This window comes from Bermanella marisrubri (genome assembly GCF_012295615.1).
GTDB classification, from domain to species: Bacteria; Pseudomonadota; Gammaproteobacteria; order Pseudomonadales; family Oceanobacteraceae; genus Bermanella; species Bermanella marisrubri.
This window is the reverse complement of record NZ_CP051183.1, coordinates 520,172-577,842: the sequence shown is the minus strand read 5'-3', so window position 1 is coordinate 577,842 and position 57,671 is coordinate 520,172. Positions and strand designations below refer to the sequence as shown.

The window sequence follows — 57,671 nt, the reverse complement described above, 5'->3', positions numbered from 1 at the left end:
CTGTAAAAGACATGTTGTCTGGCAATGCCTTTGGTGATGCGGGCTGTCGCGTGGTTATTGAAGAATTTTTGCAAGGCGAAGAGGCCAGCTTCATTGTTATGGTTGATGGCGATAACATCTTACCTATGGCGACTAGCCAAGATCACAAGCGTGTCGGTGACGGTGACACTGGTCCTAACACCGGCGGTATGGGTGCGTATTCACCGGCACCTGTTGTCACTGATGAGGTTTATCAGCGCACCATGAAAGAAGTGATTGAGCCGACCGTTCAAGGTATGAAGGCCGAAGGTAATGATTACACAGGTTTCTTATACGCTGGTTTGATGATTGATCCATCCGGTGCACCTAAAGTCATTGAATATAACTGTCGCTTTGGTGATCCAGAAACGCAACCTATCATGATGCGCATGCAGTCTGATTTAGTTGATCTTTGCTTGGCCGCTATGGAAAAAGATGGTTTAGCTGGTAAGACTGCTGACTGGGATGAACGCGCCTCTATTGGTGTTGTGCTGGCTGCCGGTGGCTACCCTGCGTCGTACAACAAAGGTGACGTTATTTCGGGTTTACCTGAAAGCGAAATCGCTGGTGAAAAAGTATTCCATGCAGGCACTATCTTAAATGCCAACAATGAAGTGGTAACCAATGGTGGTCGTGTATTGTGTGCGACGGCACTTGGCAATAGCGTCAGTGAAGCACAACAACGTGCTTACGAACTAGCCAAACGCATAGAGTGGGAAGGCTGCTTTTTCCGCAGTGATATTGGCTATCGCGCCATTGCTAGAGAAAAGTCGTAATTTATTTAGTCTAGGCATACACAAGGGAGTTCATACTCCCTTTTTATGTGCTTGAACAGTCGATTTACGCTTCAGACTCGGGTACATTCAAATGCATTCAAGGACTGTTTGCACCTAACATGATTCGTCTATTACTCTCATTATTGTTTTTCCTGAATGGAATCCTCGTCACGCTGCCTGTCTATTCAGCTGATGGCACTAAGCACCGAACAACTATTATTTTGGCTGATGGACCAATTAATATTGAGTTTTCTAATTTCATTGAGTATTTGCACGCAGACGCCCACGCGTTCAGCTTGAGCCAATTGCAAACACAAACAACCGATAAATTTAGTCCGATTCAAGATTCATTAGTGCTTAAAGCCAATGAGCCTTATTGGCTTAGGTTTCACATCAGTAATCCAACCAAGAAAGTTTTACCACTAGCGTTAAGCTTAAGCGATAAGGCCGTACAAATTAATGGGGCCTATATTTATAATAATAACCAATGGCAACTTTATCCTGAGGTCAATCGGCAAACTCTGCTTAGTAACTACCAAGCGCTGGTTATTAATATTCAAGCTAAGTCTGAGCAGTGGTTTTATTTAAGAGTAAAAGCAAATAAAACAACGCCGATCACACCTCAACTACGCGACTTACAACATCATAACAATGCCTTCACTGTGGTCCAGCAAGTTTACGCAATTAACGTTGCACTCTTGGTGTTTATTGCTTTATTACATGTCGCAGCTTTACGTTTCCATCACCATGTACGTCATTACATTGTAGTTTATATGGCATTAGTAGGTGCATTATTCGCGGTCAGTCACAGCCCATTAATTAATTGGCCCCAATGGATGTTAGCTGCAAGTGACCTATCACCGTGGTTGGTTTCATGCGGGTTAGCGCTCTCTAGCTTCTCTACAGCCTTTTACCGAAGACACTTACGCACTAATCGATCTTGGATGGTGGTAATGATGTTGGTTTTGCTCACTTTATTTATTGTCAGTTTAAGCTACACGGCGCAGCTTTTCATTGCGCTACTTCCTTTGCTATTCATTATCGTATTTAGTAAACCGCGCAGTATCAGCTTTATACTCGCATGCTTGATATTAACTAGCAGTATCGCCTGGCAAATAGGCTACGTATTATGGCCAGAATCCCTCGTCGCAAGCACAGGCATAATGGATATATTAGCCTTAAGCTCAAGTATTTTATTGGCCAGCTTCAGCATGACCTTACCTTATTTTAAGCGACAAGTTCGACTCAAGACTCCAAATAACAACATCCGTCACGCGCAGTTTTTAAGTAAACTAACTCATGAATTGCGCACACCCATGAATGGTGTTTTAGGTATGGAAGAGCTTCTACTCGAAACCAATTTAAGTGCTAAGCAAAAAGACTACGTCGAAACCATTGGCGTTGCCGGTGAGGATATGGTGCGCTTAGTCAATCGTGTATCGGATTATGCCAAATTATTAACTGGCCGTTTTCGCGCTAATAACGAGGCGATGAACCTTGCAGATATCATCGATCAAATCATTGCTAAATTCCAACTTGTCATCCACCAAAAAAATATCGAATTGGTCATTAACTTAGATCCGAATTTACCTGAGTTTATTGAGTGCGACGAGAAGCATTTAACCAGTATTTTAGAAAACTTATTGGAGCATGGCATCAATCGTACTGAACACGGAGAAGTTGAACTACGAGTCACTTGGAGTGAACATCAACATTTGTTTTTCAGTGTTCGTGACACAGGAAAAGGCATTAAAAAAGAGACACTGAAAACTCTATTTGATGACAAAATACACCTCTCTCATATTCATGATGTGAGTTCCGCAGGATTCTCACTTGTTTTAAGTAAACAATTAATCGAACATTTGGGCGGCAACCTCTTTGTTGATAACCAAACAGGAGAGGGCTCCACTATTAGCTTCACGCTGCCCTATAAAGTTGCCCGCGAATACAAAGAAAAGAATCCATTAGAAAGTCTGTTGAAAGGGCTGTCTATTCTAATCGTGGATGATAACAGCACACTACGCAAAGTATTGCAGCGCTATGCCAAAAGCTGGGGTATGCATGCAGAAACCACTCATAGCGGTAAAGAAGCACTAGCCAAGCTGCGCAGCCAAACCAATCTCGATGATCCATTCGATATCATACTGATTGATCAAGATATGCCGATCATGAATGGATTTGAGTTAGCGCGGCGGATCTCTAACGATAACGAAATTAACCAAGAGCTTGTGAAAATAATGCTCACGGGATTGAGTATTGATCAGCACGCTCCTGAGCTACGAGATACCGGCATACAACAGTTGCTAACCAAACCTATTAGTGCCAACGCATTGAAACAACACTTAGCAACCCACATCGAAAAAAAGTTAGAAATGCAATAAAGCGTATAAAAGTTGATCCTGCACATGCATATGGCAATTAAAATTCGTAAAATAGGGACATATTTTTTTTCTTAGGTGCTTGTTATGCCAATTCAAAGTCCTATTGATACACTGGTCTGCCATTTCGACAATGCTTTGAAAACACTGGTGCCAGGGGCCGCACATGCCCACCGCTTGAGCCCAGCAAGCCAAGCGGAAGACCAAGCGATGACTGAACAAGAGACAACGCACGCCGCTGGTCTAATGCGTATCAATCATACCGGTGAAGTCTGTGCGCAAGCGCTTTATCAAGGGCAAAGCCTCACTGCTCGCCTACCTGAGGTGAGAGAAGCCATGGAAGAAGCAGCCGAAGAAGAGATTGATCACCTAGTATGGTGCGAGGATCGTCTAAGAGAACTCGATAGCCGCCCTAGCCTACTGAATCCTTTGTTTTACGGTTTATCCTATAGTGTTGGGGCTGTGGCAGGTGCTTTAGGTGATAAGTGGAGCTTGGGCTTTGTTGCTGCAACAGAAGATCAAGTCTGTCAGCACCTAGAAAAGCATTTAGAAACCTTACCAGAAGGAGACAGACGCTCCCGCGAAATACTCAAGCTCATGCATGAAGACGAGCTGCGTCACGCGACCACTGCTCTGGATGCAGGTGGCGTGCCCTTCCCGCAGCCAGTAAAGCGCTTCATGACGGCCCTTAGCAAAGTCATGACGCGCACCACATATCGAATTTAGTGGTTAGTCTAATTCGACTATCTCGTAGTCATGGGTGATTTCCACGCCCGCATGCTCAAGCATAATGCTAGCGCTACAGTATTTCTCTGCTGACAGCGCGACCGCACGCTTTACCTGAGCTTCTTTCAATTGGCGGCCTTTGACAACGAAATGTACATGGATCTTGGTGAATACACTGGGCACAGCGTCAGCGCGTTCCGCTCGCAGCTCGGCAACACAATCCACTACATCCTGACGACTTTTCTTCAAAATACTCATGACATCAAAGCTAGTGCAGCCACCTAACCCCATGAGCAGCATTTCCATCGGGCGGACGCCCATGTTGCGACCGCCGTGGTCCTCAGGGCCATCCATAACAACACTATGGCCACTGCCAGATTCTCCCAAGAACATGGCGTCTTGAACCCATTTAATACGCGCTTGCATACTATTACTTTCCCAGAACATAAAAACGCAAGCCTACCATAGGGGACAAGCGGGCTGAAGCAAAACACCGTACACGACGAAATGAAGCACTGATTACGGTTTTAAGCTGACGCAGTTCACTTTTTTGTACATTTGCACCGCAAATAAACTCAGATAATAAACACCCCTCTTCAATTAAACTGTAAAATAGGTGCATAATAGTCTGCTGCTACTATTATGAATAATAATGCAATCAAGGTTGGATGATTTAGGTTTTAACATATGAATACAGGGCTCAGGGCTGATCGACATAAGCATTTGGACTATTTTTTGTCACAATGCCATCGCCGTCGCTATCCAGCGCGCAGCACCATTATTTATGCAGGGGACAAAAGCGATTCCCTTTTCTACATAATCAAAGGTTCTGTTACTGTCATCATTGAGGATGACGACGGCCGTGAGATGATCATGGCATACCTTAATGAAGGTGATTTTTTCGGTGAAATGGGCTTATTTGATGAAGTTTCACCGCGTAGTGCTTGGATTAAAGCAAAAGTAGAGTGTGAAGTAGCGGAAATCAGCTACAGTAAATTCCGCGATATTAGTAATCATGACCCACGAATCCTTTACTTTATTGGCGAGCAAATGGCCACGCGTTTGCGCAAAACCACCCGCAAGGTAGGTGATTTGGCATTTTTAGACGTAACTGGTCGCGTTGCGCGCACGCTTTTGGATTTAAGCCAAGAGCCGGATGCTATGACGCACCCAGATGGCATGCAAATTAAGATCACTCGCCAAGAAATTGGACGCATTGTCGGTTGCAGCCGTGAAATGGTGGGTAGAGTGCTCAAATCCCTTGAAGATCAGGGTTTGGTGAGTGTTAAAGGTAAAACCATGGTAGTGTTTGGCGCGCGCCGAGCTGCTACTCTGCCTAACCGTAAAGAGGCAGAAGGTTAAATTAGAAGTACAACTACCTTGGCGCAACCTAAGTGCACGAATACAATCAGCACTCATTAAATTGCCAATCTTGAATAAAAAGCCACTGTATTACAGTGGCTTTTTTTATGGCTCTCGGGACATACAGTGACAAATATGAGGTCAAAAGCCTGTCCAAGGCAAGCAAAACCCTCATCGCGAACCCTTCTTTTCTGACTATACTCATACTTACAGTGCTCCAAATGGCAGGATAGTCTTGATAATGGATGAAATTCTTTTCGCAGCTGAAGCTTCTAACAAGGATGATAATTGCCCACAAGAGCCTTGGCACATCCTCCTAATAGATGACGAAGAGGGCATACATCAGGTCACGAGAATGGTTCTTAAAACCTTTGAGTTCGACGGTCGTCCTCTCAAAATAACCAGTGCTTACAGTGCCGCAGAAGCTAAACAACTATTTCTAGAGCATAATGATATTGCTCTAGCAATTGTCGATGTGGTGATGGAAACCGACAGTGCCGGCCTCGACCTCATTCCTTACATTCGCCAAGATCTCGAAAATCATTACACGCGCTTAGTGTTAAGAACAGGCCAACCAGGCCAGGCCCCTGAAGAGCGCATCATCATTGAATACGATATAGACGACTATAAGGACAAAACTGAACTCACCAGTAACAAACTTATAACACTGCTGTATGCCTCTTTGCGCTCATATCGTGACATTTGTACGCTGGACAGCCACAGGCGTTCATTGGAAAAGGTCATCATCGCCTCTACTGAAATATTTGAAGCGGATAGTCTGAAAACCTTTGCGTCCGCTGTACTTGACCAAGTTTGCAATCTATTGGGCATCAGTGGCGCATTATTTTACTGCACCAGTCTGAACGAAGACTACAATAACGCAGAAGATTATCGAGTCTTAGCCGCTTCTGGCGATATGGAGTCGATTACCAGCCACAGCGCCCTGCCGGATGAGGTTCAACACGCCTTTGAGCAAGCACTGCGAGATAAAAGTAACGTCGTCGCCAATAACTATTACACAGGATACTTTACGACCAGCCACGGTAGTGAAAACCTCCTATATGTGTCACTGGAGCAACCCTTATCCGACACTGAACAACAACTCTTGGACATTTACGCCAGCAATGTTGCCATCACGTATGAGAATTTATTGCTGCGTGACGAAATTATGGATACTCAAAAAGAGTTAGCATATATCCTTGGTGAAGCCGTTGAGCAACGCAGTAAAGAAACCGGTAGTCACGTAAAACGTGTGGCACTTTTCAGTTACATTCTAGCCGTTAAAAAAGGCTTGGACGAACAACAAGCTCAGCTGATCAAACTGGCAAGTCCACTACATGACGTTGGCAAAATCGCCATTCCCGACCGCATTCTTAAAAAGCCCGGTGGCTTCACACCTGAAGAATGGGAGATAATGAAAACTCATGCACAGCAAGGGGCCGACATACTAGGTAATAGCGATAATGATGTGGTGAATATGGGTCGCATTATTGCTGGGCAGCATCATGAGAAATGGGATGGTACTGGCTACCCCAACGGACTAGCGGGCACGGACATACACATTGCAGGAAGAATCACAGCGCTAGCAGATGTATTTGACGCATTGGGATGTAAGCGGTGCTACAAAGAACCATGGCCTTTAGAAGATATTTTAGAAGAAATTAACAAACAAAAAGGCAAGCAATTCGATCCAGAACTGGTTGATATTCTACACAACCATCTAAGTGAATTCCTTGCCATTCGAGATGCGTACCCAGAATGATCTCAAGCACTAAAAGAACAAGGCACGCAACTCATCACCCGGTTTCTCCGCCCGCATGAACGCCTCACCAACCAAGAAACCATGAACGTTATGATTTCGCATGGTTTTGACATCATCAGGTGTCGTTATCCCGCTTTCTGTTACCAGCAACACATCATCTGGAATATCTTTTAACAAATCAAAGGTATTATTAAGGCTTACTTCAAACGTATGCAGGTTACGATTATTAATGCCCAGTAATGGCGACGGTAACTTAAGCGCTCGCTCTAGCTCACGAGCATCATGAATCTCCACCAATACATCCATTCCTAGCTCTTTGGCGCAAGCATTTAATTCTGCCATTTGCCCATCATCTAAGGCCGATACAATTAGCAAAATACAATCTGCATTAATAGCTCGCGCTTCGATCACTTGATACGGGTCGACCATAAAATCTTTACGAATAACGGGCAACGAAACAGCGTCTCTGGCCTGCTGAAGATACTCATCAGCTCCTTGGAAAAAATCCACATCGGTCAATACAGATAGGCAAGCGGCTCCGCCCTGCTCATAGGACCGAGCAATCTCTGCAGGCCTAAAGTCCTCACGAATCACTCCTTTGCTGGGAGATGCTTTTTTAATCTCACTGATGACCGCAGGTAAGCCTTGTTCAATCTTGTTAGAAAGCGCTTGATGAAAACCTCGAACAGGATCAGCCTGTTTCGCAATTTTTTGAAGTTCGTTCAAACTGACATTCGCAGCGCGTTGATTAACTTCTTGCCACTTTCGATCAATAATGGTCTTTAAGATAGTTGGCGTATTCACTATGCGTCTCCTTCAAGAAATACACGCGTGAACGCGGCATATTCTTTTAATTTCTCTAATGCCAGTCCAGTGCTAATAGCGTCTTCCGCCATAGCCACGCCCTCTGCCAAAGATTCGCTTAAATCAGCGGCATAAATTGCGGCACCTGCATTCAACGCAATCAAGTCAGCCGCTTTTTTACCGTTATTCGTCTCGCGCTTGCCAAGTGCATCTTGAATCAGTTCCAAGCTTTGCTCTGCGTTTTCGACACTTAAACCGATAAGACTTTGACTCTCAATGTTAAAATCCTCTGGCTTAATGGTATATTCAGTAACATTGCCGTCCTTTAACTCGGCCACTCGGGTTTCACTGGCCAAACTAATTTCATCTAAACCATCCTGAGCATGCACAACTAAAACATGCTTTGAGCCTAATCGCTTTAAGACCTCTGCAAACAATTTACATAGGTCACCATTAAATACACCAATAACCTGATTGCTCACACCTGCTGGATTGGTCAATGGGCCCAACATATTAAAAATGGTGCGCATAGCTAGCTCTTTGCGTGGTCCAATAGCATGCTTCATTGCACTGTGGTGACCAGGTGCAAACATAAAGCCCACGCCAATATCTTCGATGGCGCGACCCACTTGATCCGCTTTCAGATTAAGGTTTACACCTGCTGCTTCTAAAACATCGGCACTTCCTGTTGATGAAGACACACTTCGGTTACCATGTTTGGCAACTTTACCGCCAGCTGCAGCAACAACAAAAGCAGACGCGGTAGATACATTAAAAATGTTTGCACCGTCACCGCCGGTACCACAAGTATCGACTAAATTATCTGCTTCAATATTAACGCCAGTGGCCAGTTCTCGCATAACTCGAGCTGCACCGGTCACCTCATCAATGGTTTCACCTTTCATGCGCATTCCCACAAGAAATCCGCCGATTTGCGCATCGGTCGCACCACCTGTCATGATTATTTGCATGACGTCTGCCATTTCTGTTTCAGTTAAATTCTGATGCTGAACGACCGCATTAAGGGCTTGCTGAATATTCATGGTGCCTCCCTATACTGTTGTTTTCAAAAAATTATTCAGTAAGTCATGACCATGCTGAGTCAAGATGGACTCAGGATGAAATTGAACACCATGAATAGCCAAAGTCTTATGCTGAACACCCATTATTTCTTCTACACTGCCATCCTCATTTTGCGTCCAAGCGGTAATTTCTAGACACTCAGGAATGCTATCTTTTTCAATAACTAGAGAATGATAGCGTGTAGCGGTAAATGGATTATCTAGACCTTTAAACACACTGCTATCAGTATGAAACACCTTGCTGGTCTTACCATGCATAACTTGTCCAGCGCGAACAATATTGCCACCAAACGCCTGTGCAATACTCTGATGACCCAAGCACACACCTAAAATAGGCAGTTTGCCTGCAAAATGTTTGATTGCCGCAACAGAGATACCCGCTTCATTGGGCGTACACGGTCCCGGACTAACCACTAAATGATCAGGCTTTAGCTGCTCAATTTCTTCAATACTGATTTCATCATTACGCGCGACCTTTACTTCAACACCCAGCTCGCCAAAGTACTGAACTAGGTTATAAGTAAAAGAGTCGTAATTATCGATCATTAATAACATTAGGATTCACCCCTAGTTCTTTGGCCATTCACATCACTAGTCTCAAGCGCCTGCTTCAGCATGGCTTTCAGTGAATGAATTTCAGCCTGTAATTCTGACATACTGGGTTCAGTATTGTTGCTTGCCGCTTCCTTCGCATTTTCCTTCTCAATCACACTGACCACAATACCAATGACCATATTCAAAAATGCAAATGCCGTTAAGAAAATAAAACTTAAATAATAAATCCAACTAAGCGAGTACACCGCCATGGTTTCATACATCACGTCCGTCCAATCCTCGAACGTCATTACTCGAAATAGTGTAAGCATGGAGATACTAATATCACCCCACAATTCAGGATTAATATGAGCAAATAAGGTCGCTCCGATAGCTGCATAAATATAAAAGATAATAAACATCAGCAGCATGACATACCCTAATTGCGGCAGTGCTTTTAACAACGAATTTAGGAGGACGCGCAACTCAGGAATAATAGACACCATACGCAACACGCGGAAAATTCTCAGTAAGCGACCGATAAATGCCATATCACTTTCATCCACAGGCACTAAGCTTGCGGCAACAATCACTGTGTCAAAAATATTCCAACCGCTTTTGAAAAAGTCACGTTTACGCTCCTCACCCAAAAATCGAATGATGATTTCTACTAAGAAAATGACAGTTATAAAATGATCAAGCCATACCAGACTCGACATCATGAATGGTGGCAAGTCATAGGTTTTCGCGCCCACTACTAGAGCAGAAAATAAAATCACTGCAATAACAAATAACTCAAACGCTTTATTGCCACGCAACTCTTGAAAACGTTTTTGAAAGCTCAAGGTATCCATGTTAGTTATCCAGCCCTGACTCCGCCATTTCTACTGCCTTGAATAAGGCTCGCCCTTTATTCATGGTTTCTTTCCACTCTAAACGCGGCACACTGTCTGCTACCACGCCAGCACCAGCTTGCACATAAAGCTTGCCGCCTTTTATGACCGCTGTGCGTATGGCAATGGCGGTATCCATATTGCCGTTCCAACTTAAGTAACCCACAGCACCACCATAAACACCCCGTTTTACGGGTTCCATTTCATCAATGATTTCCATTGCACGAATCTTAGGGGCACCACTCAATGTTCCTGCCGGGTGCGCAGCTCTTAATACATCCATAGATGTAATACCAGGTTTCGCTTTGCCTTCTACATTGCTAACGATATGCATAACGTGACTGTATCGTTCGACGACCATTTGATCAGTGACACTGACTTGTCCCATTTCACTGACACGGCCAACGTCATTGCGACCTAAGTCAATCAGCATCAAGTGCTCAGCGATTTCTTTAGGATCCGCCAGCAACTCTTCTTCGAGAGCTTGGTCTTGTTCAGGAGTTTGACCGCGATAGCGTGTACCCGCGATAGGACGCACCGTAATTGTGCCATCTTCGAAACGCGCTAAAATTTCTGGGCTAGAGCCCACCACATGGTGATCCCCCAAATCCATAAAATACATGTATGGGCTTGGGTTTAAGGTTCGTAAAGCTCGATAAAGATTCAGCGGCTCTGCTTGATAATCTACTGTCATACGCTGACTTATCACACATTGCATGATATCTCCTGCCAGCACATATTCCTTTATTTTCTCTACCGACTGCTGAAAGTTTTCTTCACCGAATCCGGATATGAAATCTGACTCCACTACTTTTCGAGGTTGAATCAAAGGTTGACCAATCGTTCCTTGATAAGCGCGACGTAATTGCCCTCGCATTAAAGTGATACGACGTTTTGCTTTCGCAAATGCATTGGGGTCTGAAGGATCTGCCAGTACAATGAAAAACAGCTTGCCGCTTAAGTTATCGAACACAACGACTTCTTCACTTTGCATTAGCAATATATCAGGATTTCCAATTTCATCCTCAGGGCAAGTTTCAGTGAGACGCTTTTCTACATAACGCACCACGTCATAACCAAAATATCCGACAAGTCCGCCATCAAATCGAGGCAAGCCTTCTATCGGTGCAACATTAAACTGCTTTTGATATTCAGCGATGAAATCTAATGGATCATCGACTTCATGGCGTTCAATCACGGAATCTTGTTCAATGATTTGCACTTCATGGTCAAAAACTTTCAAAACACGACGGCAGGGCAGCCCAATCATGCTGTAGCGCCCCCACTTCTCTCCCCCTTGTACAGACTCAAGTAAGTAGGAATAGGGACCTTTGGCCACTTTCAGATAAGCGCTTAGTGGGGTATCTAAATCAGCAAGTACTTCTTGAAATACGGGTATTCGGTTATAACCTTGCTGGGATAACTCAGTATACAGTTCGGGTGTCATGGATAAACAATCCTAAAAAATCAAACAAATAAACGGGTAGATAGAGTAAGGCAGGACGCGAGGACACGGACTAAAGAGCAAGGAGCTTCGCGCCCTGCTATAGCCATCGCTTAGCGTGTAGACTGATGTTAAATCGACTGCGGATAAGTTGAACTCTCACCCTTGATATTCCTAGGTATTAAACGATTGCAGCACTATACCAGTCTCTTGGCATCGCTTAAAGTATCAACAGCAGAATATGATCTAAACTATATCTAGGCTTCACTGGGATGTAGGCAGAGTCCATCTATGATGAGTCGTAGGCTTTTTGATCTTTGGATCGACAACCGTGTCATCATGGCACGAGTACGGGGTTCTTGGGATGACCAGATTGCCAAGGAATTCGCCACAGCTTTTCGCGCTCTAGGAGAACAATTATATAGCACGCCGCCTGGTCACTGGGCTCATATTGTTTATCTTGATGACTGGCAACTAGGCACACCTGATATCGAGCCCATCGTCATTGAACTGGTGAATTGGGCTATTACTCACGGGTTAACCCGCACAGCTCAAGTTTACAGTCCGAGTATGCTAAAACAATTTCAGATGGATCGTATGGTCGAAGATCATCGAGAGGACTTTATACGCCGAATCTATCCGAATGAACGTGATGCTTTTGCATGGCTTGATAGTGAGGGGTATGCTGTAACTAAATCGACTCTTGAGATCAATTGATCCCTATTGGCTTATGCAAAATAAGAAACCAGTATCGTTTTGGTCGGCCCTCTTCAGCATCATGGCTGCAGCGTTCGGCGTACAAAAACGTAAAAATATGGAACGTGATCTAAATGCCAGCAACCCATTGGTTTATATCGTTGCGGCACTTATTTTTGTTAGCATTTTCATTGGTGCAATTTTACTAGTGGTACAGGTCGTTATTCCAGCGCATCTATAAGCTGACGCACATAGCGGTGTGGCTGCTCAGGGTAATCACAAACCCCATCAGGAAAGGTACTTGTTAGTAGTTCTCTAAATGGGCTGACATCAACATTTCCGTAAACTCCCCGTTCGACAGCCTCATCAATGCTAATGCGATCGCACAAAAGCACATCACCATAGATGGATTCACCGGACAGCATACGAGATTGCTGATAATGCGGGAAGCGCTGTTGGCATGCCCCTTGTTTTTCTGAGTTGTTCCAATTCCCATCCCAGACGTGGGAACCTTGCGCAAGAATGTGTTGATATTGATCGTAGCATCGATCCGAAGCAGTATTTGGACGACTTTGCCACAAATCCTGTTGCGGATGCCGCTGACGATTAATTATCCACTGATCCAGCAAGCGCAAGGCGTCATCAATGGGCAACGATCGAATAATTTCTCGACGTGACAAACCCTTAGGCTTCTCCATCATCCAAATCAAATGATGATCACTGCGCCCCATAGCGTAATCAATTCGCGCTCGACTAACGAAGGATGCCAAACTATGGTGCATGTCTAGATCTGGCTCTAAGTAGTGGCGTAAGTCTATGATGGGAACGTCTGCCAGCCCCAAGAACACCAAACCGGCATCATAAGCAGCCCGAGCTGCAGATGCATTTCCAGACGTTCGCTGTGGCCAGGTTGTTGCCTGATCATGAGTCATATTGTGCTCACTCCACACACTCAAACGGCGAAAGGAGTCGTCACCACTAATATGCCAAAAGCGTGCATTGCGCATTTCCCCAAGCGGTTTCCATCCACCTACTGAGCGATTAACCGCTAAGAAGGTAGGCATATCAATCTCACCACGACGCAGGGCCATTAATCCATATTGCACCCCTTTATTACCCCAAAATCGATTACCAAAACCCTGCCCATCTGTGCCGTAAATATGCGCGAGGTTTCCCCAATGACTCCAGTCCACTTTATCGCGTAAACCGGGATGGATCTCATAATAGTGAGTAAAAAAGATAGGGTTATTAATATGCTGTGCTGGTCCTCGCCAGCCGTTCGTACAGATACTGGCTCCGCTCGGAAATTGACGAAAATCCACGTTAAGTGCAGAGGCCATAGCCTGTAAGCTACCATAACGATTTTTAGCATTGCTAATGGATTGGCTACCTTCGACCAAGCGACGATTTTCCCATTCGCGCCACATAGATTGAGGAGATATCACATCGAAATAATACTGTAATAGCTCACAGTCCAATGCATAGCTCACCTGCGATACCATATCAGGATATGAATAGAGCGGGATCAACCCATCAAACAAACCTGGGTGGTTTTGCGCCAGCAAATACTGTTGAATAGCACCTCCAGATCCTCCGATGGCAATAGTGTAAAGTGGCACTCCATAGCGTGCCATGAATTGATGCTTTACCCGCAAAGCCGTGTCTTCGCTTAACCAAATATTATAATGATGGCTAGTCTCAGTTCCCGTGCTGTAGGCAATGGCATAACCTTCTTCGAGCTGCGTTTGATGCTCATATAATAGTTTTGCCACACGTATGTGACCCTGTTCTCGCCCGACACCAACACCTCCTTTCATTCGATAAATTAATCTCTGGTTCCATTTATGTCCGTCAAACTCATACACCTGATCTTGACGTCCGACCGGAATAGCAATGACATATATAAATCGATTAATGGTACCGATCTCCACACGAATAACTTCGGTCACTTGATCTTCTAAATCACTTAATCGTTCAACAGGTCGATACCCATGACCATTATCATTCAACACAAAATATTGGATACGTGTCGGTAGTAAGCAATCTTTACTAAAGCCGATGATTTCGTTGGTTAAGAGGTTATCTTCACTTTCTGCGTAGACGGCAACGCCAACTCCATCTTGATTATCGACTAAAGGTTGGCCCAGTCCAGACTGTTGGGTACCACATAAAAAAGGATATTCATTAGCCCCTGCAAATAAAGGCTCGATAGGGCCCACTTCGCCAAATTCGATAGGGAACGGAAATGACTCTTCAGGTTTCACTCGTTTTCTAGGATGAGGGCCTGAATACGGTATTTGATTTGCCTTGATAGCAAACTGTTGCGGCAATCCCTGCAAAAGCTGCTGACTACTTTTAGGTAAGAACTGCTGTTCCAAGCGATCATAAAACACGCCTAGGGATAACAGCAATGCAACTGACAAGCATATGGATAATAAAAGCCGTTTCATATGCCACCCCAAATCATAGTTGTCATGATAAAAGTGTAGGCAGAAAATAGTGCTTTCAAATAAGACAAATTCAGCAAAAAAATGCTCGAACGATCCCCCCATAAAAAATGAAATAGAGGTATTTTTTTTGGCACACAGCTATTTACTTTTGTAAGCCAGATGTCATCTGTTACCAAATGTAAGCAAAGACTTACAAGTTCGCAGAAAAGGCAATTTTACATAGGGTGTATCGGAAGATTATGTTCTTTGTAGACGATCCATTACCTTTAAATGATCTATAAGATTGAAAACCATTAGAGGTAAAAGCATTTAAAAACACTAGCGTTAGAATCAATTTTGATTAAAACCAATTGCGTTACAGTGCCTTACATTCGGTAACAACCAAAATGTGAATTATGCCCTAAAATGCTTTTACGAATTAGTTAATCTCGAGGGCTTGCATGAAAAAACTGCTAAGTTGTTGTCCCGTCGCAAAAGAAGAATTTCTGCATTTGATTCCGCGAGATTTTCAGTTTCAACCTGGAAGGGACATGAGTGCATGGCAGGCGAAGGTATGGTGGCTACAGGAAAGCCAAGCACAAGTCTGTATGATGCGAGGCAAGCAACTCATGGCCTACGGCGGTATTTATACAGACCGCGAGGGATACCTTTCTTCCGTCGATCAAGCTTATCGAGAATGCAAACAAATGGTCGCTAGTTATAGCCTGACAGAGCGCAGTATGGACAGTGTGCAAATTCGTGTAGATATCCGGCAAATTCCAGTGTTCCCGTTATTTTCTAAGCCGGTGAAATTCAGTTGGGACAAGCACAACCCATGGCATCAATATGAACAAGTAGCAGGATATTGGAACGAACTGGAACATCCTGACCAACCCATTTCCCCCAAAAACCTAGTGCGCCCAATTAATATACATACGCTTCTTCAAGAGCATGTTATCTGGCACTCTAAACTACCCCAAAAAGAACATATGAGTGTGTTAGAAAAGTTCAAAGAATGCTGGCACTTGGAGCCATTAGAGGAACAAATGCACAGTCACTATCTTGCTCAGACGAAAGAAAAAGGATAATAGCCAAGGGTAAAGCGATCACGCCCCGCCAAATCTTGATGAGTCTCTATATTGGAAAACCCAGATTGAGAAAATATTGCCCGCACATGGGGGCCCTGATCATATCCATGCTCCACCATCAAACATCCATCTTCAGTTAAAAACGATAAAGCTTGGTTGCAAATTTTTTCGATGTCTGCCAAACCATGTCTTTCAGCTACCAACGCCGACTTTGGCTCATAGCGAACATCGCCCTCACCCAAATGATGATCATTTGCGTCAATATAAGGAGGATTGGAAACAATTAAATCAAAGCGTCGTTTAGGAACCAATGCAAACCAATCACTTTGCAATATTTCTACATTCGTGACTTTGTTTAGTTTTGCATTTTCTTTGGCTAACGCTACCGCCTCTTCAATAACATCCACAGCTACAACACTTGCTTGGGGGTACTCTTTTGCAGTTGCCAATGCTAATGCACCTGTGCCTGTACCTAAATCCAACACGTTTTTCGGATTAAAGTGCTCAACAATATAATCCATCAGGGATTCAGTATCCCCCCGGGGAATTAAAGTAGCCGGACTCACCTTAATGGTTAAGTCCCAAAAACCTGTCTGACCAATGATATAAGCAACTGGCTCACCTTGCTTACGGCGCTCAAGTAATTGCGTGAATTGCAGGTATTGTTCTTGGCTAAGCTCGGTATCGCTATGAGTAAACAAAAATGTGCGCGTTTGCTTCAACACATGTAATAAAAGAAGCTCGGCATCTAGCTTGGCCGAATCGCTTTCTGTCAGCTGTGAAGCCCCATAAGTAACCACTTCACGCAAGGAAAAAACCGACATGTTTACTCGCTATCCGTGCCCATGCTCGCTAGCAATTCAGCTTGATGCTCTTGCAGTAGAGGCTGAATAATCATATCCACATCACCTTGCATTAACTCATCCAATTTATACACCGTCAGATTAATCCGATGATCACTGACACGCCCTTGAGGATAGTTATAGGTACGAATACGTTCAGAGCGATCACCCGACCCTACTAGGCTTTTACGTTCAGCCGCTTGCTCGGCTTGGGCTTTCTGCACAACCGCATCGTTCAAACGGGTTGCTAATATGGACATGGCTTTCGCACGGTTCTTGTGCTGGCTTCGCTCTTCCTGACACTCTACAACCAAGCCTGTGGGCAAGTGAGTAATACGGATAGCGGAGTCTGTTTTGTTAACGTGCTGACCACCTGCACCACTTGCACGGAAAGTGTCGATGCGCAGATCAGCCTTGTTAATGTCGACGTCGTCTTCATTTTCAATTTCCGGCATGACTGCCACTGTACAAGCCGATGTGTGAATACGCCCCTGACTTTCAGTAGCAGGAACACGTTGGACTCGGTGTGCACCAGACTCAAATTTTAACTGACCATACACACCATCGCCTGCAATACGGGTAATCACTTCTTTGTATCCACCGTGCTCACCTTCGTTAGCACTCATGACTTCGCATTTCCAACCACGTTTTTCCGCATAGCGCGTATACATACGGAATAAATCACCTGAGAAAATAGCAGCTTCATCACCACCAGTCCCCGCGCGAATCTCAAGTATGACGTTTTTGCCATCATTTGGATCTTTTGGCAAAAGTAGAATCTGTAACTCGCCATCCAAACGTTCTATTTCTTCTTTAGCCGCAGAGTATTCTTCTTGACCCATCTCTCTCATATCTGGATCATCATCTTTTGCAAGCGCTTCAGCTTCGGCTAGGTTTTCTTCTGCTTGAGTATATTGCGCGAACGCTTTTACCACCGGCTCAATTTCTGCGTATTCTTTGCTAAGTTCACGGAATTTATTTTGATCTGAAATGACACCTGCATCACTGAGCAAATGGCCAATTTCTTCGTAGCGTTCATCTAGGGTTTGCAGTTTTACTTTGACCGACTCTTTCATATAGCTTTTCAAACTCGTTTACAAAAAATTAAAATGTATCCATCAACTGTCTCGATATGGAACGCTAATCCAAATCGTCATCATTCAGTTGATAAAGCTCTTGAACCCAGTCCATTACTTGTTTGCGGCCTGAAGCACTGGCTTCACGCATTTGTACCGTAGGTTGGTGAATGAGCTTATTGGTTAAGGTATTGGCCAGTGTATGCAATACCTTTTCTGCATCCTCTTGATTACGAATACGCTTAAGCGCTTTTTCCACTTCCGTATCACGAATACGTTCTGCTTTGGTACGAAACGCTTTTAGAGTCGATACCGCATCTAGCGTACGTAGTTGCCGCATAAAATCGGCGCTACCTACTTCTATAATTTCTTCTGCATCTTTCGCCGCATTTTGCCGCTGGCGGACATTTTCTTCGATGATGTCTTTAAGATCATCCACTGTATATAGATATACATCATCGAGTTCATCTACTTCTTCTTCGATGTCTCTGGGTACAGCAATATCAACCATAAACATAGGCGCATGCTTACGCTTTTTTAAAGCTCGCTCAACTGTTCCTTTACCCAAAATCGGCAGTGGGGCCGCGGTGGAAGAAATCACGATGTCTGCATTAGGTAAATGATCGGGAATGTCCGATAACAATATAGCTTTCGCATTAAACTGTTGAGCCAATGCTTCTGCTCGCTCCAAAGTTCGATTAGCTACCGTGATTTCCTTGACTCCAGCATCCATTAAATGGCGAGCCACTAGATCAATAGTCTCTCCAGCGCCAATGAGCAAGGCTTTGCTTTGACTTAATTGACTGAAAATTCGTTGCGCTAAATTCACGGCCGCATACGCTACCGAGACAGGGTTCTCACCAATAGCGGTTTGCGTACGCACCTGCTTGGCAATGGTAAAGGTCTGACGAAATAATCGCCCTAATTCTGGACCAACAGTACCTGCTTCTTGGGCCACAGCGTAAGCGCTTTTCATTTGCCCCAGTATTTGCGGTTCACCTAGAATCAGACTATCGAGACCACTAGCAACACGCATTAGGTGCTGTACTGCTGCTTCACCCTCTAGAGCGTAATGGCAATCGGCTAATTGCTCTAACGGAATTTGATGTACTTGCTGTAACCACTGCAACAAGACCTCTGCACTAGCCTCCCCTGCACAATACACCTCGGTACGGTTACACGTGGACAGTACCGCAATTTCTTCAACGCCAACTTCACTGCCGGCCTGCCTTAGCTGCTGGGGGAGATGATCAGGTGAAAACGCCACTTTTTCGCGAAGCGCGACGGGGGCTGTTTTATGATTAATACCAAGGGTTATTAGTGCCATTAATTATCTATACTGGGCGCTTTAGTTGGGCCAATTATTTCAAACTTCGAAAAAAGGCGCGTATTATAGCCATATTTGCACAAAAAAGATGGCTTTACTTGCATTATACTGATGAAAACCCATATAAACGAAAGTAAACGCCGCAATCGGTCACCAGCATGACAGCATTTCTTAGGTCCAAACGGGGATTTATTCCCTTCTTACTACTTTTTGCATTAAATACAAATGCGGAAACTGCGAGTAAGGATGCCAATCAGGATTATGGCGTCAACACATTTTATTCTCTTTTAGTAGCGGAATTTGCTGGTCAACGACAGCTCTATGATGTTGCTCTGGGTAATTACTTACTCGAAGCACACCGCACACAAGACCCTGAAGTCACCGCTCGCGCCACGCAAATTGCGCAATACATCCGTGCTGATCAAGCCGCACTAGACGCGGCAACCCTATGGGTCAAACTAGCACCAGAAGATCCGACTAGCCAACAGGCACTGACCGTAGAGCTTTTAAAAGCCGCAAGGTTCAGTGAGGCCAGCTTGCATTTGCAAAAAGCCCTGAATCTAGAACCAGACCTCAATCTCAATTTTATCAGCCAAGAAGGAGTCGAACTCAGTGTGGAAGGACGACAACTCTGGATTGATGCCCTAAGCCCTTTAACAAGCATGTACCCAGATAACATCAGCCTCATGTTCAATATTGCAAGCTTATTGCAGCAACAAGAGAGCTATGGTCTTGCGTTAGACTACTCAGAACGAATCATCAAAGCAGAGCAAGACTTTTATCCGGCCTGGTCATTAAAAGCGCGCTTGGAAGTCGCCTTAGACCATCAAGAGAAAGCCTTGAAGACTGTCAACCAAGCACTAAAACGCTTCTCTGGCGATAAGAACTTCTTGGTACTTCGCGCGCGCTTATACATCAAAATCAAAGACATTCAAAAAGCTCGTGACGACTTCCTTTATTTGTCCGAAACTTATCCAAGAGATGCTCATATATTATTACCGCTAGCGCTTACCCATATTGAGCTTGAAGAATATGCTGCTGCTGAGCATGCGCTGCAGAGGCTATTGCGCCTAAATCAACTCACAGATGAAGCCCACTACTATTTAGGTCGCATAAAACAGTACGATGACGACCAAGAAAGTGCTTTGCACCATTACCTAGAAATGGAGAAAGGCCGGGAATTCTTGGCCGCACAAACCGCCATTATTCAAATCTACGTGCAAAATGAAGAGTTCGATAAAGCGTTATCCCACATTCGAACGCAACGCACCCGACACAGCGAGCACAAGCAAGCTTTTTTCTTAATGGAAGTGGAATTACTTAATCGCGCTGGTCGCTACGACGAAGCCATGAATGTGCTCAATACGGCTTTAAGTGATTACGCTGATAGCACAGACCTGAGGTACAGCCGTGCAATGGTCAGTGAGAAGCTAGGGGACTTGGCGCAATTGGAAAAAGACCTTGAATATATAATTGATCGCGATCCAGACAACGCCACAGCACTTAATGCACTGGGGTATACCTTGGCAGACAGAACCTCTCGTTTACAGGAGGCGCTTACTTACATTGAGAAAGCCTTACAATTAGCGCCCAAGGACCCAGCTATCATTGACAGTCTTGGCTGGGTCTACTTCCGCATGGGACGCTACCAAGAAGCGTTGGAATTATTGCAACAGGCTTATGAGCTATACCCAGACCCCGAGGTAGCAGCCCACCTCGGCGAGGTATTATGGACTATGAATAAAACCGACGAAGCGAAACGAATTTGGCAACAGGGCTTGCAAAAACAGCCGACTAACAAAATAATCCGTGACACGCTAAAACGCTTGGATGTTCGCATCCCAGAATAATAAGGACGGATTATGTCATTGCCCCGCTTCGGGACAGCATGCTCAAAAACCATGATCATGGTTTGCTTAACTTTTTGCTACTTCATCCTTTCAGGCTGCGCCCACTGGGGTGCCCAACCTTCTGAACAAACATTAGATACTTGGAGCATCACCGGCAAAATCGGTATCAGAACCCCTCATGAATCTGTCGCGGGCTTCTTAACATGGCAACAGAATGAACACGCTTTCGATATATACGTTAGTGGCCCCCTTGCTCAAGGAGCCACTAGAATTATAGGCGATCTCGACTCCGTGACCATCGAACAAGGTGGTCAGACGAAACAAGGTGTGGACCCTCAACAACTTATTTGGCAAGAATTAGGTTGGCAATTTCCTTTATCAAACTTAAAGCATTGGTTAACGGGCAATACCGCCCCAAAAAGTAAAGCGAAAATCATCAAGCAAGGAGATCGCCTAGAGTCCTTTAAGCAAGATGGCTGGACCATTACCTATCTTCGCTTTGATGATTATTATCATCTGCCGGAACGAATCCGTATCAGCCAAGGGAATTGGCGCTTCACCATTATTGTTAAAACCTGGTCAGTATAGGTAATACAGAAAACATGAGCTCCTACCTAGTACTGCCCAGCCCAGCCAAACTAAATCTATTTTTACATATCAATGGTCGACGTGAAGATGGCTATCACCTATTACAAAGTATCTTCCAGTTTATTGATCGTTGTGATGAACTCAAATTCCAACTGAGAAGCGACAGCGAAATTGAAGTCGGCCCGGACATCCCCGGCGTCGCCAAAACTGACAACTTGATATATCGCGCAGCGCGACTACTTCAACAACATAGTCATTGCCAGCTTGGTGCAGATATTGAGTTACATAAAATCTTACCCATGGGCGGAGGGCTCGGTGGCGGCAGTTCCAACGCGGCAACCGCTTTACTTGGCTTAAATCACTTGTGGCAATTAAATCTCAGCATAGAGACTCTAGCTGAACTAGGCTTACAACTGGGCGCTGATGTCCCTGTGTTTGTGCGCGGTTTTGCTGCATGGGCAGAGGGTGTTGGCGAAATCCTTAAACCCATGATGGATCTTGAAGAAACCTGGTTTGTGGTGGTGGTTCCCCAATGTCATGTTAATACCGGTGAAATTTTTTCACATAAAGAATTGACAAGGAATACCCCAATATGGAAAATGAGCGCCGCTCTGAGGGGCGAGGGTCGGAATGACTGCGAAGCAGTGGTTACCAAACTTTATAAAGAAGTTGATAACTCATTGAATTTGCTAAAAAAATTCGGCTCTGCTAGAATGACCGGCACTGGCGCTTGCTGCTATCTAGAATGCAATTCTAAAGCTCAGGCACAATCAGTTCGGGCCCAGCTACCGGCTGATATAGAGGCTTTCATAGCAAAAGGTGTAAATCATTCACCATTGCATCAAGCTCTCCAGAAGGCTTTGAACAGTCAGGTCAAAAATTAGGGGTATAGCCAAGCGGTAAGGCAACGGGTTTTGATCCCGTCATGCGCAGGTTCGAATCCTGCTACCCCTGCCATCTTCTTATTCCATCATTGATACATATTTAGCACAAGGGGTATCCGACGTGTCTAAGCTAATGGTTTTTACCGGCAATGCTAACCCTGAGTTGGCGCGTTTGATTGTTGAACGCCTGGATTTACCTCTAGGGGACGCTGTAGTTGGTCAATTCAGTGATGGAGAGATCACCGTCGAAATTAACGAAAACGTACGCGGTAAAGACGTTTTTATTATCCAGCCGACGTGTGTACCTACCAATGACAACATCATGGAAGTACTTTTGATGGCTGACGCCTTGCGTCGCTCAAGTGCTGGCCGTGTCACCGCTGTTATCCCTTATTATGGCTATGCCCGCCAAGATCGTCGTGTTCGCAGTGCCCGTGTTCCTATTAGTGCCAAAGTGGTTGCGGACATGATGCAAGCGGCTGGTGTGGACCGCGTATTAACAGTTGATCTTCACGCGGACCAAATTCAAGGCTTCTTCAATATTCCAATGGATAACATCTATGGTTCACCTATCCTCCTTGATGACATTGAAAAGCAAAACTATGACAACCTAATGGTTGTCTCCCCTGACGTGGGCGGTGTAGTACGTGCTCGCGCCATTGCCAAACAGCTAGATGAAGCGGATTTAGCGATTATCGATAAACGTCGTCCTCAGGCCAATGAAGCGCAAGTTATGCACATTATTGGTGATGTAACGGATCGTACCTGTGTATTGGTCGACGATATGGTGGATACAGCTGGCACTTTATGTAAAGCAGCAGACGCACTTAAGCAATTCGGTGCGAAAAAAGTTGTCGCTTACTGTACACATCCTGTACTATCCGGCGCTGCAATTGAGAACATCCGTGGCTCTCAACTGGATGAATTAGTGGTAACCGATACGATTCCACTAACTAAAGATGCCAAAGCGTGTAAGCAAATTCGTCAGCTTACATTGTCAGGCCTATTAGCCGAGTCGATTCGACGGGTTAATAACGAAGAATCTATCAGTGCGATGTTCCGCTAAGCCCCAGGCTAAGCAAACAACGTTCTGAAGACCTTGCTGGTACAAAAAAAGCACCAGCAAACAAAGGCTCTAACCTTGGTCGCGGGGTTAGGGCTGATTTCATTTATAGAGGTAACAAAAAATGGCAAATTACGAACTAAACGCTGAAGTTCGCGAAGTAAAGGGTACGGGTGCGAGCCGCCGCCTACGTCGCGAAGAAGGCAAGACTCCTGCAATCGTTTACGGTGGTGACAAAGAGCCACAACAAGTAACATTGCAACTGAAAGAACTTAAGAAAGCGTTCGAAGACGAAACGTTCTTCAGCCACATCATCAAACTAAACGTTGGTGGTACTGCTGAGACTGTTATCGTTAAAGACGTTCAACGTCACCCATACCAAAACCTTGTAATGCACGTTGACTTCCTACGTGTAAGCAAGAGCACTGTTATCAAGCAGCACATCCCTCTACACTTCCTAAACGAAGACACTTGTAAAGGCGTGAAGCTACAAGGTGGTAAGATCACTCACAACATGACTGACATCGAAGTGATCTGTGAAGCAGGTAAACTTCCTGAGTTCATCGAAGTTGATCTAGCTGACGTTGAAGTGGGTACGGTTCTTCACCTATCTGACCTTAAACTACCTGCAGGCGTTGAAGCTCTTGAGCTAACTCACGGTGCTGACCACGATGCAGCTGTATTGACTGTAGATGTACCTAAGGGTTCTGCTTCTGCAGACGAAGAAGAAGGTGGCGAAGAAGCTGCTGCTGAAGAGTAATTAATAAAGGTCAGTATTGTGCAGGACAGTATTCGTCTCATTGTGGGCTTAGGCAATCCCGGCTCAGAATATGAAAACACCCGACACAATGCTGGCGCTTGGTTACTCAATGAAGTTGCACGTCGCTATGGCGTGCAACTAAAACCTGAAAAAAAATTCCACGGTCTCTGTGGTAAAGCCCAAATAAAAGGGCAAGATGTCTTTCTGTTATTTCCCACCACATTCATGAATCGCAGCGGTCAGGCGGTACAGGCACTAGCCAACTTCTACAAAATTCCTGTTAATCAAATATTAGTGGTCCATGACGAATTGGATTTGCCGTCTGGTATTGCTCGCTTTAAGCAAGGCGGTGGACACGGCGGACAAAACGGTCTTAAAGACATTATTAGTAAAATGGCCAACGATAAAAACTTCTATCGCCTACGCATTGGTATCGGTCATCCAGGCGATAAGACAAAGGTAACGGGTCATGTGCTGGGCAAACCCAATAAAGATGAACAAAACAAAATCGAAGCAGCTATTGATGCTGCTGCGGATGAAATTGATAGTGCGGTAAGCGGTGATTGGTCAGGTGCCATGAACCGACTGCATACGTTTAAAGCATAACGTACGACGACAAATTTAAAGAGACTTCCTGATTAGGAAGCAATCATTCCAAGAGGTCATTAACATGGGTTTTAAATGCGGCATTGTTGGTTTACCAAACGTTGGTAAGTCCACTTTATTTAACGCGTTAACAAAATCAGGCATTGGCGCTGAGAACTTCCCTTTCTGCACCATTGAGCCCAACAGCGGCATTGTTCCTATGCCGGACCCACGTCTTGATAAACTTGCTGCAATCGTAAGCCCAGAGAAAGTCATTCCAACAACAATGGAATTCGTTGACATCGCTGGTCTAGTAAAAGGCGCTTCGAAGGGTGAGGGCTTAGGTAACCAATTCCTTGCTAACATTCGTGAAACCGATGCCATTGCTCACGTTGTTCGTTGTTTTGAAGACCCCAACGTGATTCACGTGGAAAATAAAGTCAATCCAGCCGATGACATCGATGTCATCAATTTGGAACTGATCCTTGCAGATCTAGAAAGTGCCGACAAACAACTACAACGCGTCAGCCGCACCGCAAAAAGTGGCAACAAAGACGCTGTTGCGGATAAAGCACTACTAGAAAAAATGGTTGCTCATCTAGAGAATGATCAACCCATTCGCACAATGGATCTGAACGACGACGAACAAAAGCGCATTCGTATGTTCCATATGATTACTATCAAACCGACCATGTATATTGCGAATGTGGCGGAAGATGGTTTTGAAAATAACCCACACCTAGATACAGTGCGTGACATTGCGAACAAAGAAAATGCCGTCGTTGTGCCTGTTTGCAATAAAATCGAACAAGAAATTTCTGAGCTTGATGACCCTGAAGATGTTGCCATGTTCCTAGAGGAAATGGGACAAAGCGAACCAGGTTTGAACCGAGTTATTCGCGCAGGTTATGAATTGCTAGGTTTGCAGACCTACTTTACCGCAGGCGTCAAAGAAGTACGTGCTTGGACCGTAAAAAAAGGTGCTACCGCACCGCAAGCGGCTGGTGTTATCCACACTGACTTTGAGCGCGGTTTCATTCGCGCCGAAACCATGTCTTACGATGACTTTATCGAGCACAATGGTGAGTCAGGTTGTAAAGCAGCGGGTAAATTACGTGTTGAAGGTAAAGACTACATTGTGAAAGACGGCGATGTGATGCATTTCTTGTTTAATGTTTGATCACTAGATTTTTTCTCGCCATAATAGAAAGCGCTTTTGTTGTTACTTGAAAGTTAAGTAACGCACTGGCGCTTTTTTATGAACGCCATTTAATTGCACATGCCTGCACCACTCCTGATCATAATACATCACGATGACGAATCAAGACTGTGCAAAAACGCACTTTGTTAGCTCCACTAAATAGCATCTACTCCTTATTTTGCACTGCTTATTCTTACTGCAAGTACACTCTAAAGCTCGCAAGCCCTTGAGTTATAGGGATTTTAAAAAAGTTTTAACGTTTTAAATTTTTCTTGGAACGCATGTTGCTCTAGCTCAGTTACACACTTGTGTTTAATAACTGCATTGGAGTGCACTATGTCATACGTTGTCCCCTCGGAATTTGCGACCAAGATGGTCGATGCCGGTGAATCCAAACTCTTTATGTCTACGCGCGATACATTAATTCGTGCTTTCATGGCGGGTGCAATTTTAGCCCTCGCTGCCGCATTTGCTGTAACCGTTGCAGTGCAATCCGGTTCGTTTTTGATCGGCGCTATTCTTTTCCCAATTGGTTTTTGTATGCTGTACCTAATGGGTTTTGATCTACTCACCGGTGTCTTCATGTTAACGCCCCTGGCCCTTCTCGATAAACGTCCGGGCGTTACCGTGCCGACCATATTGCGTAACTGGGGTTTGGTTTTCTGCGGCAACTTTGCCGGTGCGTTAACCGTTGCCTTTATGATCGCGTTCATTTTAACCATGGGTTTCAATACAGAGCCCGGTGCTGTTGGTGAAAAACTCTCTTCTGTTGGTGAAGCTCGTACTCTGGGTTATGCCGAGTATGGTACCGCTGGTTGGTTTGCCATTTTTATTCGCGGCATGCTTTGTAACTGGATGGTCTCTATGGGTGTTGTGGGTGCCATGATCTCTACCAATGTCAGCGGTAAAGTTTTGGCCATGTGGATGCCGATCATGCTGTTCTTCTTCATGGGTTTTGAGCACTCTGTCGTAAATATGTTCTTGTTCCCTTCTGCCATGATCATGGGTGGTGATTTCTCAATTATGGACTACCTAATCTGGAACGAAATCCCAACGGTTCTTGGTAACCTAGTAGGTGGTTTAGCATTTACAGGCCTTACGCTTTACGTAACCCATTACAAAACCGGTACAAAGCGTCCGCAACCAGAAATGAAAGCTGCGACTGCTCAATAATCCCCGCTTACTCGCTATGATTCATCAGTCATAGCGAGTATCCCAATGACAAACTATATAACCCATGACAGAGGTGTTTATGAAACGCGAACTCGTTACTGAAATGATCATTGAGAAAAAGCTGGCTAAGGGAACAAGCTGGGCAGCCATTGCGGAAAAGGTGGGTAAAAGCAAAGAATGGACAACGGCTGCATTACTTGGACAAATGGCTCTGACACAAGAAGAAGCCGGCATTGTCACCGATTTTCTGGGTCTCTCTGAAGAAGCTAACCTTGCTTTACAGCAAGTTCCCTACAAGGGTTCGTTACCAACAGCTGTTCCAACAGATCCACTCATATATCGCTTTTACGAACTGATTAATGTTTATGGAACGACGTTTAAAGAATTAATTCATGAAGAATTTGGCGACGGTATCATGAGTGCCATCGACTTCAACATGGATATGCAGCGTGAAGAAAACCCAAATGGGGATCGAGTCAAAATCGTAATGAGTGGTAAATTCTTACCTTACAAGCGTTATTAATGACAATGGATATAAAAGCTGAGTTCGCTCAGCTGTCAGAAAAAGGAGAGCATGCAATTAACCAAGATGCGATTGGTTATTGCTCTCCCGTTGGCTTTTTAGAAAAGAACAAGGGACACATTGCCATTGTCGCCGATGGTATATCCACCAGTCCTTACAGTCATATTGCAAGCCAAGTCTTAATACGATCCTTATTAGAGGACTATTATTCAACGCCAGATATCTGGACTGTTAAAAATAGTATTTTTCGCGTTTTAAGCGCAACCAATCAATGGCTTTATAGCCAATCACGATTACAAAGTAATGAAAATCGCGGCTATATTGCATCGTTTGCCTGTGCGATTGCAAAAGGGCATTTCTTGCATGTATTCCATGCAGGCGACTGTCGTGTTTATCGTTTACGCGATGACGATATAAGCTGTTTAACAGAGGACCATCGTTATTGGCCCAACCCAGATACGCATTTATTAAGCCGTGCCATGGGCCTACATAAACATCTGGAATTAGATTACCGCTGTATCGAATTAAAGGAAAACGATATCTATCTATTGAGCACGGATGGTATTCACGACTCAATCCCAACAGATACAATTCGATCCTGTTTAACAGACCATCACCACTCCTTAAAACAACAAGCGAATGCGTTGTTGAAATCTGCATGCATTCCAAAAAATCACGATGATAAAAGTCTCGTCGTTTTCAAAATAGAAACCATCAATATCAGTCATAATCAACAACAAGCCTTACCAATACCTCCGCTGTTAGAGCAACATAAGCAATTTGATGGTCATCGCATTTTAAAAAAGCTTTATTCCAGCGACCGTAGTCATCTCTACCTAGTGGAAAGTAATTTGCAAGATGCACCCTATGTTTTAAAAGCGCCTGCACAAAGTCAGTCTGATGAAGCAGACTTTTTAGATGAATTTATGCACGAAGAGTGGGTCGCTAAACGACTCAATCATAAAAACATCGTCCAGTGTCTGCATTATCCGAAAAAGCAATATCATTACATTTTATCGCCATATATTGATGGACAAACACTCAAGCAATACATGGATGATTTTGGACCACTGGCGCTGTATGAGACGCGGCAGATCACATTACAACTAGCCAGCGCCTTGCAAAGTATTCATCGCAAAGAAATGGTTCATAGAGATGTGCGTCCGAGTAATATTATGCTAGACCGAAGCAAACACTTAACACTGATTGATTTAGCTAGTTGTCAGGTAACCAGTCTGCAGGAAAATGCCTATCCGGATACCAGTATCAAAGGTACCTTGGCTTATACGGCACCTGAAATATTTTTATATGAACGAGCGACACCTGCATCTGACATCTTTTCTTTAGGTGTCATCATATACGAAATGCTCACCGGAAAATTGCCCTACGGCCATCGAGTCAACCAAATTAGCCGTGCTCGAGATCTTAACAAGCTGAGTTATACCAGTGTCAAGATCCATGATCCAAGGTTACCCAAATGGTTAGATCGCATTTTGCGCAAAGCGCTGCATCCCAAAGTTCAGCACCGTTATCAAGAGGTATCAGAATTAGTATACGATCTACAACATAGTCGAGCAGAAACTGAAGACCCAATATCGTTGGCCGACGCTCATCCGGTAAGGTTTTGGCAAGGATTAAGTGCCCTGCTCGCGGCAGGGCTTTTATGGACTCTCTATTTATTACAGCAGTTATAGCTACGCACTGACGGAAACATTGGAAAAACGCACCGGCGCCATTAGGCTATCCTGAGAACTGCTCCAAATCGTAGTATCGCTGATTGCAATAATCTGTTTAAGCAAATCATAAAAATTACCCGCCACCGTAATACCGCGGACTGCATGCAAACGTTCACCATCGCGACATAGATATCCGCTTGCACCAAAGCTAAATGTTCCGGCTATTGGGTTTGCCCCAGAGTGCAACCCCTCTAAATCCATGATTTCAAGATACTCACCCTGCAATAACTCATCACGGTTAGCGGCACCAGGTTTGATATGCCATTGATGAATTCCTACACCAGCGTTACTTGTTGGACTACGTTGTGCATGCCCTGTACTTTGCGCGTTAAAGTAATGAGCCGTCGCTTGGTTGTGGATAAAACCTTGCAACACGCCATGCTCAATTAACGACATGGCTTTAGTCACAACACCCTCATCATCAAATAATTGGTAACCCATACCATCTAGATGTGGATCATCCATAATATTTAACTCAGCACTGGCGACTTGCTTGCCAACGTCATCAAGCCAAGGATTAGTGCCATCTTTAGCGGCTTTTGCAGAGAACACCATGCTAAACACTTTAAATAAATTAGCCTGCTCGTCTGGACGAAAAATTACATCATAGTGCCCACCTTTAATGGGCTTGCTAGCGAGTAAAGACTGCGCCCCTGTGCATGCAACGCTGACTATTTTATCAAGCTGTAAATCTTGGTAGCGTCGACCAACCGTTACGGCCATATTCATGGCATTGTCGTCGCCCTTGGTCGCGATAGGTGCTACATAAGCACTAAACTGTTGTTGTTCCTGACTAAGCGCCAAGCCTTCAGTATTGAAAATACTTCGCTCAAACCATGATTGATTAATGCCATTATAAGGTACGCGACGAATATCTTTTTGCTGTAATGTTTTCGCCTCTAACTGCAACAGGTCATTGATTTTCTGTTCGGTAGAGCTTGTATCCTTTGGACATAAATCAATGATAGGCTTTGGTTGGGTGGACGGCTGGCTCAGCGCTTGAGGCTCATCTTTTGCAAACATCGCATTATCTTGTGCTTGTTTTACCATACGATCCAATGCTGCTTCATCCGAGGCTTCGGTATAAGCAATGCCAACTTTATCTCCAACAAAAACACGCAGACCAATTTTTTTAGAGGCACTCACTTTCTGTTCGCTGATTTCTCCTTGATTAGCTTTAAGCGACAGAGACTTCCCTTGATCGATAATTAAATCAGCGCGTACTTTATTTTTTGGTAACGACTGCAAAACGTAATCAGCTATTTGTTTCACGTTCATCATTATGCGTTGCCTCCAACTAAAATATTATCGACCTTGAGACTAGGCTGCCCTACTGTAGTCGGAATCGCACCGCTTACAGAGCCACACATACCGCATGCCAAACTAAAATCGCGCCCAACCATACTGATATCTTTAAGTACCTGGGGACCTGTACCAATTAATGTAGCGGCTTTTACCGGGTATTGAATCTTACCGTTCTCAACGTAATAACCTTCTAACACAGAAAAGTTAAATTCACCTGTCCCCGGCTTAACGGAACCACCGCCCATGTGAGATGCATAAATGCCGCGGTCAATACTGGCGAGCATATCGTCAAGAGAACTGTCGCCCGCTTCAATAAAAGTATTACGCATACGAGAAGCTGGTGCGAACTTGTAGTTCTGCCTGCGTCCCGATCCCGTTCGAGGTAACCCTGTTTGTTCTGCCCCCACGCGGTCGGCCAAAAAATTAACCAGCTTGCCATCTTTAATGAGCTGAGTTTTTTGCGTAGGCATACCTTCATCATCGATATTGATAGAACCCCATTCATTACTTAATGTGCCATCATCCACTGCACTCACTACCGAGCTAGCAATCATCTCTCCCATTTTGTCGTGGAAAACAGAAGCTTGCTTGGCTACGGATGTGGTCTCTAATAAATGTCCGCAAGCTTCGTGAAAAATGACACCTCCAAAGCCTGGGCCCATTACGACAGGCATATGGCCGGAAGGACACGGTTTTGCCGATAAATTCACGAGTGCCTGTCGTGCTGCTTCTTCTCCAAAGTGTTGAGCGTCAATTCTGTTTTGCAGCTCCCAGCCAATCAATCCACCATCATTAAAACTACCTGTAGCCTGTAAGCTACCATCTTTCGCAATGGCAGTGACCGATGTTCTTGTGTAATGTCTTTCGTCCTCTACATGCAAACCTTCGCTGTTGAATATTTCCACATGTTGCTGGCGCTGCATCACGCTGCCACGTACTTTAATAATTTTTTCACTCACAGCTTTAGCTTTTTGTTCAGCGGCTAATAAAAATTCCAACTTGCTATTAAAGTCACTGTCTACAGTAAGAATACGGCTCACTGGATGTCGATTGTGAACATCCATTATTTTTAACGATGACGGATTAGCGCTATGGCTACCTTGCTGACCACTGGCTAAATCATTGACAATATCCAATAGGATATTTAATTCGGGCTGATTGCTATAGCCATACAGCACTTTTTGACCGAATACCAAGCGCACCCCAACACCAAATTCCTCGCCACTATCGACGCTATCCACTTGGCTCGCTAATGTTGAAATATTTGCAGTTAAATGCCGCTCTACAAATAGCTCGGCGAAATCAGCACCTTTATGGCAAGCAGCATCAATTACTTGCTTGGCAACGGATGAATCCAGCATAGCTCTCTCCCAATAATAAAATCTATTCACACTAGTAATAGTTCACAATGAAGGGGATTCACTTCATTAATTTAGTTAAGCTACTTACTATGAGTGCTACTTTATCGAATAAGGAGCCATTAATGAAACAAGTTATCTGCAAAGAATTTGCTCCCATTGATTCACTAACCATTGCCGATGTGGATTCCCCTGAGCCAAAAAAGAATCAAGTGCGCATTAAAGCTGAAGCCATGGGTGTGAATTTCCCAGACGGTTTGCTCGTGCAAGGGTTGTATCAGATGAAGCCTCCCACGCCTTTTGTTCCTGGTATTGAGGTAGCGGGCACCATTGATGCGGTTGGCGAAGGCGTTGATGAACTCAACATAGGTGATTCGGTAGCTGTGCTCATGCCAATTGGTGGCTATAGCGAAGAAGTGGTTGTACACAAGGCAATGGTGCAACCATTACCAAACGGCGTCAGCCCAGCTCATGCTACCGCACTTATGTGTGCCTATGGCACCAGCCACCATGCTTTAAAACAACGCGCTAACTTACAAGCTGGTGAAACCCTTCTAGTTTTGGGAGCCGGAGGCAGCACAGGCATCGCCGCCGTAGAGATTGGTAAAGCCATGGGTGCCCATGTCATCGCCGTCGCAAGTAGCGATGACAAACTAGAGCTAGCCAAGCAACACGGTGCCGATGAATTGGTTAAAAACGATGACCACCTGGCGGACAATTTAAAAGCCTTAGTGAAAAACAAGGGTATTGATGTGATTTTTGATCCGATCGGCGGGGACGCCTTTGATACCTGCATTCGCCGCATGGCATGGAATGGGCGCTATCTGGTTATCGGCTTTGCATCAGGTCGCATTCCAGAATTATCCGTCAATCTGGCTTTGGTGAAAGGATTTAGTTTGATGGGCGTGTTCTGGGGTACTTTTGTACAGAAGCAACCTCAAGATTACATGACCAACCAGCAAGAGCTTTTCCAGTGGTACAAAGAGGGTAAGGTATCGCCTCATATTCACGCTAGTTATCCGCTTGAACAAGTGAAAGACGCTTTAAACGCAGTACTAAGTGGCAAAGTCTTGGGTAAAGTCGTTCTCACGCCGTAATAGGTAATCAATCGCTGCCCACGCATGTGATAGATCTTCTGCTAGTCTTTATTGAGGCCCGTAAGAAGTGTATCTATGACATCCTTGAGACCTTGGCAGTATGACCTCATGGAACAGTCCCCTCAGCCCTGCGCAGTCAGAGGCGAAGGGGACGACATCGTTTATATTAATCCTGCGTTTACTCTCGTTTTTGGTTACACCCTTGATGAAGTGCGGAATATCAATACTTGGTATCGCTGCGCCTACCCTGACGAGTCTTATCGGCGATCCGTTTTGCAAGATTGGGAACAGCAACTTAGACAGTTAGAGCAAACCAATAGTCACCCAGTCCACTTAGAAGTCACCATTCAGTGCAAAAACGGCGAAAAGAAGCGTGTTGAACTCTATCCATTTAAATTGAATGATGGACAGCATTGTCAATACGGTATCAATTTCATAGATGTCACTCGCGCTCGCAAAGCAGAAGATGCCGTAAAGAAAAGCGAAGAGCGTCATCGACTGGCAATGAAAAGTAGTGGTACTAGGATTTGGGACTGGGATGTTAAGCAACAAAAATTCTACTTCTCACCCGACTTGGTAGAAGAGCTAGGTTACGACGGGCAACGTCTCGAATACAATGTGGATGACTTTTATAACATTGTTCACCCAGATGACCTCAAAGCAATAGAAAAGGCGATCCGCCAGCATTTTAAATACAATACTCCTTATCACTTAAATTATCGTCTCAGACATAAAGACGGCCACTATTTTCTATATGAAAATATTGGACAAGCCATTCGCAATCAAGACAACCTCGTGCAACGCTTTATCGGCAGCAGTAAGAACTTAAGTACTCAGAAAGCGCTCAATGAACAGGCACAATTTGGTCGCCTTGTTTTTGATAATAGCGGCGAAGGAATATTAATAGCGGATGCACATCGAGTCATTAAGGCAGTGAATTCTGCCTATTGCTACATTAGCGGCTACGAACAACATGAAGTCATCGGGTTAGAATCGGATTTCCTGTTAAAAGAAAATCCATTAGATGAAAAACAACGTGACATATTTAAATCGATTCAGCGCAATGGGTACTGGCGAGGTGAAACTTGGTACAAGCATAAAGAAGGCCATGCAATCGCTATAGAGATGATGATAAATACGCAAAAAAATAGCAACAATGAAATTGAAAATTATATAGTGCTTTTTAGTGATATCACAGATAAAAAACAAACCCAAGAACTTATATGGCAACAAGCACATTATGATAATTTAACTCAATTATTAAATCGCCATAGTTTCACACAGTACACTCAGAATCTAATTCAGAAAGCACTTCCATTTGCTTTATTGTTTATTGACTTAGATAACTTTAAACAAGTCAATGACACACAAGGTCACAATGTCGGTGATGCACTTTTAATTGAGGCAGCAAAACGCATTAAGCAGTGTGTTCGGGAATCCGATATTGTTGCGCGATTTGGTGGTGATGAATTTACGGTACTGCTACTAGGCATTAAAAATGTCCTCAGCACAAAGCGCATATGCAGTGACATTACGAAACGTTTAAGCGAGCCCTTTACTCTAGATAAGGAAAAAGCCTATGTAAGCGCCAGCATAGGTATTGCTCAATTCCCTTGGGACAGCGACAACCTAGAGGACTTGTACAAGTATGCGGACCAAGCAATGTATGAAGCAAAACATCTTGGGCGGAATCGGTTCAGTTTCTTCACCCATGAGTTACAACAGAAAGCCAGCGAGCGCCAACGCATCAGTTTGGACTTAAGACAGGCATTAGAGCGCAATGAGTTTCAAGTATACTATCAACCGATTGTCGACTTGAAGAGTCATCAGGTCCATAAAGCTGAAGCACTCATTCGTTGGCATCATCCCAGAGACGGCATTATTAGTCCTGCAGATTTTATCCCGATAGCTGAAGAAAGCGGTCTGATTATTGAAATAGGTAACTGGATATTTAAGCAGGCGGCAATGCAAACCAAGTTGTGGCGTAAAACCCTATACCCGGATTTTCAAATCAGTATCAACAAAAGTCCAGTACAGTTCTATGGCAATCAAGAAGACATTCATCAAAGCTGGAGTCAATTCCTTCAAATCATCAATCTACCAGGCGATGGTATATCCGTCGAAATCACAGAAGGATTGCTGTTAGATAGTATCCCCATTGTAAAAGAGAAGTTATCCGACTTTAGTCAATCAGGAATCCAAGTCAGTCTCGACGACTTCGGAACAGGTTATAGTGCACTCAGTTATTTGAAGAAATTCAATATTGACTATATTAAGATCGATATGAGTTTTGTACGTAATATTGTCAACGACAAATACGATCTCATTTTATGCGAAACCATTATAGCATGGCACATAAACTCGGTATGAAGGTTATCGCAGAGGGCATCGAGACAGAACAACAAAAGCAATTACTCATTAATTCAGGCTGCGATTTTGGTCAAGGTTATTTATTTTCAAAACCTGTTTCAGCTGAAGAATTTGAAAAACTCCTCAGCTGATTTACTTGTTACAGACCTGGACCATAGTAAGTTTGATCAACGATATCCCAGTCGTATGTCGTCTGATAACCAGTATCAGTTTTGACCGAGATTTTATAAACTTCAATTTCACCAGACTCTCGCTCCACACCTTGTATCTTTACTTGACGCTCTTCATACTTACGCATGTCTTGAAGGCTCATTCCTACGATCGGCGTGTCTGCAACCAAATAACGTCCTTTATCAAATACGACCTTCCCTTCCACTGCCGTCATTGCAACACTGGACAAAGAAAAGACAGTCAAAAGAATTGTTATTATATATTTCATTGTGATCACCTTATTTATTAATGTGTGCCTTTTTATTTAAGACAAATAAGATGACAGTGGAGTGACACTTGTATGACAGAAATATTTTGTTAACGGCCTTGTCATATGACAAAACCGTTTTTTAAAGAGTAGCCAGTACTACTCAACAAACGCACGCTCGATCACGTATTCGGCAAGATTGCCATGCCTCGTTTCAGCAAAACCTTGTTTGTCGAGGATTGATGTTAAATCTTTGAGCATGCTCGGACTCCCACACAACATGAAGCGATCATCTTGCTTATTTGGCAGTGGTAGACCTAAGTCATCGTAAAGCTTTCCACTTTCCATCGCATCTGTTAATCGTCCAGTGAAATCAGCCTCTTCACGCGTCACTGTTGGATAATAAAGCAACTTCTCTTGAACCAATTCACCGAGATATTCATGATTAGGTAAATGGTTTTCAATATAGTCTTTGTATGCAAGATCCGACTGATAACGAACCCCATGGGTCAGAATCACTTTGTCATACTTCTCATACGTATACGGATCTCGAATAACGCTCATAAACGGCGCCAAGCCAGTACCCGTACTCAGTAAGTAAAGGTGTTTCCCCGGCAGCAGATCATCTACCAGCAAGGTTCCCGTGGGCTTTTTACTAATCAGAATTTCATCACCTGGCTGAATCTTCTGCAAGCGACTAGTCAGCGGGCCATTGGGAACTTTGATAGAGAAGAACTCTAGCTCATCTTCATAGTTGGCACTTGCAATGCTGTAGGCGCGCATCAAGGGCTTATCTTCTACTTGCAAGCCAATCATAATAAAATGACCGTTTTTGAAACGTAAACCAGCATCCCGAGTGACTTTAAAACTGAATAAATCTTGGTTCCAATGATGTACACTTGTCACGGTCTCTGTGTTAAAACCTTTCATGGTCACCTCCAATATTGAATATGCTTCCAGCTTAGCTCCTTACCCCTATATTAGAAAAACAGATAATTTTTCTATAAATAATCGATTTTACAAATAAACATTATCCGCTATTATGTAAAGATTACCCGTTCAGAGTTACGCTTATGGAATTCATCTGGATTGTCATCGCATTTGCCTGCGGCTTCATCGCCAAACAAGTAAACATGCCACCGCTTGTTGGTTACTTACTAGCTGGATTCGGATTGCATGCTTATGGTGTCGAACCTCATGACAACCTAGAAACGTTAGCGAATCTTGGCATCACCCTGATGCTGTTCACCATTGGTCTCAAAATCAATATTCGTAGCCTTTTAAAACCAACGGTTTGGGCAGGCAGCGTTATTCACATGTCTTCTTGGGTCGTCGTCGGCAGCCTTTTACTAAAGGGTTTCGCCATGTTCGGCGTGACCATGTTAGAAGGTCTTAGTGGCGAAAGCTTATTGCTGATTGCCTTTGCCTTAAGCTTCTCCAGCACGGTATGTGTGGTCAAGCTACTGGAAGACAAAACCGAAATGAAGGCCAACCACGGCAAGTTAGCGGTGGGCATTTTGATAATGCAGGATATCGTCGCCGTGGGCTTCTTGGTTTTGGCGACGGGCAAAATTCCGGACGTCTATGCCCTTGCATTATTGCTGCTATGGCCCGCACGGAAACCTCTTGGCTTACTCTTAACAAAAGCAGGTCACGGGGAATTACTGCCATTGGTCGGGTTACTACTCGCGTTTGGCGGCTACGAATTATTTAATGCGGTAAACCTAAAGGGCGACTTGGGTGCATTGATCGCTGGTCTTATGCTTAGCCAGCACACCAAAGCGAACGAGCTCGCTAAAAGTCTACTCAACTTTAAAGACATATTCTTAATCGGATTCTTTCTAAACATTGGCTTTGCCGCATTACCCACTGTCGATATGTTGATGCCATTACTCGTGATTAGTTTTATTCTGATCATCAAAGGTGTGTTGCTATTCCATATCCTAGCTCTGTTGAAAGCCCCTGGCCGCAGCATGTTTTTGGGCTCTATGATCTTAACCAACTACAGTGAATTTGGTTTGATCGTCATGTACTTGTGCGTTGAAAATAGTTGGATCAGCAATGAGTGGCTCGTCATCGTTGCCATGGCCGTGAGCATTAGCTTTGTATTTACCAGTATTTTCTACGAATACGCTCACCGCGCCTATGCCTTCATGCGCATTTATGTGAAACGCTTTGAACGTCAAAGACCGAAACCGCTCTATCATGAACAATTAAAACAAGCCGAAGTATTAGTCATAGGAATGGGACGTGTTGGACGCAGCTCTTATGACGTTTTACACCACTACCTAGGTGACAAAGTTTGGGGCGTTGAGTCTGATGCAGACAAAGCACGTCGTCATCAAGATGCTGGACGACATGTCATCATTGGCGATGCAGAAGACGCCGACTTTTGGGAAACACGAGAACTATGGCATATCAAACTCATCATGCTTGCAATGCCATCCATTACCGACATGAAAGATATCACTCAGCAACTAAAACTTTGCAACTTTACTGGTCAAGTGGCTGCCATCGCGCGCTATGAAGACGAGCGTCGTGCACTAGTTGATTATGGTGTTGATAACGTATTTAACCATTATGCAGAAGTTGGCGCAGGCTTCGCCGAAGAATGTCTCACACTCATTGCTCCCGAGTCTAAATCTCAGCAAGAGGTATCGCCATGAGATTCAGCTTACGCCAACTAGAAGTGTTTTTAGCCACGGCTCACTATCAAAATATTTCCAAGGCAGCAGACAGTCTTGCCATGAGCCAAAGCGCGGCTAGCAGTGCGCTCAAGGAATTAGAGCAACAGTTTGACGTATTGCTTTTTGACCGTGTTGGTAAGCGCCTACAGTTAAACGAGCAAGGGCGTTTAATTCGCTCAAGGGCAGAAGCCTTGCTAGAACAAGCGAAAGAAGTTGAAAGCGCATTGATGCAGCACCAAGAAGCCGGTGTAGTAAAAGTTGGGGCTACGCTGACCATCGGCAACTATCTTGCGGTCAACATTTTAGGGGATTTGTTACAAGTTCACGCGGATGCACAAGTAGAACTATCCGTCGCTAATACCCAAAGCATTGTGCAGCAAGTACTTAACTATGATATCGATTTAGGGATGATTGAAGGTGAGATTCAACACAGCGAGCTGGATATCATTCCATGGCGCGAAGACGACCTTTGCGTTTTTTGTGCACCTCACCACCCTTTGGCAAAAAAGACACTACTTAGTGACGAAGACATAAAGAATAGTCATTGGATTTTGCGAGAAAGCGGATCAGGAACACGACAAGCTTTTGATCGAGCGATGCATGGTATCTTGCCAGAACTCAATATTATGTTGGAGCTGCAGCATACCGAAGCGATTAAACGAGCGGTGGGCAAAAATTTAGGGGTCGGCTGCTTGTCACGCATCGCATTAGAAGATGCGTTTAAACGTGGTGATTTAGTTGAATTGCCAGTACCGCAAAGAGACTTCATTAGAACCTTATATTTCATCCTGCACAAGAAAAAGCATCGAAGTGCGGGTATTGAGCGCTGGTTAGCGTTTTGTCAGCGGGCTTCTTGATTCCTAATCGCTTTGATGACACATCAACGAATTCTATAAGCGATGAGCTGCGATCAATTCGATTTTTTATATTCTCGATTTATTTTTTCAGACACGCGAGTTACACAATGTCTATCGAAACCGATATTTGGCAATGGCTTGATAACGTCGTTATCGACTTAAATCTCTGCCCATTTGCACGCAAGCCACGTAAAGCTAAACAAATCAGACTGGCGCTATTCACTGATAGGGACTTGAGTCAATTGGATCAGTTTCTTCTACAAGAATTGGAATATCTGATGCAAACACCGTCGCAAACAGTAGAAACCACGTTAATTGCGACACCCTATTGTTTAGCTGTATTTGAAGACTACTTAGACTATCTTGATCAAGCTCAATGGTTACTCGAACGCGCTGGGCTAGAGGGCATCATTCAAATAGCAAGCTTTCATCCCAACTATCAATTTTCGGAAACACAAGCGGACGATCCCAGTAACCTAACCAATGTTGCTCCTTATCCCATATTACATTTAATTCGTGAAGACTCTCTTGAAGAAGTACTGAAACGATACCCTGATCCAGAACAAATCCCAGAAAATAATATAAAGCTCATGAAATCATTAACACAGGAAGACAAAGCTCGTCTATTTCCTTACAGGGCCCCCCTCAAAAGCTGACTTTACATAGCAAACCTGCCCTATAGATACACGTTGTGACAATTTGGCCTAATTTACCCGCTTGTTTTTAGAACGGAACACCGTAGGATTCGTCTACACTTAAGGAAATAAGTTTTAAAAAGGTCCCATCTTGGAAGCAAGATTACTCAAACGCACAGACATGGACTTCCTCCAGCGCTCAATACCGGGCGTGCTCATCTATGCGTTTATGTGGCCTATGTTAGCTTGGGGGATGGAGTTCAATGATCGAGCACCAACGTTCAGCTATACCTTTTCGACATTATTTATTGTGACCAGCATTCTTCGACTTGCCCATGGCATATTGACCCAGCCATTTTACGCTGCCAACCCAAACGCATGGCGTATGACTATGTATGTGTTGGCGTTCATTCATAGTTGTACCCTAGCTTTACTGTTTATTCTGGTACTGATAATCCCTGAATATCGAGATCTTGCCATGGCCGTGGCATTGATTGTCGTCGGTTTGTTGAGTGGTGCATCCGCCAGCCTCTCACCCAAACCCATATTTACACAGTTTTACATCGGAAGCTTGGCATTCCCGGCCACGCTAGTGAGCTTTTTAGTGGAAGAGTTTCGCTTCCTGTCACCGCTCTTCGCAGCAACCTGGATTTATTTCATTTTCCTTGGGCGTCGTTTTTATAACGAATATCAAAGAGCATTCCATATTGAAATGCGCTTAAAAGAAAACCAGGTCAAATTAGAGCGCCTCAACGAAACCGATACTCTGACAGGTATATATAACCGCCAGTATTTCGATAACGCGCTGGATATGCAGTGGGATTTAGCCAGTCGTTCTGAGAACAGCTTGTCTATATTGTTTCTGGATCTTGATCATTTCAAAAAAATTAACGATAACTTTGGTCATCTCGCAGGCGATCAAGTGCTATGCCATGCAGCCCATTTATTTTCAGAAATCGCTCGTAGAAAAACGGACATGATCGCTCGGTATGGTGGTGAGGAATTCGCGATTATATTGCCCGCAACAGAAAAACAAGATGCCCTAGATTTGGCAGAACAAATAAGACATGCCATAGAAAACACCCCTTGTCGCAGCGATCAAGGTTTAATCCACTTAACCGTGAGTATCGGTGTCAATTCTGTGGTTCCAAGCCCGCAAGGCAGCCCAGTGACCTTTCTGGATCAAGCCGATCAGGCACTGTATCAAGCAAAAAACAACGGCCGCAACCAAATCATGTTTGCAGCCGCCCAGGCTGGATCAACCTCACTCGATTAGCCAGCCTAGTGAGCGGGTGATTCAAGACATTCGTTCCAATCGCCTAATAGCTCGGCCAAATACTGTGCTTGCTCTTGAAGACTCAATAACTCCTCTTTACCACCCTTTTCCCCACGAAATACCGGTGCTTTAAGTAGACGAGCAACAAACGGATGATTAGGGTCGCGCATCTTATTCATTTCCAAAGTCCAGCGAACGTTATGCACGACCATTCGATAGGCCACTAACTTGGTGTCCATTGTAAACATACTGAAATCGTCTATTGCATTAAAGTGCTTAAAATCCATCCCAAGCAATATTACATTTGATTCAGCTTTGACCGTAGCGCTACGAGGGCGCCCAGTTACCATAGACAGAGTGCCAAACACTTCTCCTGGGTTAATCAGGTTTAGGCTCTCACCTTGCTCCTCATTAAAAACGGACATCTGCCCTTTTAACAGAAAATACAGTGTGTTGGCTTCATCGCCTTTGCGCAGCACCACATCCCCAGAGGGGGCTTGTACAAAATCACAAACACTGAGTAAAAGCTCGAATTGGGAGGGCTCTAACTGATAGATGTCTTTAAAAAAGGTGACACTTCGGACAAGGCGCATTAGCGCCTCGGTATTGTAATCTTCTCTGGATACTTTCTGCACGGCCTTACAACTCTTCTCATTACCACTGACCTGATCTAATACTATCAGGTTAGACAGAGAGAACCATGATCAAAAACGTCTAAATGCTTGTGAATTAACGAAATTTACCTAGATATCCGTTTGGGTGATGGACACTAAATCTACCCTATGACTCTATAGGGGCAGGCCTGTCCCAGAACGAAAAAACCCAGATCTCTTGCGAAGTCTGGGTTTTAATATTCGTTGGTGGCTACACCGCCAGATACCCAAACAGTGAACCTGGGACACAGTCCCATAACGAAAAAACCCAGATCTCTTGCGAAGTCTGGGTTTTAATATTCATTGGTGGCTACACCGCCAGATACCCAAACAGTGAACCTGGGACACAGTCCCATAAAGCAAAAAACCGCTAGCTCCGAAGGAATTAGCGGTTTCTTAAATTCGTTGGTGGCTACACCGGGATTCGAACCTGGGACCCCATCATTATGAGTGATGTGCTCTAACCAACTGAGCTATGTAGCCAAAAGCGGCGCGCATTATTGCCATTTGAGAGCAGCCTGTCAAGCCTAAATTGTCTACTTTTTTCAATCACTTAGAGAATCTCAGGTGTTCCTCTCTAAAATCCGCTAGGTAGCTGCAATGAGGTCAGTGCTCTCCGTTAGAATTTTGCCAATCTGCTTCTTGTTAAAGAATACCGTCAGAAAAGCAGCTTCATCTTTATAATTGACGACGCTATCCTCAATAAAGCGCCATTTGGTTTCCACTCGTTCTAATTGGCGCTTCAAATTCCGAGGGATGCCCATCTTTTCTAGTTTTCGTAACTGGCGATTAAATGCATTCGCCATACGCAAAGGATCAATTGCGCGCTGACTCGCAGACAACCCCATCACACCATACTCCGAGCTGGAGATATCAAAAAAACGAGCCGTCATCATTTCCACATCAATCGCCATCAGATACAGCTCATTATGCAGTTGGCTCTCGCTGGATACCTGTTGATGGACCTTGGTATAGAGCAGTGTCAAATAATCGCGAAACTCGACGCGTGTCCGCGTCGACATGGTATATCCAGCCCCCGGGATAACCTCGTATTTCAGTTTTCCTTTTAAATCCTGCCATAATGGACGTAACTCGCCAGCGAGCATGGTATCAAACTCAGTGAGCTCATCTAAATACTCACTAGCCGCTTGAAAGTGTTGTTGATACTGCTGCTGGTATCTCTGGTCACCTTCGCTCAAGCTGAACATATAAAAGGCCGACATGCCTTGCCCAACTGCAAGCGTATGCTGATTAAGCGGGGAGAGCGAAAACGCATTGAGCGAGAACAGGAGGACGGGGATAAGCAGTATGTACCGCATGGTTCCCTTCATATTAATCTCCTTTTTATTTTTCTTATAGAGTATTGGCCGCTTATCATAAAGCAGCCTTAGGAAAATAAAATAGACCGATTATCCCTTCTATTTATCTTTCTGTCTCAATAAGTCTAGATGGCCAAATCAACCAGCCAACATGGCGCTAAAAGTCGCTACTGACGGTCGTATTGAGCGAAGGAATAAGAATATTAGTGATACGCGTTTTGGTTGCATAGACCAGAAAGAATGCTCCTTGACTGGCTTCGCCTATGACATTTTTTTCAACGAATTCCCACTTGCGCGCTGCCGTCTGCATATTTTTTTCTGCACTAGACTGTCCCTTCAATTCTTCTAAGGTGGATTTGAAGATTTCGTTCGCTTGCTGAATATCGAGTTTCTCGGCATCACTCAAAGAGAGACTAAAAGTGCCGTTATAAGTACTAGCAATGTCAAGGAAACGAGCTACCATGGCTTCAACTTGTACGCTAGCGTACAAACGCTTAAGTATTTCAGAATCAAAAGTTTGTGCTCTTTCCCGAGCAATTTCGTAAGTATTTGATAAATATCCACGAAAATCACGACGAATAGCAGAGTCAATATCCCAGCCATACTCTTCCGAATAAGTCAGCGCTAATTTGTCTGAAAATAACTGCCAGCGCTCACTGAGATCTTGAAAAAGTTTATTGTCTTCTTGCTGCAACATTTGTAAATTCGCCTGTGCATTCTGCCTATATTGCACGAAGTCTTTTTCGTATCGGTTACTACCTTGACTCAACCCCTTCATATAAAGCGAGGACATAGCCTGGCTTGTTGCAACGATGTGACGTAACAAATACTCATTGGAGTATGCTGAGAACGATAAGCAAAATATGATCGCACACAATAAGATGCGCATTAGAAGACCTCATGGATTGTTATTATTAAGTAGCAACACAGCTTAATACGAAAACATTAGTCAGAAATACTTCCTAAGTGTGATTTAGCGAACTCAGTCTGATAATAAATAGCAAAAGTTAACGCTTACAAGCCTGCAATGACCATAACTTGGTTTAAGACCCGGATCTATCTTAGGTGCGACAATATGTCACAGTGACCTGAGCCTCTGACGCAGTAAAATTTCCCCATTATTGACAGGGGATATAGCGATGAATACAAAAACAGGATTAATCGGTTTAATGGTGGCGGCATTTCTTTCGCTAACAGGATGCGGCTCTGACGATGAGGGCAATCCCTATTCATTCGAACTTGAACTTGGAACAGTCGAGAATGGTGTGGCCGAGGTGACGGTATCGGTCGAACTTACAGATGGTACAGCTTTGCCAAACGAGCAAATACAAGTATCACCACTCATGATTATGACCAACAGTGTGGAACATGGTACGCCGTTTGAATCAACTACTGGCACCTTAGATGAGAACGGCTCTTATACCGCCACCGCTTATTTCTTAATGCCATCTAATATGCCAAGCGGAGACCCAATGGGGGATTGGTATATTGATGTAACCTATGACGGTCAAATGCAGACCTTCCCGATCACGGTAGAGATGAACTCAGGTGATGTAAAACAACTAAGAGGTGGTGCCAACGACCAAATTATGAGTATGAACGGTGGCACCGTAAGCCGAAATTATTATGTCTATAATCGCGGTCGTCATATCCATGAAGCCATGGGTATGAATAACTTCGAAGTTTATGTGGCCGCTAGAGAATCCATGATGGACTACCAAGCCGTTGCCGAAGGCAATGTGCTTAATGCCGATAGCATGTATGAATTAGATATAGCCAGTGTCGTGGTTGAAATGTGTATAGAGTCCTGTGACAACGAAACGAATTGGAAGACTGCGATGGCGGACGTGGAAAATAAAGGTGTTTATAAAGGAATGAACCTAGGTTTAGCGGGTGATGAAACCGATATTATTAACGTCCGTTTAAGTGTAAACAACGATCAAAAAGACAATGGCGATTCGAGTAACCCAGAAACAACTGTTACTTTCACCTTTGATGGTGCTGTTGACGACAGCATGATGCACCCAAACCACTAACGGTCTTTTACTTAAATATGCCAGTCACTTTTTCTCACGCAGCCGCCCTAGCATTTTCGGGGTGTGCTCTCTTTTTATCTATAGCTACTCAAGCCGCCTCTTGCTGTGGGGGTGGCGCTGGTAATAGCATTATTTTGCCAAAATTTGAAAACCATATGCTAGATATTAGCACTGGCTATGTTCACTACGATGGATTTTGGGATGCTACGGGCAATAAAAAACAAGATCCGGCTAATACAACATTAACTCAGCAAACACTAAATACATCATATGCCATGCGCTTAGCAGAACAATGGCAGGCGAATGTTTATATCCCATTAACCGTTAACAAAAGTGAGTACGGTGATTCCACAGAGCAGCAGACAGGCCTTGGGGATGTACAGTTTGGTATTTGGTATGAGGCGTTCGAGAGGGTTACCTGTGTTTATAAAATAACAGGATGGCAAAGTCTCAAACCCAGTATTTATTTTGGCAGCCAATTAACGCTTCCCACAGGTTATAGCCAACATAGCGATGATGTTGAATCCAATTTTGATATTACCGGTCGCGGCTTCTATCGTTGGGACATAAGCACAATCATAGAAAAAACCATTTATCCTTGGACCCTAAGCTACCAGTACACACATGGCTATCATGTTGAACGTCCAGTGAACCAAGAATACAGCAATCCTGTTGATCCCTACAATAAACAACTAGGCGCTACTAATAGCTGGAGTTTAGGCGGTGGCTATACATGGTTCTTGCCCGACTATAGCATGCTCAGTTTAACGATCACTCACGCCGAAATGAAAGAACGGGATACACAAATAAACAACCAACGCATAAGTGATACAGGTTTTAGTGAAAGTCGATTATCAGCAAGCCTTGTCTGGAACAGCACAAGTCGTGATTGGCTAGTGAAAACCAGTTTCTCCGAAGCGCAAGCAGGCAGTAACTACTCAAAAACCCAAATCGTTAACATAGGAGCAAGCTATGTTTTCTAAGTTCACATTTCGATGCGTATTACTACTATTCTTGATCGCAAGCACCGCTTGCATGGAAGACCTCACACCTAGCAATGACCCAATCCAAGGCGAACAAAATAGACAAGGCTTGCAAGGCACAGTGTTAGAAGACATCGCACTAATAGATAATAACTTGAATAAGTGGCAACTCAGTCAAGCCCTGAGCGAAGCTGATGCCGTCGCATTTTACTTCACAATGTGGTGCCCAGTTTGCGACAGTCATATGCAGCATATCAAAAACCATCTGGCCGAAGATTATCCAAATGTGACTTTTGTATTCGTAGATTATGTGTCGTCATCACAAGCAATGAGTCGTGAAACCCAGATTGCCAGTGGTTACCAATCGAGCCAAGTCTTAGCTGATATTGATAGCGAGCTACAAAATAATCTGTCTGCTAGTATGTCCAGCTTTGCGATCATTGATAAGAACTTTGTGGTGAGATATAACCAAGTTTTTCAATCAGACACGGGTATAAGAGACGTTCTTGATAGCTTTTAAAAACAGACTAATGGCGGCTAGGCGAACAACTCAATTTCGGGCTCCTGTTCTTGTCGGCTATTTATCTCCATAAGTACAAGGTCTTTAAGCTCAAATAGCTTGGTATCATCTAATTTCTGTAAATCAATATTATCAAATTGACGACTTTGATATGTGTGACTTTCATAGCAATGTTTGTGTGCTGGCCCCTCACCTGCCAATATCACAATACTTTTTTTGCCAACAACATTTTCCCGACAAAAAGGACAACGCATTTTTATCAAACCTTAAATAATCTGCATACTTCTGACGCACAGAATATACCAAAATAAAATGGTCCAAGTGGTCAACTTTCCAGCCATTTTGTTATAGTTTGTAATACACAGCAGGAACAAACTGTTTTCTGTTAAAATTCCATGCAATGGAACATCTATTCAGGACAACTATGTCTAACAATCATGCAGTAATCATTGGTGCCGGCGCCGCAGGTCTTATGTGCGCAATTAGTGCTGCCGAATCCGGCGTCGATGTTTTGGTGATTGATCACGCTAATAAAGCAGGTAAAAAAATCCTGATCAGTGGTGGTGGTCGTTGTAATTTCACCAATATGTATACCGAACCTAGCAACTATTTAAGCCAGAACCCTCACTTCTGTAAATCCGCTTTAAAGCGCTACACGCAATGGGATTTCATTGCAGAAGTTGATCGCGTCGGTTTGCCTTGGCACGAGAAAAAGCTCGGCCAATTATTTAGTGACAATAAAAGCCAAGCTATTCTGGATATGCTGCTTAACCGTTGCGATGAACTAGGGGTAACGATCCGATTGAATTGCACTATGGAAACCGTAAGCCAACAAGAAAATGGTTTTATACTTAATACCAACCAAGGCGTTATTGAATGTCACGCCCTCGTTGTCGCCTCTGGAGCTATGAGTTTCCCTACTATGGGTGCCACCGATTTTGGCCATAAGTTGGCAAAAAAGTTTGGATTAAACATCACAGAAACACGACCAGGTTTGGTACCTTTTACACTAGATGCACGGGACCTAGCTCCACTCAAAAATCTGAGCGGGGTTGCAATTGATGCTATGGTGAGTTGTCGCGATATGAGTTTTCGTGAAAACATTTTATTTACTCACAAAGGGCTATCTGGCCCAGCCATACTGCAAATTAGTAGCTACTGGAAACCTGGTCAAAGCGTCACCGTGTGCATGCTTCCGGATATCGATCTGGCGCAGTTTTTTAAAGATGCTCAACAGAACCAGCCCAACAAGCAACTCAATACGGTTCTTAGGCAGCACTTTCCTGAACGGCTGATCGAAGCCTTTTGCCAAGATTTTGATTTGTCCAAACCTTTACAGCAGTACAAGCACAAAGACTTGACGTCCATAGCAGAGCGTTTCCAAAACTGGCAGTTTATTCCCAGCGGCACTGAAGGCTATAAAAAAGCAGAAGTCACCCTGGGCGGAGTCGACACTGATGAAGTGAGTAGCAAAACCTTTGAAGCTAAATCAGTAAAAGGCTTGTATTTCATCGGAGAAGTTCTGGATGTGACCGGGCACTTAGGCGGCTTTAATTTCCAGTGGGCATGGGCAAGTGGCCACTGCTGCGGAAAAGCTATTGCTGATTCAATGACTGCATAAACAAAAAAGCCGACCTTAAACTTAAGGTCGGCAAATAATAGCACTACTCTGCTATATCAGAGGGGTTGTTACCGGAGTAACTCGGTTACATAATTCGTAGCATTTCTCAAATCTGCGAACTATCGAATTCAATGTTTAAGTATGAGATTGCTCGCTACCATCACCATGTTTTTTGATGTCATTCTTAATCGCACGGTAGAAACCACCGAAAAATGCGATAGTTAAACCCACGATGATTAGTCCCGCGATTACATATTCATCTATGTACATTTGCCACCTCACTTAGGCTGTGCGCCTGAATCATGTTAAGTCATGACTTAAACATAGCAGTGGTCTGAGAATTAAAATTGACGTGTATCAATAAGGGCAGGTCAAGAACAAGAAGCTGCTTTAAAACCTGATTTGAATCAAGTTTCCTGAAAAGGAGCTTGGTTTGGTCGATTCTGACTCGGGGTCTCCTTTGGCGCCTCATTATTCTTTGTAATCATATTAGCCAGCTTATATATAATCTGATCTTTAAATTTCTCTCTTATATCCGAATTCAAAGCACCTAATAACCTACGGTCCACTTTCAACATAATACATGTTTCATTTGCGATAACGTGACTGCTTCTGGGTACATTCTGAATAAAGGCAATTTCTCCAAAGAACTCTCCTGGATGCATTTCTGCTAAGATTTCATTGCGCCCATCAAGCACAACCCGAGCAGTACCACTCATAAGGATATAAAACGCAGTATCCAAGGTTCCTTGTTCAATAATAAATTCATCTTCATTGGCTACATAAAACGCTGCATTATTATCTACAATGCGCTCACGTTCAAACGAGCTAAACTCCTTAAAAAACGGCACTTTATTGAGAATAATCAACATCTTACCGCGTGTTAATGAATTGATTTTCTTCATTCCTAATCCCGCTCTTAGCCCCGTGATAGCGCCTTCTAAAATAAGCCTTTCATTTAGTGTAGCCCAGCCTGCGTTTTTTATGATCACTGCTAAACTCAATTGAGAAGGAAGGAACCCTGGTCATCCATATGCTGAAATCATCACTTATCATGTCGTTTAATTCCTCGTTAGTATTAACGTTGTTTTTTATGTTGATGGTTGCCCACCCATCAAATGCACAAGACTCAACTCCAGATATTCAGGAAACTGAAAAGCAATTAAAACAACTAGAATTGCTGGTAAACGCTAGACAGTTTGATCAAGCCTATTCTTTGGCATCCTCTATACGAAACAATGAAGAGGGTCGACCAAGCTTTGATTTTTATTATGGTTTAGCCGCAATAGAAACAGGGCATTTTGATGAAGCCTTGTTTGCCTTCGAACGTCTCCTGTTTTACCAACCCAATAACCCTAGATATCGATTAGAACTGGCCCGAGTACATTTTTATTTGCGTAACTTAAAGCGCTCGGAATCAGAATTCAAACAAGTACTAAAGCAAAACCCGCCAGCACCTGTACGCAATAATGTAAAAACATTTTTAGACAAGATCGCCGAGCTCTATCGTCAAGTAGAGCCTGAATTCATGCTTGCGTTAGATTTAGCCGGTGGATACGACAGCAATATCAACAGTGCCACCAGTGAAGATGAACTACCTCAAGAAGAATTGATTTTTCCAGTAGATATCGTATTGAGTGAGGATGCAAAAGAAACCGCAAGTGCTTACTGGTCTACCCTTATTCATTTCGCCTATCTTAGGCCAATTAGTAAAACCCAAAGCTTAGATGTTCGCGCTATCTATAATAAACGAGCCAATAGTGAGACATCTCTATATGACCTGGATACATTAATTGCAGAGGGCGCATACGGTTTCTTTACAGGTCCCATTCGTTGGCGTCTCACTGGTCGATATCAAAGTGTCTTGCTTGATTCCGAGTCATTTCTCAGCACTCTTTCCTTCTTAGGAAACGGTCGTTGGCGACAGCCTAATGGCGCAAGTTATGGGATAGGTTTTAATTTAGGACAGAGTGAATACGACGATAACCCCAATGGCGACATTCAACAAATGCAATATAAGTTTACGTACCAATCGCCGCCGAAAAAAAGTAATTGGACTATCAGCGCATTTTTTGGTTTGGATGACGCTAAAGAATCTATCAATAAATATAATGGAAAAAGCTATCAGGGATTTTCAGTTCAGCAAACCACCCTTCACACGCAACGCAGTAGCTACTATTGGATGATCAATATTACCGCCAGTGAATACGATGCCATCAACACAGCTCTTTACAGCAAGTTACGTGAAGACATCAGCCTACATTCCACATTGGGTTGGCGATATAACATTACGTCCAAATTAAGTTTCCGCAATGACTATAGCGCAAGCTATCAAGATAGCTCACTCGAAGCCAACACCTACCAACGATTCAAAGCCGAACTTGGCATCACTTATAGAATGTAGAGAGGTTTATTATGAAAGTTTTCATATTTATTTTTTTCAGTCTATTCCTCTCAATACCGTCATTCAGTGCGGATATCGCAGCAAGAGTCATCATTGCTAAAGGCACTGTAATTGCACAAAACGATACTGAAAGCCGCGCATTGAAACGTCGTAGTGAAATATATCGAGGGGAAATTATTCGAACCGGCCCCAACAGTTCGGTGCAGTTACGATTTATTGATAAAGCTTTGATGACGATTAAAGCAAATAGCGAACTAGATATTGAGGAATATGTGCTTAAAAGCGAAACCACTGCCTCTGACAAAGCTCTCCTTAAACTAGTAAAAGGTGGTTTCCGCACCATTACAGGGTCGATAGGAAAAGGGGATAAAGATGCCTACAAGGTATCCACCCCAGCAGCTTCTATTGGAATCCGTGGTACCGCATATGAAGTGCAACAAGAAGCCAATGATAGCTTTGTGGTTGGAGTATATGAAGGTGGTATTCGCGTAGAAAACGAATCTGGCAGTATTGATCTTGGCTTAGGTGCGGATTATAACTACTCGCGCGTGACTCCCAACACAGCACCAAAAGGACTTTTGGCACCGCCCACTGCATTTGGTTTAAATAGCGCAACGAATAAACCAGTGGAAGGAGATGAAGAGGAAAACTCAAACGAAACTGAACAATCATCAGACGAGTCCGACACCGAACTTGCAGAAAACCAAGAGCAGGATGGTCAAGAGGAAGATGCCGATTTCACAGACTCCCTTCTCTCTGACAACGATAACGAATTTTTAGCAGACATCGACCAAGTCATCGTTGACGCTGTGGATACAAAGTTGGCAGAAACCATCGAGGCGTCAACGTCTTCTGAGTTTGATTTTAATAATCCCTATGCAGGTGTAAATATTTCCAATTCATCGAACCCTTTCGCTGAAAACATCATTAGTGACGAAGCATATGCTCTTGGCGAAAGTGGAAAACTAGGGTTGGTAGCCATACCCTCAATGTTCAATTTTTTTGGCTCCGGCGAGACGCCAACAATCCCGCTTATGGAAGCTCAATTAGAATCTTTCAATACTATGACAGATGCAAGTATTGAAACAGTCACCTATGCCCAAGGCTCCACGGTTGAAATTCGCTACTCTATTTTGGAAAAGAGCGGAACAAATGGCGACTATGTTACAAGGCACTTTCAATATGAAATTCCTATTGCCGAGAGCTCCAATACCACTGTTACGAATTCGGATGATTTAAATAATATCTTTCAATTTACTTCTGGAATACTTTACGAAGAAACCAACAATGGACGTATTGTTTCATCAGACCCTATTCACATAAACATCTACAACGCCGCCACTACAGGTGAATTTAGATTACAAATTGCCACCGCAACATCTGATCCAACTCAGGCTTTCTTAAGCTCATTAGAGCTTGATATCTTTGGAGTAAACGAAGAAACCGAACAGAAATTTTATCAACAAATTGGCAGTCAACAACTTGCGGATGGTAGCTACAGTGATCAAGACTGGTATACGCAAGCGGAACTTGAGGTCTTCATAGGAAATGGTTCATGGGATCCAAAAAATAACCAACCAATTTTAGTAGAAAACGAAGAGGAGCAAGATGGAACAACGCGCATAGCCATTATCAAGAAAGACAACGAGGACAATCAAGTTATCGATAGCTACTTAGCTTACACCAGTGCATCTCCCTCTTGTGGAGGAGCCGAATCCAGCTTAGAACCCTGTGATATTCAAGTAAAAGATGTAGGTGGTAGGGATAATATACGCTGGGGAGTATGGATATCAGAACCCGATGAACCCATTACCATAACGGATATCGACAACGGCTCGGCATTTACAGAAGAGGAAAGTAATATCTTAGCGTTTTGGATTGCAGCCGAACGAGCCGATATCAATCAACTATCTGGAACAGCGTCTTTCACCGCGAATGATCTTGATTGTACAGATCTAACTCAGTGTATGGGGTTTGCCGATGATGGTGTGGTCACATCACTTTCTGGTAATTTTTCAGTGGATTTCAATAATAGTAGAATTAGCCAAGGATCAATCAACTTAGATGTTTCCGATTCAGTCAATGGCAGCATCGTTTCTCAATGGGATGTCTCTTTTCAGAACGCACAAATTAAAGGCGCAGATTTTCACACCAATCAAATACAGGGTTCAGTGAAAGATTCAGCAGGTACTGAAATCTCAAGCCATATTGTTGGCAACATTGGAGGAATATTTGTTAAACCAGGGGATAAAGCGGTAGGCGGCTATAACTTTGGTGCCCTAGATACTGAAGGTATTCACAAACATGCCACTGGAGTATTTCAATTGGATAAACAATAAACACGAAAAAGCCAGCATGACGCTGGCTTTTTACTTTCACATTTGATTCAACAATTTCTCTTACCGAGACCTTACTTGGGCAACCTCGCATTTACCTAGGTCACAATTCTCTAACGTCAGCCCTGAACTATTCACTGTCAACAATGCAAACTCATGTTCTTTAACCGTCGAAGTTATATGGTGATCAAGCAATACATCGCTGAACTGCCAGTAATCGAAACGATGCTCGTGACCGTGTAGTCCCAAATCCACCCCCAAAGAATCAAGGTAATCGCTTAAATCAGACCCATCCCATGGAGCAATATGACTGGTAACAATGGTATAGCGTCGGCCCGCATCTCCTGCTGCTTGTTGTGCTAGCCAGTCCCGATCTGGCACATCTGAAAACTCGTATTTGTTATCGTTATAAGCGATGAAGCGAACACCTTGATAGTCAAAACTAAAATCATAGGGCCCAAATACATCTAACCAAATCTCTTTTCCGAAAGAAATGGCATCATGATTGCCGACCACCGCAAAAATGGGTTTATCGGTTTTTTCCATTGCCTTACAAGTCCATTCAAATTCTGCTTTGATACCTGTTTCTGTAAGATCACCAGACACAATTACAAAATCCACCGCATCCAAACCATCTACATGCTTAATAACATCTTCAAAATTACCAGGATATTGCTGAGGGTCACTCACAATTGCTACCTGAAACTCTTCTTTAAAACCCACTTTGTTTTCTAGCCGTCCAATCTTTTCTATATTTGCTTGAGTACGCAAACCACTGGAGCAATTTGCATCTGTTTGCCACGGCGTTACTTCATACTGGCAGCCAACAAGGAAAGACAGTAGTGTAATCAGTAGAATCAAATCGCGAATCATTTTTGCCTCTCCTTAAAATCGATAGCGGGCGCCAAAACCCAAATTTGTGATACCACTGAGACCCAGAAACTCATAGTTATCCACATAGAACTCGGTCTGGCGAATATAGTTAATAAAACCCACGTCAAGCACTGTGAGGTCTACATACACTTCCCAAGGTGTTTTCGTTTCCAATGTCATTTGATAATTAAACAAGATCCGAATTGAAGTAGGTTTGTAATAACCGTCGGGATACTGGTCAGGCAAACGGGTAAACAGATCATCATGATTACCATGCAAAATCCCCACTCCAACTGTCCAAGGCTTTAGCGTGTAACCTTGCCAAGGTAATTCAATACGAGTGCTTCCCTCATAGGCATAACCGATACTGGCTAACCCCATTTCCTTCTGATCATCCAGTTTTGGCGTATAGCCCAAACCTGCTTTAAAACGATGTTGACCAACATGATTCTCAGCGGACACATGTACGAGGCCCATCAGAGCGCCTGACTTGAGGTCCACAGCATCAACCCAGCGCTCTTCTGTATTCACTGCATTATCAAGCAATTCTGCGTAGCTCAGAGAATGCGATAAAGAAAACAGCAGAAGGGCGAAAACATAACTCACTTTCTTCATTAAAATAGGCATCAGAATGACTATGACCTTGATTTTGGATCTGACTTACATACGATAACGGTTCGAGGTGCGGATTAAACACCATTATCAATCCATTTTATATGGGATATTTTGGAACAAGCTGATCGGGTTTTTGAATAGAAATAATGTTTATCTGTTTGCTCTAATCCCACGACCCCTAACTTAGCCAGCAACAATAACGAAACATTGTCTCAAATAAAGAACAATTTATGGCAATTATTCATGCCTGTCAGAGCTTTTCATAGGTGAGACTTTTTTCACAAAAAAGTGAACGGATATTTTTCTGCATACGTATTTGGTGAGCCGCTTGGGAAAAGATCTAATTGATAAATTAATCAGTCACTTAATTGAGGAAACACTATGGCGAGTTACAAAGCCCCATTGAACGACATGAATTTTGTCCTGTTTGATGTTTTGAAAGCCGACGGTTTGAGCCAACTTCCTGGGTTCGAAGATGCAACCGAAGAGATGATTCGCGCGGTTTTAGAGGAAGCTTCTAAGTTCGCAGAGAATGTATTCCAACCGACAAACCAAGATGGGGATATCGAAGGATGCCAATACGATCCTGAAACCCACAATGTAACCACGCCAAAAGGATTCAAAGAAGCCTATAAAACATTCGCTGAGGGCGGATGGTCAGGTTTATCCGCAACAACAGAGTATGGTGGTCAAGGTCTTCCCCATCTACTAAAAATCGTCGTAGATGAAATGGCTTGCTCTACCAACTTGAGTCTAGGCATGTATCCAGGACTAAGTCACGGAGCAATTGACGCACTAACTGAACACGCCGAACAGGAACTGAAAGATAAGTATTTACCTCAGCTCATTAGCGGTGAGTGGACGGGCACCATGTGCTTGACTGAACCACAGTGTGGTACCGATTTAGGCTTAATCCGCACAAAAGCAGAACCACAAGCTGATGGCAGTTATAACATATCAGGAACCAAAATCTGGATTACCGGTGGTGAACATGACATGGTGGATAACATCGTTCACCTAGTGCTCGCGAAGCTGCCCGGTGCTCCTGATTCGAGTAAGGGTATTTCCTTGTTTCTAGTACCTAAGTTCTTGGAAGATGGTTCACGTAACCCAGCCTTCTGTGGTGGCTTAGAACACAAAATGGGAATTAAAGGTAGCGCGACCTGCGTTATGAACTTTGAAGGTGCCAAGGGCTGGTTAATCGGCAAAGAAAACGAAGGTCTCAAGTGCATGTTCACCATGATGAACGCGGCACGCATTATGGTAGGCGTTCAAGGCTTGGGCCTAGCCGAAAAGGCATATCAAATCAGTTTAGGTTTCGCTAAAGAGCGTTTACAAAGCCGCTCATTAACCGGACCCAAAAGTCCTGACGAAAAAGCCGATCCGATCATCGTCCACCCAGATGTTCGTCGCATGCTGATGCAGCAAAAAGTCTTTTTAGAAGGCGCTCGCTGTATGGCTTACTTTACAGGTTACCATCTGGATTTGGCGCACAAACACGATGATGAAAGTGTCCGTGAAGAAAGCGATGATATCGTACAAATCATGACACCGATTATCAAAGCGTACTTAACCGATGAAGGTTTCTTTAGTACCGACCAAGCTCTCCAATCCATGGGTGGTTCTGGTTTCACTCAAGATTGGGAGGTCGAGCAATTATTGCGTGACGGTCGAATTGCTCGCATCTATGAAGGCACTAATGGCATCCAAGCATTGGATCTGACGGGTCGTAAACTAACGATTAAAGGCGGTCGTTTACCTAAGACCTTCTTCAAAGTCATGAATGCAATGATCGCGGATCTTGACAATGCTGAGCACCAAGAGAAGTGCAAAACCCTTTTGAAAACTCTTCAGGGTGCATTGATGTGGTTAGGCCAAGAAGCCATGAAGGATCCTGAGCAAGCAGGTGCGGCGGCTACGCCATTACTGAAATTATTCTCTTTGTGCGCAATGAGCGTAATGTGGGCAACAATGGCCAAGAAAGCCAATGAAGGGCTAGGTTCTGGCAAGTATGAAGATGCCTTTTATCAAGGCAAAATTAAAGCCGCCGAACACTTCTTCCGTCTTGCGCTGTCGCAAGCAGAGATGCATAAAGCAGACATCGAGGCGGGCAAATCAACCTTGATGGATATGGCTGAAGGCGAGTTTTAAAGTTTTTTAAAAACATTCTTCGCAAACGAAAAACGCCCATCTTCTGATGGGCGTTTTTTTATTGCTTTATAAAGACTAAGTGTGGTGCTCAGCCAGTAGTTTTAGTTGCCGTATAGACTCGTGATAGAGCTGACGAGTCCTTTCAAGCGTTACACCGATTTGCGGAGCTATTTCTTTAAAGGGGTACGTCTGACCAATACCAATACCATGATAGAGACGCACTATAAACTGCTGGCGCTTTGGTAACTCGCCAATGAGTTTCTCTAGAAATGCTTCTCCGTCCTCTTCGTCTAATTGGGAAGAAGGCGTAGCTATGGATTCTGAAGCCATAGACTCTTGCATCGTTAAACCTTCATCATAAATGGGCTCATCAATAGAGTCGCCCACATTGGTGACTGCGAGTGTTGAACGAATATGATCAACATCCATCCCTAGAATTGAGCTAATCTCTTTTGCATTTGGATAGCGACCATTTGCTTTGAAAAACTCGTATTTACAGCGCTCAACTTTCACGATGCGATCTGTCACATTAGTCGGAATACGCACAATGCCTCGTT

General features: G+C 43.8%; 53 protein-coding genes, 2 tRNA genes and 1 pseudogene (2 of these 56 running past the window's edge). 32 read left to right on the top strand and 24 right to left on the bottom strand.

Annotated features, from left to right (window positions below):
- The 3 genes from purD to coq7 form a co-directional block, all read left to right on the top strand.
- Window positions 1-794: the 3' portion of a phosphoribosylamine--glycine ligase gene (gene purD / locus HF888_RS02620; RefSeq protein WP_007018760.1), read on the top strand. The gene continues 499 nt to the left of window position 1, outside the view; 794 of the gene's 1,293 nt are visible here — the last part of the coding sequence; its start codon lies beyond the left edge, outside the window; its stop codon occupies window positions 792-794.
- A 119-nt stretch (window positions 795-913) separates the two neighbouring features.
- Window positions 914-3,175, top strand: a complete 2,262-nt coding sequence (locus tag HF888_RS02615; protein WP_007018759.1) for a response regulator — start codon at window positions 914-916, stop codon at window positions 3,173-3,175.
- Between the two features lie 84 nt (window positions 3,176-3,259).
- Complete coding sequence (gene coq7, locus HF888_RS02610; RefSeq protein ID WP_007018758.1) at window positions 3,260-3,898, top strand: 2-polyprenyl-3-methyl-6-methoxy-1,4-benzoquinone monooxygenase; 639 nt, start codon at window positions 3,260-3,262, stop codon at window positions 3,896-3,898.
- A gap of 3 nt (window positions 3,899-3,901) precedes the next feature.
- Here the strand turns inward: coq7 and HF888_RS02605 are convergent, their stop codons facing one another.
- Window positions 3,902-4,324, bottom strand: coding sequence for an OsmC family protein (locus tag HF888_RS02605; protein WP_040298175.1), 423 nt, complete (start codon window positions 4,322-4,324; stop codon window positions 3,902-3,904).
- A 261-nt stretch (window positions 4,325-4,585) separates the two neighbouring features.
- Between HF888_RS02605 and crp the strand changes: the two genes are divergently transcribed.
- Window positions 4,586-5,260 (top strand): cAMP-activated global transcriptional regulator CRP, encoded by a 675-nt coding sequence (gene crp / locus HF888_RS02600; RefSeq protein WP_007018756.1) that lies wholly within the window; start codon window positions 4,586-4,588, stop codon window positions 5,258-5,260.
- 241 nt (window positions 5,261-5,501) lie between these two features.
- Window positions 5,502-7,022 (top strand): DUF3369 domain-containing protein, encoded by a 1,521-nt coding sequence (locus HF888_RS02595; protein WP_007018755.1) that lies wholly within the window; start codon window positions 5,502-5,504, stop codon window positions 7,020-7,022.
- A gap of 9 nt (window positions 7,023-7,031) precedes the next feature.
- Here the strand turns inward: HF888_RS02595 and trpC are convergent, their stop codons facing one another.
- From trpC to trpE, 5 genes are read right to left on the bottom strand one after another with little or no spacing between them, the layout of a single operon-like run.
- Complete coding sequence (gene trpC, locus HF888_RS02590; protein WP_207798145.1) at window positions 7,032-7,829, bottom strand: indole-3-glycerol phosphate synthase TrpC; 798 nt, start codon at window positions 7,827-7,829, stop codon at window positions 7,032-7,034.
- Window positions 7,826-8,869, bottom strand: coding sequence for an anthranilate phosphoribosyltransferase (gene trpD, locus HF888_RS02585; protein WP_007018753.1), 1,044 nt, complete (start codon window positions 8,867-8,869; stop codon window positions 7,826-7,828). Before trpD ends, trpC begins: the two co-directional genes overlap by 4 nt.
- A 9-nt stretch (window positions 8,870-8,878) precedes the next feature.
- Complete coding sequence (locus HF888_RS02580) at window positions 8,879-9,463, bottom strand: aminodeoxychorismate/anthranilate synthase component II (protein ID WP_007018752.1); 585 nt, start codon at window positions 9,461-9,463, stop codon at window positions 8,879-8,881.
- Window positions 9,463-10,296, bottom strand: coding sequence for an ion transporter (locus HF888_RS02575; RefSeq protein WP_007018751.1), 834 nt, complete (start codon window positions 10,294-10,296; stop codon window positions 9,463-9,465). Before HF888_RS02575 ends, HF888_RS02580 begins: the two co-directional genes overlap by 1 nt.
- A gap of 1 nt (window position 10,297) precedes the next feature.
- Window positions 10,298-11,782, bottom strand: a complete 1,485-nt coding sequence (gene trpE, locus HF888_RS02570) for an anthranilate synthase component I (RefSeq protein ID WP_007018750.1) — start codon at window positions 11,780-11,782, stop codon at window positions 10,298-10,300.
- 288 nt (window positions 11,783-12,070) lie between these two features.
- On the opposite strand from trpE, the gene HF888_RS02565 reads away from it, so the two are divergent.
- Together HF888_RS02565 and HF888_RS02560 are read left to right on the top strand one after the other, a co-directional pair.
- Window positions 12,071-12,496 carry a hypothetical protein gene (locus tag HF888_RS02565; protein ID WP_007018749.1) on the top strand — a complete coding sequence of 142 codons (426 nt, stop codon included), beginning with the start codon at window positions 12,071-12,073 and terminating at the stop codon, window positions 12,494-12,496.
- Window positions 12,497-12,509: 13 nt separating this feature from the next.
- Window positions 12,510-12,716: a DUF2970 domain-containing protein gene (locus tag HF888_RS02560; protein WP_007018748.1), complete on the top strand. Its 207-nt coding sequence runs from the start codon at window positions 12,510-12,512 to the stop codon at window positions 12,714-12,716.
- Here the strand turns inward: HF888_RS02560 and HF888_RS02555 are convergent.
- Window positions 12,697-14,925, bottom strand: coding sequence for a DUF6351 family protein (locus tag HF888_RS02555; RefSeq protein WP_050758039.1), 2,229 nt, complete (start codon window positions 14,923-14,925; stop codon window positions 12,697-12,699). The genes HF888_RS02560 and HF888_RS02555 overlap by 20 nt on opposite strands.
- Window positions 14,926-15,365: 440 nt before the next feature.
- Between HF888_RS02555 and HF888_RS02550 the strand changes: the two genes are divergently transcribed.
- On the top strand, window positions 15,366-15,992 hold the full coding sequence (locus tag HF888_RS02550) for a hypothetical protein (protein WP_007018746.1): 627 nt from the start codon (window positions 15,366-15,368) through the stop codon (window positions 15,990-15,992).
- Here the strand turns inward: HF888_RS02550 and prmC are convergent.
- The 3 genes from prmC to hemA all read right to left on the bottom strand — a co-directional run bounded on the left by prmC (window position 15,971) and on the right by hemA (window position 19,237).
- A complete protein-coding gene (prmC, locus tag HF888_RS02545; RefSeq protein ID WP_007018745.1) occupies window positions 15,971-16,816 on the bottom strand; it encodes a peptide chain release factor N(5)-glutamine methyltransferase in 846 nt (281 codons plus the stop codon). The two genes, HF888_RS02550 and prmC, sit on opposite strands and share 22 nt — an antisense overlap.
- Before the next feature lie 2 nt (window positions 16,817-16,818).
- Window positions 16,819-17,910: a peptide chain release factor 1 gene (gene prfA / locus HF888_RS02540; protein WP_007018744.1), complete on the bottom strand. Its 1,092-nt coding sequence runs from the start codon at window positions 17,908-17,910 to the stop codon at window positions 16,819-16,821.
- Window positions 17,911-17,974: 64 nt separating this feature from the next.
- Window positions 17,975-19,237 (bottom strand): glutamyl-tRNA reductase, encoded by a 1,263-nt coding sequence (hemA, locus tag HF888_RS02535; RefSeq protein WP_007018743.1) that lies wholly within the window; start codon window positions 19,235-19,237, stop codon window positions 17,975-17,977.
- A 158-nt stretch (window positions 19,238-19,395) separates the two neighbouring features.
- Here hemA and HF888_RS02530 point away from each other — a divergent pair, with 158 nt between their 5' ends.
- From HF888_RS02530 to HF888_RS02480, 11 genes are all read left to right on the top strand, one after another.
- A complete protein-coding gene (locus HF888_RS02530) occupies window positions 19,396-21,087 on the top strand; it encodes a tetratricopeptide repeat protein (protein ID WP_007018742.1) in 1,692 nt (563 codons plus the stop codon).
- Window positions 21,088-21,099: 12 nt separating this feature from the next.
- The gene (gene lolB, locus HF888_RS02525) at window positions 21,100-21,675 is read left to right on the top strand and encodes a lipoprotein insertase outer membrane protein LolB (protein WP_050758038.1); all 576 of its coding nucleotides are present in this window, start codon (window positions 21,100-21,102) and stop codon (window positions 21,673-21,675) included.
- 14 nt (window positions 21,676-21,689) lie between these two features.
- Window positions 21,690-22,559, top strand: a complete 870-nt coding sequence (ispE, locus tag HF888_RS02520) for a 4-(cytidine 5'-diphospho)-2-C-methyl-D-erythritol kinase (RefSeq protein WP_007018740.1) — start codon at window positions 21,690-21,692, stop codon at window positions 22,557-22,559.
- Window positions 22,558-22,632: transfer RNA gene (locus HF888_RS02515), tRNA-Gln, on the top strand. The genes ispE and HF888_RS02515 overlap by 2 nt, the downstream gene beginning before the upstream one ends.
- A 48-nt stretch (window positions 22,633-22,680) precedes the next feature.
- On the top strand, window positions 22,681-23,625 hold the full coding sequence (locus HF888_RS02510; protein ID WP_040298165.1) for a ribose-phosphate pyrophosphokinase: 945 nt from the start codon (window positions 22,681-22,683) through the stop codon (window positions 23,623-23,625).
- Window positions 23,626-23,746: 121 nt separating this feature from the next.
- Window positions 23,747-24,382 (top strand): 50S ribosomal protein L25/general stress protein Ctc, encoded by a 636-nt coding sequence (locus tag HF888_RS02505; protein ID WP_007018738.1) that lies wholly within the window; start codon window positions 23,747-23,749, stop codon window positions 24,380-24,382.
- A gap of 18 nt (window positions 24,383-24,400) precedes the next feature.
- On the top strand, window positions 24,401-24,988 hold the full coding sequence (gene pth, locus HF888_RS02500) for an aminoacyl-tRNA hydrolase (RefSeq protein ID WP_007018737.1): 588 nt from the start codon (window positions 24,401-24,403) through the stop codon (window positions 24,986-24,988).
- A 64-nt stretch (window positions 24,989-25,052) separates the two neighbouring features.
- On the top strand, window positions 25,053-26,147 hold the full coding sequence (gene ychF, locus HF888_RS02495; RefSeq protein ID WP_007018736.1) for a redox-regulated ATPase YchF: 1,095 nt from the start codon (window positions 25,053-25,055) through the stop codon (window positions 26,145-26,147).
- Window positions 26,148-26,504: 357 nt separating this feature from the next.
- Window positions 26,505-27,341 carry a formate/nitrite transporter family protein gene (locus HF888_RS02490; protein ID WP_007018735.1) on the top strand — a complete coding sequence of 279 codons (837 nt, stop codon included), beginning with the start codon at window positions 26,505-26,507 and terminating at the stop codon, window positions 27,339-27,341.
- A 79-nt stretch (window positions 27,342-27,420) separates the two neighbouring features.
- Entirely contained in the window at window positions 27,421-27,864 is a 444-nt protein-coding gene (cynS, locus tag HF888_RS02485; RefSeq protein ID WP_007018734.1) for a cyanase, read from the top strand.
- Window positions 27,864-29,558 (top strand): bifunctional protein-serine/threonine kinase/phosphatase, encoded by a 1,695-nt coding sequence (locus HF888_RS02480; protein WP_007018733.1) that lies wholly within the window; start codon window positions 27,864-27,866, stop codon window positions 29,556-29,558. The genes cynS and HF888_RS02480 overlap by 1 nt, the downstream gene beginning before the upstream one ends.
- Here the strand turns inward: HF888_RS02480 and HF888_RS02475 are convergent, their stop codons facing one another.
- Both HF888_RS02475 and HF888_RS02470 read right to left on the bottom strand, forming a co-directional pair.
- On the bottom strand, window positions 29,559-30,881 hold the full coding sequence (locus HF888_RS02475) for a TldD/PmbA family protein (protein ID WP_007018732.1): 1,323 nt from the start codon (window positions 30,879-30,881) through the stop codon (window positions 29,559-29,561). It lies immediately after the preceding gene.
- Entirely contained in the window at window positions 30,881-32,266 is a 1,386-nt protein-coding gene (locus tag HF888_RS02470) for a TldD/PmbA family protein (protein WP_007018731.1), read from the bottom strand. The genes HF888_RS02475 and HF888_RS02470 overlap by 1 nt, the downstream gene beginning before the upstream one ends.
- Before the next feature lie 122 nt (window positions 32,267-32,388).
- Here HF888_RS02470 and HF888_RS02465 point away from each other — a divergent pair, with 122 nt between their 5' ends.
- The gene (locus tag HF888_RS02465; protein ID WP_007018730.1) at window positions 32,389-33,360 is read left to right on the top strand and encodes an NADPH:quinone oxidoreductase family protein; all 972 of its coding nucleotides are present in this window, start codon (window positions 32,389-32,391) and stop codon (window positions 33,358-33,360) included.
- A 75-nt stretch (window positions 33,361-33,435) separates the two neighbouring features.
- Window positions 33,436-35,861, top strand: a pseudogene (locus HF888_RS02460) (bifunctional diguanylate cyclase/phosphodiesterase).
- Window positions 35,862-35,869: 8 nt separating this feature from the next.
- Here HF888_RS02460 and HF888_RS02450 read toward each other — a convergent pair.
- Window positions 35,870-36,115: a hypothetical protein gene (locus tag HF888_RS02450; RefSeq protein WP_165837043.1), complete on the bottom strand. Its 246-nt coding sequence runs from the start codon at window positions 36,113-36,115 to the stop codon at window positions 35,870-35,872.
- Window positions 36,116-36,307: 192 nt separating this feature from the next.
- Window positions 36,308-37,078 (bottom strand): ferredoxin--NADP reductase, encoded by a 771-nt coding sequence (locus HF888_RS02445; RefSeq protein ID WP_007018726.1) that lies wholly within the window; start codon window positions 37,076-37,078, stop codon window positions 36,308-36,310.
- Window positions 37,079-37,221: 143 nt separating this feature from the next.
- On the opposite strand from HF888_RS02445, the gene HF888_RS02440 reads away from it, so the two are divergent.
- The 4 genes from HF888_RS02440 to HF888_RS02425 all read left to right on the top strand — a co-directional run bounded on the left by HF888_RS02440 (window position 37,222) and on the right by HF888_RS02425 (window position 41,603).
- On the top strand, window positions 37,222-38,814 hold the full coding sequence (locus HF888_RS02440; protein WP_007018725.1) for a cation:proton antiporter domain-containing protein: 1,593 nt from the start codon (window positions 37,222-37,224) through the stop codon (window positions 38,812-38,814).
- Complete coding sequence (locus HF888_RS02435) at window positions 38,811-39,692, top strand: LysR family transcriptional regulator (RefSeq protein WP_007018724.1); 882 nt, start codon at window positions 38,811-38,813, stop codon at window positions 39,690-39,692. The genes HF888_RS02440 and HF888_RS02435 overlap by 4 nt, the downstream gene beginning before the upstream one ends.
- 107 nt (window positions 39,693-39,799) lie before the next feature.
- A complete protein-coding gene (locus tag HF888_RS02430; protein ID WP_007018723.1) occupies window positions 39,800-40,348 on the top strand; it encodes a DUF1415 domain-containing protein in 549 nt (182 codons plus the stop codon).
- A gap of 130 nt (window positions 40,349-40,478) precedes the next feature.
- The gene (locus HF888_RS02425) at window positions 40,479-41,603 is read left to right on the top strand and encodes a GGDEF domain-containing protein (protein WP_133308512.1); all 1,125 of its coding nucleotides are present in this window, start codon (window positions 40,479-40,481) and stop codon (window positions 41,601-41,603) included.
- Between the two features lie 5 nt (window positions 41,604-41,608).
- Here the strand turns inward: HF888_RS02425 and HF888_RS02420 are convergent, their stop codons facing one another.
- The 4 genes from HF888_RS02420 to HF888_RS02405 form a co-directional block, all read right to left on the bottom strand.
- On the bottom strand, window positions 41,609-42,238 hold the full coding sequence (locus HF888_RS02420) for a cyclic nucleotide-binding domain-containing protein (RefSeq protein ID WP_007018721.1): 630 nt from the start codon (window positions 42,236-42,238) through the stop codon (window positions 41,609-41,611).
- A gap of 424 nt (window positions 42,239-42,662) precedes the next feature.
- Window positions 42,663-42,739 (bottom strand) — tRNA-Met (locus HF888_RS02415).
- 104 nt (window positions 42,740-42,843) lie between these two features.
- Window positions 42,844-43,587, bottom strand: coding sequence for a hypothetical protein (locus HF888_RS02410; protein ID WP_040298104.1), 744 nt, complete (start codon window positions 43,585-43,587; stop codon window positions 42,844-42,846).
- A 145-nt stretch (window positions 43,588-43,732) separates the two neighbouring features.
- Window positions 43,733-44,464, bottom strand: coding sequence for a hypothetical protein (locus HF888_RS02405; protein ID WP_007018718.1), 732 nt, complete (start codon window positions 44,462-44,464; stop codon window positions 43,733-43,735).
- Window positions 44,465-44,714: 250 nt separating this feature from the next.
- Between HF888_RS02405 and HF888_RS02400 the strand changes: the two genes are divergently transcribed.
- The 3 genes from HF888_RS02400 to HF888_RS02390 all read left to right on the top strand — a co-directional run bounded on the left by HF888_RS02400 (window position 44,715) and on the right by HF888_RS02390 (window position 47,114).
- Entirely contained in the window at window positions 44,715-45,611 is an 897-nt protein-coding gene (locus HF888_RS02400; protein WP_007018717.1) for a hypothetical protein, read from the top strand.
- A 155-nt stretch (window positions 45,612-45,766) separates the two neighbouring features.
- Window positions 45,767-46,594, top strand: a complete 828-nt coding sequence (locus HF888_RS02395) for a hypothetical protein (RefSeq protein WP_133308511.1) — start codon at window positions 45,767-45,769, stop codon at window positions 46,592-46,594.
- The gene (locus HF888_RS02390; RefSeq protein ID WP_007018715.1) at window positions 46,584-47,114 is read left to right on the top strand and encodes a TlpA family protein disulfide reductase; all 531 of its coding nucleotides are present in this window, start codon (window positions 46,584-46,586) and stop codon (window positions 47,112-47,114) included. The genes HF888_RS02395 and HF888_RS02390 overlap by 11 nt, the downstream gene beginning before the upstream one ends.
- A 17-nt stretch (window positions 47,115-47,131) precedes the next feature.
- On the opposite strand, the gene HF888_RS02385 is transcribed toward HF888_RS02390, so the two are convergent.
- Window positions 47,132-47,368, bottom strand: a complete 237-nt coding sequence (locus HF888_RS02385) for a hypothetical protein (protein ID WP_007018714.1) — start codon at window positions 47,366-47,368, stop codon at window positions 47,132-47,134.
- A 170-nt stretch (window positions 47,369-47,538) separates the two neighbouring features.
- On the opposite strand from HF888_RS02385, the gene HF888_RS02380 reads away from it, so the two are divergent.
- Window positions 47,539-48,735 (top strand): BaiN/RdsA family NAD(P)/FAD-dependent oxidoreductase, encoded by a 1,197-nt coding sequence (locus tag HF888_RS02380; protein ID WP_007018713.1) that lies wholly within the window; start codon window positions 47,539-47,541, stop codon window positions 48,733-48,735.
- A 135-nt stretch (window positions 48,736-48,870) separates the two neighbouring features.
- On the opposite strand, the gene ccoM is transcribed toward HF888_RS02380, so the two are convergent.
- Together ccoM and HF888_RS02375 are read right to left on the bottom strand one after the other, a co-directional pair.
- A complete protein-coding gene (ccoM, locus tag HF888_RS16705; protein WP_007018712.1) occupies window positions 48,871-49,005 on the bottom strand; it encodes a cytochrome c oxidase subunit CcoM in 135 nt (44 codons plus the stop codon).
- 137 nt (window positions 49,006-49,142) lie between these two features.
- Complete coding sequence (locus tag HF888_RS02375) at window positions 49,143-49,727, bottom strand: cyclic nucleotide-binding domain-containing protein (RefSeq protein ID WP_007018711.1); 585 nt, start codon at window positions 49,725-49,727, stop codon at window positions 49,143-49,145.
- 41 nt (window positions 49,728-49,768) lie between these two features.
- Here HF888_RS02375 and HF888_RS02370 point away from each other — a divergent pair, with 41 nt between their 5' ends.
- Window positions 49,769-51,139 (top strand): tetratricopeptide repeat protein, encoded by a 1,371-nt coding sequence (locus HF888_RS02370; RefSeq protein ID WP_040298101.1) that lies wholly within the window; start codon window positions 49,769-49,771, stop codon window positions 51,137-51,139.
- Between the two features lie 11 nt (window positions 51,140-51,150).
- On the top strand, window positions 51,151-53,478 hold the full coding sequence (locus tag HF888_RS02365; RefSeq protein WP_007018709.1) for a FecR family protein: 2,328 nt from the start codon (window positions 51,151-51,153) through the stop codon (window positions 53,476-53,478).
- A gap of 60 nt (window positions 53,479-53,538) precedes the next feature.
- On the opposite strand, the gene HF888_RS02360 is transcribed toward HF888_RS02365, so the two are convergent.
- Together HF888_RS02360 and HF888_RS02355 are read right to left on the bottom strand one after the other, a co-directional pair.
- Window positions 53,539-54,348, bottom strand: coding sequence for a metallophosphoesterase family protein (locus tag HF888_RS02360; RefSeq protein WP_007018708.1), 810 nt, complete (start codon window positions 54,346-54,348; stop codon window positions 53,539-53,541).
- A gap of 12 nt (window positions 54,349-54,360) precedes the next feature.
- Entirely contained in the window at window positions 54,361-54,963 is a 603-nt protein-coding gene (locus HF888_RS02355) for a hypothetical protein (RefSeq protein WP_165837042.1), read from the bottom strand.
- A gap of 381 nt (window positions 54,964-55,344) precedes the next feature.
- Between HF888_RS02355 and HF888_RS02350 the strand changes: the two genes are divergently transcribed.
- The gene (locus tag HF888_RS02350) at window positions 55,345-57,114 is read left to right on the top strand and encodes an acyl-CoA dehydrogenase C-terminal domain-containing protein (RefSeq protein ID WP_007018706.1); all 1,770 of its coding nucleotides are present in this window, start codon (window positions 55,345-55,347) and stop codon (window positions 57,112-57,114) included.
- Window positions 57,115-57,189: 75 nt separating this feature from the next.
- Here HF888_RS02350 and HF888_RS02345 read toward each other — a convergent pair whose 3' ends face one another.
- Window positions 57,190-57,671 carry the end of a sigma-70 family RNA polymerase sigma factor gene (locus tag HF888_RS02345; RefSeq protein WP_007018705.1) on the bottom strand. It continues 625 nt past the right edge of the window, so 482 of the gene's 1,107 nt are visible here — the last part of the coding sequence; its start codon lies beyond the right edge, outside the window; it ends in the stop codon at window positions 57,190-57,192.

What these genes read in the sequence shown, in the direction of transcription:
- HF888_RS02440 (WP_007018725.1), top strand. Translation starts at nt 37,222, where the DNA reads ATGGAATTCATCTGGATTGTCATCGCATTTGCCTGCGGCTTCATCGCC.
- HF888_RS02385 (WP_007018714.1), bottom strand. Translation starts at nt 47,368, where the DNA reads ATGCGTTGTCCTTTTTGTCGGGAAAATGTTGTTGGCAAAAAAAGTATT.
- hemA (WP_007018743.1), bottom strand. Translation starts at nt 19,237, where the DNA reads ATGGCACTAATAACCCTTGGTATTAATCATAAAACAGCCCCCGTCGCG.
- prmC (WP_007018745.1), bottom strand. Translation starts at nt 16,816, where the DNA reads ATGTCGGTTTTTTCCTTGCGTGAAGTGGTTACTTATGGGGCTTCACAG.
- ccoM (WP_007018712.1), bottom strand. Translation starts at nt 49,005, where the DNA reads ATGTACATAGATGAATATGTAATCGCGGGACTAATCATCGTGGGTTTA.
- HF888_RS02530 (WP_007018742.1), top strand. Translation starts at nt 19,396, where the DNA reads ATGACAGCATTTCTTAGGTCCAAACGGGGATTTATTCCCTTCTTACTA.
- prfA (WP_007018744.1), bottom strand. Translation starts at nt 17,910, where the DNA reads ATGAAAGAGTCGGTCAAAGTAAAACTGCAAACCCTAGATGAACGCTAC.
- HF888_RS02470 (WP_007018731.1), bottom strand. Translation starts at nt 32,266, where the DNA reads ATGCTGGATTCATCCGTTGCCAAGCAAGTAATTGATGCTGCTTGCCAT.
- HF888_RS02550 (WP_007018746.1), top strand. Translation starts at nt 15,366, where the DNA reads ATGAAAAAACTGCTAAGTTGTTGTCCCGTCGCAAAAGAAGAATTTCTG.
- HF888_RS02395 (WP_133308511.1), top strand. Translation starts at nt 45,767, where the DNA reads ATGCTAGATATTAGCACTGGCTATGTTCACTACGATGGATTTTGGGAT.
- HF888_RS02605 (WP_040298175.1), bottom strand. Translation starts at nt 4,324, where the DNA reads ATGCAAGCGCGTATTAAATGGGTTCAAGACGCCATGTTCTTGGGAGAA.
- HF888_RS02370 (WP_040298101.1), top strand. Translation starts at nt 49,769, where the DNA reads ATGCTGAAATCATCACTTATCATGTCGTTTAATTCCTCGTTAGTATTA.
- coq7 (WP_007018758.1), top strand. Translation starts at nt 3,260, where the DNA reads ATGCCAATTCAAAGTCCTATTGATACACTGGTCTGCCATTTCGACAAT.
- HF888_RS02480 (WP_007018733.1), top strand. Translation starts at nt 27,864, where the DNA reads ATGACAATGGATATAAAAGCTGAGTTCGCTCAGCTGTCAGAAAAAGGA.
- HF888_RS02445 (WP_007018726.1), bottom strand. Translation starts at nt 37,078, where the DNA reads ATGAAAGGTTTTAACACAGAGACCGTGACAAGTGTACATCATTGGAAC.
- ychF (WP_007018736.1), top strand. Translation starts at nt 25,053, where the DNA reads ATGGGTTTTAAATGCGGCATTGTTGGTTTACCAAACGTTGGTAAGTCC.
- HF888_RS02410 (WP_040298104.1), bottom strand. Translation starts at nt 43,587, where the DNA reads ATGAAGGGAACCATGCGGTACATACTGCTTATCCCCGTCCTCCTGTTC.
- trpD (WP_007018753.1), bottom strand. Translation starts at nt 8,869, where the DNA reads ATGAATATTCAGCAAGCCCTTAATGCGGTCGTTCAGCATCAGAATTTA.
- HF888_RS02505 (WP_007018738.1), top strand. Translation starts at nt 23,747, where the DNA reads ATGGCAAATTACGAACTAAACGCTGAAGTTCGCGAAGTAAAGGGTACG.
- HF888_RS02475 (WP_007018732.1), bottom strand. Translation starts at nt 30,881, where the DNA reads ATGATGAACGTGAAACAAATAGCTGATTACGTTTTGCAGTCGTTACCA.
- HF888_RS02355 (WP_165837042.1), bottom strand. Translation starts at nt 54,963, where the DNA reads ATGAAGAAAGTGAGTTATGTTTTCGCCCTTCTGCTGTTTTCTTTATCG.
- HF888_RS02380 (WP_007018713.1), top strand. Translation starts at nt 47,539, where the DNA reads ATGTCTAACAATCATGCAGTAATCATTGGTGCCGGCGCCGCAGGTCTT.
- HF888_RS02390 (WP_007018715.1), top strand. Translation starts at nt 46,584, where the DNA reads ATGTTTTCTAAGTTCACATTTCGATGCGTATTACTACTATTCTTGATC.
- HF888_RS02350 (WP_007018706.1), top strand. Translation starts at nt 55,345, where the DNA reads ATGGCGAGTTACAAAGCCCCATTGAACGACATGAATTTTGTCCTGTTT.
- HF888_RS02575 (WP_007018751.1), bottom strand. Translation starts at nt 10,296, where the DNA reads ATGGATACCTTGAGCTTTCAAAAACGTTTTCAAGAGTTGCGTGGCAAT.
- HF888_RS02365 (WP_007018709.1), top strand. Translation starts at nt 51,151, where the DNA reads ATGAAAGTTTTCATATTTATTTTTTTCAGTCTATTCCTCTCAATACCG.
- HF888_RS02465 (WP_007018730.1), top strand. Translation starts at nt 32,389, where the DNA reads ATGAAACAAGTTATCTGCAAAGAATTTGCTCCCATTGATTCACTAACC.
- ispE (WP_007018740.1), top strand. Translation starts at nt 21,690, where the DNA reads ATGAGCTCCTACCTAGTACTGCCCAGCCCAGCCAAACTAAATCTATTT.
- trpE (WP_007018750.1), bottom strand. Translation starts at nt 11,782, where the DNA reads ATGACACCCGAACTGTATACTGAGTTATCCCAGCAAGGTTATAACCGA.
- HF888_RS02435 (WP_007018724.1), top strand. Translation starts at nt 38,811, where the DNA reads ATGAGATTCAGCTTACGCCAACTAGAAGTGTTTTTAGCCACGGCTCAC.
- HF888_RS02430 (WP_007018723.1), top strand. Translation starts at nt 39,800, where the DNA reads ATGTCTATCGAAACCGATATTTGGCAATGGCTTGATAACGTCGTTATC.
- HF888_RS02560 (WP_007018748.1), top strand. Translation starts at nt 12,510, where the DNA reads ATGCAAAATAAGAAACCAGTATCGTTTTGGTCGGCCCTCTTCAGCATC.
- cynS (WP_007018734.1), top strand. Translation starts at nt 27,421, where the DNA reads ATGAAACGCGAACTCGTTACTGAAATGATCATTGAGAAAAAGCTGGCT.
- HF888_RS02360 (WP_007018708.1), bottom strand. Translation starts at nt 54,348, where the DNA reads ATGATTCGCGATTTGATTCTACTGATTACACTACTGTCTTTCCTTGTT.
- HF888_RS02555 (WP_050758039.1), bottom strand. Translation starts at nt 14,925, where the DNA reads ATGAAACGGCTTTTATTATCCATATGCTTGTCAGTTGCATTGCTGTTA.
- HF888_RS02400 (WP_007018717.1), top strand. Translation starts at nt 44,715, where the DNA reads ATGAATACAAAAACAGGATTAATCGGTTTAATGGTGGCGGCATTTCTT.
- HF888_RS02615 (WP_007018759.1), top strand. Translation starts at nt 914, where the DNA reads ATGATTCGTCTATTACTCTCATTATTGTTTTTCCTGAATGGAATCCTC.
- HF888_RS02595 (WP_007018755.1), top strand. Translation starts at nt 5,502, where the DNA reads ATGGATGAAATTCTTTTCGCAGCTGAAGCTTCTAACAAGGATGATAAT.
- HF888_RS02450 (WP_165837043.1), bottom strand. Translation starts at nt 36,115, where the DNA reads ATGACGGCAGTGGAAGGGAAGGTCGTATTTGATAAAGGACGTTATTTG.
- HF888_RS02405 (WP_007018718.1), bottom strand. Translation starts at nt 44,464, where the DNA reads ATGCGCATCTTATTGTGTGCGATCATATTTTGCTTATCGTTCTCAGCA.
- lolB (WP_050758038.1), top strand. Translation starts at nt 21,100, where the DNA reads ATGTCATTGCCCCGCTTCGGGACAGCATGCTCAAAAACCATGATCATG.
- HF888_RS02565 (WP_007018749.1), top strand. Translation starts at nt 12,071, where the DNA reads ATGATGAGTCGTAGGCTTTTTGATCTTTGGATCGACAACCGTGTCATC.
- HF888_RS02580 (WP_007018752.1), bottom strand. Translation starts at nt 9,463, where the DNA reads ATGTTATTAATGATCGATAATTACGACTCTTTTACTTATAACCTAGTT.
- HF888_RS02490 (WP_007018735.1), top strand. Translation starts at nt 26,505, where the DNA reads ATGTCATACGTTGTCCCCTCGGAATTTGCGACCAAGATGGTCGATGCC.
- crp (WP_007018756.1), top strand. Translation starts at nt 4,586, where the DNA reads ATGAATACAGGGCTCAGGGCTGATCGACATAAGCATTTGGACTATTTT.